The sequence below is a fragment of the Mycobacterium sp. E2479 genome (assembly GCF_001667925.1).
Classification (GTDB): Bacteria; Actinomycetota; Actinomycetes; order Mycobacteriales; family Mycobacteriaceae; genus Mycobacterium.
Window position 1 is genome coordinate 1 of sequence record NZ_LZJR01000153.1, and the last position, 57671, is coordinate 57671.

The 57671-nt window shown below is 66.1% G+C and carries 51 protein-coding genes and 2 tRNA genes (1 of these 53 running past the window's edge); 15 read left to right on the forward strand and 38 right to left on the reverse strand.

What is annotated here, in order from left to right; genetic code table 11:
- Positions 1 to 25: 25 nt before the first annotated feature.
- A complete protein-coding gene (locus tag A5686_RS22440; protein ID WP_255405052.1) occupies positions 26 to 433 on the reverse strand; it encodes a PPOX class F420-dependent oxidoreductase in 408 nt (135 codons plus the stop codon).
- 49 nt (positions 434 to 482) lie between these two features.
- Between A5686_RS22440 and A5686_RS22445 the strand changes: the two genes are divergently transcribed.
- The 3 genes from A5686_RS22445 to A5686_RS22455 all read left to right on the forward strand — a co-directional run bounded on the left by A5686_RS22445 (position 483) and on the right by A5686_RS22455 (position 5045).
- On the forward strand, positions 483 to 1541 hold the full coding sequence (locus A5686_RS22445) for a dihydrodipicolinate reductase (protein ID WP_067938785.1): 1059 nt from the start codon (positions 483 to 485) through the stop codon (positions 1539 to 1541).
- Between the two features lie 178 nt (positions 1542 to 1719).
- The gene (locus A5686_RS22450; protein ID WP_067938787.1) at positions 1720 to 2148 is read left to right on the forward strand and encodes an MmpS family transport accessory protein; all 429 of its coding nucleotides are present in this window, start codon (positions 1720 to 1722) and stop codon (positions 2146 to 2148) included.
- Positions 2145 to 5045 (forward strand): RND family transporter, encoded by a 2901-nt coding sequence (locus A5686_RS22455; protein ID WP_067938789.1) that lies wholly within the window; start codon positions 2145 to 2147, stop codon positions 5043 to 5045. Before A5686_RS22450 ends, A5686_RS22455 begins: the two co-directional genes overlap by 4 nt.
- Here A5686_RS22455 and A5686_RS22460 read toward each other — a convergent pair.
- From A5686_RS22460 to A5686_RS22505, 10 genes are all read right to left on the reverse strand, one after another.
- Complete coding sequence (locus A5686_RS22460) at positions 5042 to 5920, reverse strand: DegV family protein (protein WP_067938791.1); 879 nt, start codon at positions 5918 to 5920, stop codon at positions 5042 to 5044. The genes A5686_RS22455 and A5686_RS22460 overlap by 4 nt on opposite strands.
- A 5-nt stretch (positions 5921 to 5925) precedes the next feature.
- On the reverse strand, positions 5926 to 6777 hold the full coding sequence (gene octT / locus A5686_RS22465; RefSeq protein ID WP_067938793.1) for a diglucosylglycerate octanoyltransferase: 852 nt from the start codon (positions 6775 to 6777) through the stop codon (positions 5926 to 5928).
- A complete protein-coding gene (gene gpgP, locus A5686_RS22470; RefSeq protein ID WP_067938796.1) occupies positions 6767 to 7441 on the reverse strand; it encodes a glucosyl-3-phosphoglycerate phosphatase in 675 nt (224 codons plus the stop codon). Before gpgP ends, octT begins: the two co-directional genes overlap by 11 nt.
- Positions 7438 to 7833, reverse strand: a complete 396-nt coding sequence (gene rsfS, locus A5686_RS22475; protein ID WP_067938798.1) for a ribosome silencing factor — start codon at positions 7831 to 7833, stop codon at positions 7438 to 7440. Before rsfS ends, gpgP begins: the two co-directional genes overlap by 4 nt.
- The gene (gene nadD / locus A5686_RS22480; RefSeq protein ID WP_082947753.1) at positions 7830 to 8498 is read right to left on the reverse strand and encodes a nicotinate-nucleotide adenylyltransferase; all 669 of its coding nucleotides are present in this window, start codon (positions 8496 to 8498) and stop codon (positions 7830 to 7832) included. The genes rsfS and nadD overlap by 4 nt, the downstream gene beginning before the upstream one ends.
- 229 nt (positions 8499 to 8727) lie before the next feature.
- Positions 8728 to 10176 (reverse strand): VWA domain-containing protein, encoded by a 1449-nt coding sequence (locus tag A5686_RS22485; protein ID WP_067938802.1) that lies wholly within the window; start codon positions 10174 to 10176, stop codon positions 8728 to 8730.
- A 10-nt stretch (positions 10177 to 10186) separates the two neighbouring features.
- Positions 10187 to 11062, reverse strand: coding sequence for a MoxR family ATPase (locus tag A5686_RS22490; RefSeq protein ID WP_067938804.1), 876 nt, complete (start codon positions 11060 to 11062; stop codon positions 10187 to 10189).
- A 37-nt stretch (positions 11063 to 11099) separates the two neighbouring features.
- The gene (locus tag A5686_RS22495) at positions 11100 to 12359 is read right to left on the reverse strand and encodes a glutamate-5-semialdehyde dehydrogenase (protein WP_067938806.1); all 1260 of its coding nucleotides are present in this window, start codon (positions 12357 to 12359) and stop codon (positions 11100 to 11102) included.
- Positions 12359 to 13789 carry a mechanosensitive ion channel family protein gene (locus tag A5686_RS22500; RefSeq protein WP_067938811.1) on the reverse strand — a complete coding sequence of 477 codons (1431 nt, stop codon included), beginning with the start codon at positions 13787 to 13789 and terminating at the stop codon, positions 12359 to 12361. Before A5686_RS22500 ends, A5686_RS22495 begins: the two co-directional genes overlap by 1 nt.
- Positions 13789 to 15975, reverse strand: coding sequence for an adenylate/guanylate cyclase domain-containing protein (locus tag A5686_RS22505; protein WP_067938814.1), 2187 nt, complete (start codon positions 15973 to 15975; stop codon positions 13789 to 13791). The genes A5686_RS22500 and A5686_RS22505 overlap by 1 nt, the downstream gene beginning before the upstream one ends.
- A 156-nt stretch (positions 15976 to 16131) precedes the next feature.
- Here A5686_RS22505 and A5686_RS22510 point away from each other — a divergent pair, with 156 nt between their 5' ends.
- Together A5686_RS22510 and A5686_RS22515 are read left to right on the forward strand one after the other, a co-directional pair.
- Complete coding sequence (locus A5686_RS22510) at positions 16132 to 17010, forward strand: ribokinase (RefSeq protein ID WP_067938815.1); 879 nt, start codon at positions 16132 to 16134, stop codon at positions 17008 to 17010.
- Between the two features lie 225 nt (positions 17011 to 17235).
- Complete coding sequence (locus tag A5686_RS22515) at positions 17236 to 17643, forward strand: hypothetical protein (RefSeq protein WP_067938816.1); 408 nt, start codon at positions 17236 to 17238, stop codon at positions 17641 to 17643.
- Between the two features lie 54 nt (positions 17644 to 17697).
- Here A5686_RS22515 and A5686_RS22520 read toward each other — a convergent pair whose 3' ends face one another.
- The gene (locus A5686_RS22520; RefSeq protein WP_067938818.1) at positions 17698 to 19740 is read right to left on the reverse strand and encodes an NAD(+) synthase; all 2043 of its coding nucleotides are present in this window, start codon (positions 19738 to 19740) and stop codon (positions 17698 to 17700) included.
- 59 nt (positions 19741 to 19799) lie between these two features.
- On the opposite strand from A5686_RS22520, the gene A5686_RS22525 reads away from it, so the two are divergent.
- Both A5686_RS22525 and A5686_RS22530 read left to right on the forward strand, forming a co-directional pair.
- A complete protein-coding gene (locus tag A5686_RS22525; RefSeq protein ID WP_067939043.1) occupies positions 19800 to 20339 on the forward strand; it encodes a cysteine hydrolase family protein in 540 nt (179 codons plus the stop codon).
- An 18-nt stretch (positions 20340 to 20357) separates the two neighbouring features.
- Positions 20358 to 21206 carry an NAD-dependent deacetylase gene (locus tag A5686_RS22530; protein WP_067938823.1) on the forward strand — a complete coding sequence of 283 codons (849 nt, stop codon included), beginning with the start codon at positions 20358 to 20360 and terminating at the stop codon, positions 21204 to 21206.
- On the opposite strand, the gene A5686_RS22535 is transcribed toward A5686_RS22530, so the two are convergent.
- On the reverse strand, positions 21203 to 22480 hold the full coding sequence (locus tag A5686_RS22535; protein ID WP_067938831.1) for a cytochrome P450: 1278 nt from the start codon (positions 22478 to 22480) through the stop codon (positions 21203 to 21205). The genes A5686_RS22530 and A5686_RS22535 overlap by 4 nt on opposite strands.
- 103 nt (positions 22481 to 22583) lie before the next feature.
- On the opposite strand from A5686_RS22535, the gene A5686_RS22540 reads away from it, so the two are divergent.
- Positions 22584 to 23234, forward strand: a complete 651-nt coding sequence (locus A5686_RS22540; RefSeq protein ID WP_067938834.1) for a TetR/AcrR family transcriptional regulator — start codon at positions 22584 to 22586, stop codon at positions 23232 to 23234.
- A 231-nt stretch (positions 23235 to 23465) separates the two neighbouring features.
- On the opposite strand, the gene proB is transcribed toward A5686_RS22540, so the two are convergent.
- The 11 genes from proB to A5686_RS22595 all read right to left on the reverse strand — a co-directional run bounded on the left by proB (position 23466) and on the right by A5686_RS22595 (position 37074).
- On the reverse strand, positions 23466 to 24569 hold the full coding sequence (gene proB, locus A5686_RS22545; RefSeq protein ID WP_067938835.1) for a glutamate 5-kinase: 1104 nt from the start codon (positions 24567 to 24569) through the stop codon (positions 23466 to 23468).
- The gene (gene obgE / locus A5686_RS22550) at positions 24566 to 26014 is read right to left on the reverse strand and encodes a GTPase ObgE (RefSeq protein ID WP_067938837.1); all 1449 of its coding nucleotides are present in this window, start codon (positions 26012 to 26014) and stop codon (positions 24566 to 24568) included. The genes proB and obgE overlap by 4 nt, the downstream gene beginning before the upstream one ends.
- A gap of 116 nt (positions 26015 to 26130) precedes the next feature.
- Positions 26131 to 26397: a 50S ribosomal protein L27 gene (gene rpmA, locus A5686_RS22555; RefSeq protein ID WP_067938839.1), complete on the reverse strand. Its 267-nt coding sequence runs from the start codon at positions 26395 to 26397 to the stop codon at positions 26131 to 26133.
- Between the two features lie 17 nt (positions 26398 to 26414).
- Positions 26415 to 26726 carry a 50S ribosomal protein L21 gene (gene rplU / locus A5686_RS22560; protein WP_067938841.1) on the reverse strand — a complete coding sequence of 104 codons (312 nt, stop codon included), beginning with the start codon at positions 26724 to 26726 and terminating at the stop codon, positions 26415 to 26417.
- Between the two features lie 221 nt (positions 26727 to 26947).
- Positions 26948 to 29797 carry an Rne/Rng family ribonuclease gene (locus A5686_RS22565; protein ID WP_067938843.1) on the reverse strand — a complete coding sequence of 950 codons (2850 nt, stop codon included), beginning with the start codon at positions 29795 to 29797 and terminating at the stop codon, positions 26948 to 26950.
- A 343-nt stretch (positions 29798 to 30140) separates the two neighbouring features.
- The gene (gene ndk, locus A5686_RS22570; RefSeq protein ID WP_067938845.1) at positions 30141 to 30551 is read right to left on the reverse strand and encodes a nucleoside-diphosphate kinase; all 411 of its coding nucleotides are present in this window, start codon (positions 30549 to 30551) and stop codon (positions 30141 to 30143) included.
- Between the two features lie 85 nt (positions 30552 to 30636).
- The gene (locus tag A5686_RS22575) at positions 30637 to 31017 is read right to left on the reverse strand and encodes a DUF4233 domain-containing protein (protein ID WP_067938846.1); all 381 of its coding nucleotides are present in this window, start codon (positions 31015 to 31017) and stop codon (positions 30637 to 30639) included.
- The gene (locus A5686_RS22580; protein WP_067938851.1) at positions 31014 to 32486 is read right to left on the reverse strand and encodes a folylpolyglutamate synthase/dihydrofolate synthase family protein; all 1473 of its coding nucleotides are present in this window, start codon (positions 32484 to 32486) and stop codon (positions 31014 to 31016) included. The genes A5686_RS22575 and A5686_RS22580 overlap by 4 nt, the downstream gene beginning before the upstream one ends.
- Positions 32487 to 32493: 7 nt before the next feature.
- Entirely contained in the window at positions 32494 to 35154 is a 2661-nt protein-coding gene (locus tag A5686_RS22585; RefSeq protein ID WP_067938853.1) for a valine--tRNA ligase, read from the reverse strand.
- Between the two features lie 62 nt (positions 35155 to 35216).
- Positions 35217 to 36473 carry a trans-acting enoyl reductase family protein gene (locus A5686_RS22590; RefSeq protein WP_067938856.1) on the reverse strand — a complete coding sequence of 419 codons (1257 nt, stop codon included), beginning with the start codon at positions 36471 to 36473 and terminating at the stop codon, positions 35217 to 35219.
- Between the two features lie 112 nt (positions 36474 to 36585).
- Complete coding sequence (locus tag A5686_RS22595) at positions 36586 to 37074, reverse strand: transglycosylase family protein (RefSeq protein ID WP_067939047.1); 489 nt, start codon at positions 37072 to 37074, stop codon at positions 36586 to 36588.
- Positions 37075 to 37431: 357 nt separating this feature from the next.
- Here A5686_RS22595 and A5686_RS27455 point away from each other — a divergent pair, with 357 nt between their 5' ends.
- Positions 37432 to 37803 carry a hypothetical protein gene (locus A5686_RS27455; RefSeq protein ID WP_156750197.1) on the forward strand — a complete coding sequence of 124 codons (372 nt, stop codon included), beginning with the start codon at positions 37432 to 37434 and terminating at the stop codon, positions 37801 to 37803.
- Positions 37804 to 38178: 375 nt separating this feature from the next.
- Here A5686_RS27455 and mobA read toward each other — a convergent pair whose 3' ends face one another.
- From mobA to clpX, 4 genes are all read right to left on the reverse strand, one after another.
- Complete coding sequence (mobA, locus tag A5686_RS22600) at positions 38179 to 38793, reverse strand: molybdenum cofactor guanylyltransferase (RefSeq protein ID WP_082947754.1); 615 nt, start codon at positions 38791 to 38793, stop codon at positions 38179 to 38181.
- 1 nt (position 38794) lies between these two features.
- A complete protein-coding gene (locus A5686_RS22605; protein WP_067938859.1) occupies positions 38795 to 39895 on the reverse strand; it encodes a 2-oxoacid:ferredoxin oxidoreductase subunit beta in 1101 nt (366 codons plus the stop codon).
- A gap of 58 nt (positions 39896 to 39953) precedes the next feature.
- Entirely contained in the window at positions 39954 to 41906 is a 1953-nt protein-coding gene (locus A5686_RS22610; RefSeq protein WP_067938861.1) for a 2-oxoacid:acceptor oxidoreductase subunit alpha, read from the reverse strand.
- 476 nt (positions 41907 to 42382) lie between these two features.
- Entirely contained in the window at positions 42383 to 43663 is a 1281-nt protein-coding gene (gene clpX / locus A5686_RS22615; RefSeq protein ID WP_067124554.1) for an ATP-dependent Clp protease ATP-binding subunit ClpX, read from the reverse strand.
- A 328-nt stretch (positions 43664 to 43991) separates the two neighbouring features.
- On the opposite strand from clpX, the gene mmuM reads away from it, so the two are divergent.
- Positions 43992 to 44915, forward strand: coding sequence for a homocysteine S-methyltransferase (gene mmuM / locus A5686_RS22620; RefSeq protein ID WP_067938864.1), 924 nt, complete (start codon positions 43992 to 43994; stop codon positions 44913 to 44915).
- 30 nt (positions 44916 to 44945) lie between these two features.
- On the opposite strand, the gene clpP2 is transcribed toward mmuM, so the two are convergent.
- From clpP2 to A5686_RS22640, 4 genes are all read right to left on the reverse strand, one after another.
- The gene (gene clpP2, locus A5686_RS22625) at positions 44946 to 45581 is read right to left on the reverse strand and encodes an ATP-dependent CLP protease proteolytic subunit ClpP2 (protein WP_067938866.1); all 636 of its coding nucleotides are present in this window, start codon (positions 45579 to 45581) and stop codon (positions 44946 to 44948) included.
- On the reverse strand, positions 45578 to 46168 hold the full coding sequence (gene clpP1, locus A5686_RS22630; protein WP_067938868.1) for an ATP-dependent CLP protease proteolytic subunit ClpP1: 591 nt from the start codon (positions 46166 to 46168) through the stop codon (positions 45578 to 45580). The genes clpP2 and clpP1 overlap by 4 nt, the downstream gene beginning before the upstream one ends.
- Before the next feature lie 125 nt (positions 46169 to 46293).
- Positions 46294 to 47733: a trigger factor gene (tig, locus tag A5686_RS22635; protein WP_067938870.1), complete on the reverse strand. Its 1440-nt coding sequence runs from the start codon at positions 47731 to 47733 to the stop codon at positions 46294 to 46296.
- A gap of 78 nt (positions 47734 to 47811) precedes the next feature.
- Positions 47812 to 47888, reverse strand: a tRNA-Pro gene (locus A5686_RS22640).
- A 147-nt stretch (positions 47889 to 48035) separates the two neighbouring features.
- Between A5686_RS22640 and A5686_RS22645 the strand changes: the two genes are divergently transcribed.
- Together A5686_RS22645 and A5686_RS22650 are read left to right on the forward strand one after the other, a co-directional pair.
- A tRNA-Gly gene (locus A5686_RS22645) sits at positions 48036 to 48106 on the forward strand.
- Between the two features lie 32 nt (positions 48107 to 48138).
- Positions 48139 to 49329, forward strand: coding sequence for a serine hydrolase domain-containing protein (locus tag A5686_RS22650; protein ID WP_067938872.1), 1191 nt, complete (start codon positions 48139 to 48141; stop codon positions 49327 to 49329).
- A 477-nt stretch (positions 49330 to 49806) separates the two neighbouring features.
- Here A5686_RS22650 and A5686_RS22655 read toward each other — a convergent pair whose 3' ends face one another.
- The 3 genes from A5686_RS22655 to A5686_RS22665 are packed head-to-tail and all read right to left on the reverse strand — an operon-like array spanning position 49807 to position 51795.
- Entirely contained in the window at positions 49807 to 50613 is an 807-nt protein-coding gene (locus tag A5686_RS22655; RefSeq protein WP_067938874.1) for an Fpg/Nei family DNA glycosylase, read from the reverse strand.
- A gap of 18 nt (positions 50614 to 50631) precedes the next feature.
- Positions 50632 to 51111: a ribose-5-phosphate isomerase gene (locus A5686_RS22660; protein ID WP_067938878.1), complete on the reverse strand. Its 480-nt coding sequence runs from the start codon at positions 51109 to 51111 to the stop codon at positions 50632 to 50634.
- Between the two features lie 60 nt (positions 51112 to 51171).
- Positions 51172 to 51795 carry a DsbA family protein gene (locus tag A5686_RS22665; protein WP_067939052.1) on the reverse strand — a complete coding sequence of 208 codons (624 nt, stop codon included), beginning with the start codon at positions 51793 to 51795 and terminating at the stop codon, positions 51172 to 51174.
- Positions 51796 to 51886: 91 nt separating this feature from the next.
- Between A5686_RS22665 and pepN the strand changes: the two genes are divergently transcribed.
- Positions 51887 to 54466 carry an aminopeptidase N gene (pepN, locus tag A5686_RS22670; protein ID WP_067938880.1) on the forward strand — a complete coding sequence of 860 codons (2580 nt, stop codon included), beginning with the start codon at positions 51887 to 51889 and terminating at the stop codon, positions 54464 to 54466.
- A 22-nt stretch (positions 54467 to 54488) separates the two neighbouring features.
- On the opposite strand, the gene A5686_RS22675 is transcribed toward pepN, so the two are convergent.
- The 3 genes from A5686_RS22675 to A5686_RS22685 all read right to left on the reverse strand — a co-directional run bounded on the left by A5686_RS22675 (position 54489) and on the right by A5686_RS22685 (position 55895).
- The gene (locus tag A5686_RS22675) at positions 54489 to 54956 is read right to left on the reverse strand and encodes a DUF5130 domain-containing protein (RefSeq protein WP_067938891.1); all 468 of its coding nucleotides are present in this window, start codon (positions 54954 to 54956) and stop codon (positions 54489 to 54491) included.
- A complete protein-coding gene (locus A5686_RS22680; protein WP_067938895.1) occupies positions 54943 to 55179 on the reverse strand; it encodes a hypothetical protein in 237 nt (78 codons plus the stop codon). The genes A5686_RS22675 and A5686_RS22680 overlap by 14 nt, the downstream gene beginning before the upstream one ends.
- Before the next feature lie 68 nt (positions 55180 to 55247).
- The gene (locus A5686_RS22685) at positions 55248 to 55895 is read right to left on the reverse strand and encodes an HNH endonuclease (RefSeq protein WP_067938898.1); all 648 of its coding nucleotides are present in this window, start codon (positions 55893 to 55895) and stop codon (positions 55248 to 55250) included.
- 144 nt (positions 55896 to 56039) lie between these two features.
- Between A5686_RS22685 and A5686_RS22690 the strand changes: the two genes are divergently transcribed.
- A complete protein-coding gene (locus tag A5686_RS22690; protein ID WP_067351931.1) occupies positions 56040 to 56435 on the forward strand; it encodes a globin in 396 nt (131 codons plus the stop codon).
- A gap of 25 nt (positions 56436 to 56460) precedes the next feature.
- Positions 56461 to 57671, forward strand: partial view of a glycoside hydrolase family 13 protein gene (locus A5686_RS22695; protein WP_067938899.1) — the 5' portion only. It continues 355 nt past the right edge of the window; the window shows 1211 of its 1566 coding nt (coding positions 1-1211); the start codon lies at positions 56461 to 56463; the stop codon falls past the right edge of the window.

Consider the following 57671-nt stretch of genomic DNA (forward strand, 5'->3'; position numbering starts at 1 on the left):
TCGCGGCTCCTTTGCCGTGGGCGAACTAGTTGCTGATCTCGAATCCTGCGTTGACCTTGGTCGGGCGCACCCGCACCACCAATTCACCGGGAACGCCGTTGCGACGGCCGAATTCGTCCGCGCGTGCTGCGCCCATGTAGCGGCGACCGGTGCGGGTGGCGATGTCGCGCACCTCATGCGCATCCTCGCTGACCGTGGCCAGACCCTGCACCTGGACGAACGAGTACGGCGGATGGGGATCGTCGACGCAGATCACCACGCGCGGATCACGCGCCAGTGCACGGCCTTTCGACGTGTCGCGCCCGGTGTTGAACGCCAGCTCGGCGCCGTCCTGCCCGATGTCGACCACGAACCACACCGGCGCGACCAGCGGCCGGCCGTCGGCGGCGAGGTAACCCAGCATCCCGGTGCGGGTGCGCCCGACCAAGGTCAACGCAGGATTCGAGATCAGCAACTAGTTCGCCCACGGCAAAGGAGCCGCGATGAGCAAGGCAAGCACGGACCGTCCGCTGCGGGTGATCCAGTGGACGACCGGAAACATCGGTCGCCGGTCGCTGCACGCCATCATCGGGCGGCCAGACTTGGAACTGGCCGGGGTGTATGCCCATGGCGCCGACAAGGTCGGCGTCGACGCCGCCGACCTGGCGGGCTGGGCGGAGCCGACCGGCGTGCAAGCGACGAACGACATCGACGCGCTGTTGGCCCTGGGCGCCGACGCATGTTGCTATAACCCGTTGTGGCCCAGCGTCGACGAGTTGGTACGGTTGCTGGAATCGGGAGTCAACGTGTGCACCAGCGCCGCGTGGATCACCGGTGGCAAACAGACGCCACAGGACTTCAAACGCATCGAGGACGCCTGCTATAAGGGCAATTCGACGATCTTCGGCAGCGGCGCGCACCCGGGCATGACGAACATGGTGGGCATGGTGCTCTCCGCCTCGTGCGAGCGCGTTGACGAGATCCGGATCACCGAGTCCGTCGACTGCTCGACCTACGAGTCGGCGGAAACTCAGACAGCGATGGGGTTTTCGCAAGCTCCCGATACCCCGGGACTGGCCGAAAACGTCCGGCGCGAAAGCGAAGTCTTCGCGGAATCGGCCGCGATGATGGCCGACGCGATCGGGGCGAAGCTGGACAAGATGACCTTCGACGTCACGTTCACTGCGGCCACCGATGACTCCGATCTGGGCTTTATGAAGATCCCCGCCGGAACGGTCGGCAGCGTCTACGGCTACCACCGCGGCTGGGTTGGCGATCGCAACGTCGTCAGCGTCGGGTTCAACTGGACCATGGGCAGTCACGTCGTCCCGCCCAAGCCGCTCGAGCACGGCCACGTCATTCAAGTGTTCGGGTTGCCCAACATGCGCACCGTGCTGCACTGCCTGCCACCCAAGGACTGGACCGAGCCCGGGTTCATGGGACTGGGAATGATCTACACGGCGATGCCGGTTACCAATGCCGTCCCGGCCGTGGTCGCCGCTCCGCCCGGGATCGTGACACTGGCGGATTTGCCACCTGTCACCGGCCGGCTGGCCCACTAGCGGATATGCCGTCCGCCACAGGTGGCGGCCCCGCGAGGAACGCTTGCGTGCACTAAGGTTAGTATCCCTAACTGAGCAAATGTTCCGTTGACATCGGTGTCGTCGGCGACGGTTGGTGAGCTTTGCGGAAGGCGGTCAGGTGGTGACTAGTCCGGGCTCAGGTCCCCGCCCCGGCTTGATGACCCGCGCTTTGAGACAAGTGTGGATCCCGCTGGTGCTGGTCGTCGTTCTGGCGGTGTCGGCGCTGATCGTGTCGCGGCTGCACAAGATCTTCGGCTCGGAAGACCTCAACGCAAACGCCGGCAAAGGGATCGAAATCGTGCAGTTCAATCCCAAGGTCGTCGTCTACGAAATCTCCGGCTCCCCGGGTACGACGGCCAATATCAACTACTGGGACGAAAACGCCGACACCCACCAGGTCAACAACGCCCCACTGCCGTGGTCGACCACGATCTCGACCACGCTGCCCTCGGTCAGCGCCAACATCATGGCGCAGAGCGACGGCGGCACGATCAGTTGCAAGATCACCGTGGACGGCGTCGTCCGCGACAGCCAGAACTCCGACGGCCATAACGCCCAGACCTTCTGCCTGGTGAAGTCCGCATGAGCGATGTGAACAGCAAGACCGAACGCGACCTGAGCACCGCCGACACCGGCCCGATCAAAACCGGCAGCCTGTCCAAGGCGGAGCGGGGCCACCGGCCTTACCTGCCCCACGCGATCCGCATCTTCGCGGTACCGATCATCTTGGGCTGGGTGGCCATCACCGTGTTGGTGAACGTCATCGTTCCCACCCTGGAGAAGGTCGGCGAGGCGCACTCGGCGCCGATGACACCGCTGGACGCGCCGTCGATGAAGGCGATGATGCGCCTGGGCCACAACTTCCACGAGTTCGACTCCAACAGCACCGTGATGATCGTCCTGGAGGGTCAGCACCCGCTCGGGCCGGACGCCCACCAGTACTACGACAAGCTGATTCGGCAACTCCGCCAAGACCCCAGGCACATTCAGCACATCCAGGACTTCTGGGGCGACCGGCTCACCGCCGCGGGCGCTCAGAGCGCCGACGCCAAGAGCGCTTATGTGCAGGTGAACCTCGCCGGAAACCAGGGCACGACGCTGGCCAACGAGTCCGTGGACGCCGTTCGCAAGGTGATCGACGAGAACAGGGCGCCACCCGGCGTGAAGGCCTACGTCACGGGTCCCGCGGCGCTGTCCGACGACATGCACATCATCGGCAACGCCAGCCTGGCCAAGATCACGCTGTTCACCCTGGGTGCCATCGCGATCATGTTGCTGCTGGTTTACCGGTCCATCGTCACCACGCTGGTGCAGCTGTTCATGACCTTTGTCGCGCTGGCCTGCTCGCGCGGAGTCGTCGCGGTTCTCGCTTACCACAACGCATTCGGGCTCACCACCTTCGCCGCCAACATCTTGACCATGCTGGCGATCGCGGCGGGAACCGACTACGGAATCTTCCTCGTCGGCCGCTATCAGGAGGCATTGGCCGCCGGCGAGGACCGAGAAAGCGCGTACTACACCACATTCAAGGGCGTCGCCCCGGTCGTCTTGGGATCGGGCTTGACGATCGCGGGCGCGACTTATTGCCTGAGTTTTTCGCGGCTGCCGTGGTTCAACACGATGGGCGCACCCGTGGCGATCGGCATGCTGGTCGTGGTGCTGGCCGGCATCACGCTGGGCCCCGCGGTGGTCTTCGTCGGCAGTCGCTTCCATCTCTTCGAACGGCAGGCCAAGCGCGGTCGGCTGTGGCGCCGGGTGGGCACCGCCGTTGTGCGTTGGCCCGCACCGATTTTGGCCGTCAGCGCCGCGATCGTGTTAGTCGGCATGATCGCGCTGCCCAGCTTCCACACGAGCTACAACGACCGCCATTACCTGCCGTTGTCAGCCCCGTCCAATCAGGGGCAGGAGGCCGCCAATCGGCATTTCTCCGAGGCACGGATGAACCCCGACCTGTTGATGGTCGAGTCTGACCACGACATGCGTAACCCGGCAGACATGCTCGTCTTGGACCGGGTGGCCAAGAACGAGATGCGCACGCTCGGCATCGCCATGGTCCAGGACATCACGCGACCGCTGGGCATCCCGATCCAGCACAGCTCGATTCCGTTCCAGAACAGCGTACAAAGCCAGACGACGATGCAGAACATGAGCTTCCTCAAGGAGCGCATGAACGACATCCTGAAGATGGCCGATGACCTGCAAACCCAGATCGACACCACGCAGCGCCAGTATGAGGTGTCGTTAGACCTGGCCAACGCCGCCGACGACAGCGCACGGACCACGGCGGTGACGTCGCAGATCACCGACACGCTGCGCGATCACATCGCGGATTTCGACGACACCTTCCGGCCGATCCGCACGTACTTTTACTGGGAGAAGCACTGCTACGACATTCCGGTGTGCATCGGATTGCGGTCCCTGTTCGACACGTTCGACGGCTTCGACCAACTCGCCGAGCAGTTCCACTACCTCACAACCGACATCGCGCACACCGCCAAAGCCACCCACGACCTCAATGCGCTGTTCCCCACGCTCATCACCACGCTGAAGACCACCAGGGGCATCACGCTGACGCTGTATCAGACGTTCAAGGCGATGATCAACCAGATGGAGGCGATGAGCAACACCGCCATCGTGATGGGGCAAAGCTTCGACAACTCCAAGAACGACGACTTCTTCTACCTCCCGCCGGAAGCCTTCGACAACCCCGATTTCCAGACGGGTCTGCGCATGTTTCTGTCGCCGGACGGTAAGTCGGCGCGGTTCTTCATCACCCATCAGGGCGACCCGATGTCGCCGGAGGGCATCGCGCGCGTCGACGCCGAACGCACCGCGGCCCAGGAGGGCTTGAAGCAGTCGTCGCTGTCGGATGCCAGGGTCTATCTCGGCGGAACCGCCGCAACGTTCAAAGACATGGCCGATGGCGAGAAATACGACTTGATGATCGCCGTGGTGTCGGCCCTGACGCTGATCTTCATGATCATGCTGCTGCTGACGAGAAGTGTGGTGGCCGCGCTGGTGATCGTCGGCACGGCGGCCAGCTCGATCGCCGCGTCATTCGGTCTGTCCGTGTTGATTTGGCAGGACCTGTTCGGCATCCGGATCCACTGGATCGTGATGGCGCTGTCGGTCATCATCCTGCTGGCCGTCGGGTCGGACTACAACCTGCTACTGGTCTCCCGGTTCCGTGAAGAGATCCATCGCGGGCTCAAGACGGGGATCATCCGGTCGATGGCCGGCACCGGTGGTGTGGTGACGGCGGCGGGCCTGGTGTTCGCCTTCACCATGGCGTCCATGCTGGGCAGCGATCTGCGCGTGCTCGGTCAGTTCGGGTCCACGGTGTGCATCGGTCTGTTGCTCGACACGCTGATCGTGCGCACGCTGCTGATGCCCTCGATCGCCACCCTGCTCGGACGGTGGTTCTGGTGGCCGCAGGTTGTACACCCGCGCGGTGACAACGCGCGGCGGCCGGTGAACGCCTAGTCCGAGAGTGGCGAACCGGCCACGCCCCGCTCGCGATCGCTAGTCCGCCGGGGGAGCCCTACGCTCACCGCGACCGCGCCCGCGCCGACATGCACCGCGAGCACCGGTCCCAGTTCGGTGATGATCGGCGGCTCGCACGCCGGTAACCGCTCGCGCAGCGCCGTCGCCACCTCTTGTGCGCCGACCGGATTGTTGACGTGGTGCACAGCCAGGGCGGCGACGTCCTGGCCGACGACCTCACAGACCCGTTCGATCATCGTCTGCGTCGCATGGCTCACCGTGCGCACTCGTTGAGCCAGAACAAGTTTGCCATCATCGATACGCAACAGCGGCTTGAGCGCCAGGGCGGTGCCGAGCCACGCCTTCGCCCCGCCGATGCGCCCGCTACGGCGCAGGTTGTCCAGCCGTTGCACCACCATGAAGGCATGCCCGCGGTCCACGGCGGCACGCGCGGCGTCCGCGACGGCCTCGACGTCCCCGCCATCGGCCGCGGCCCGCGCGGCGGCCAGAGCGACGAAACCGGTGCCCATCGCAGCCGATTTGGAGTCGACGACGCGCACGTTCGGGTCGAGGTCGGCGGCGGTACGCTCGGCGGCGCGGCAGGTGCCCGACAGCGCCGCCGAGATGTGGACTGCCACCACGCCGTCGCCGCCGCTGTCGGCCAGCGCCTGCTGGTACACGTCGGCCAGTTCGGCCGGAGTGGCCGCCGCGGTGGTCGCCGCTAATTTGTATATGTCGCCGGGAACGTCGTCGACACCATCACGCAGATCGTTGCCGTCGAGCAAGATGTGCAGCGGAACGACACGTATCCCCCACTTCTCGAGCAGGTCGGCGGGCACACGTGCCGACGAGTCGGTCACCACCACGACGGTCACAAGCGCTACCCGCGGCGCTTCTCGTGCGCCACGCCGGCTTGATTGCGCGGCTCCTCCTCATCGCGCTGCGCGCTCTGCATCGTTGCCACGCCGGCTTGATTGCGCGGCTCCTCCTCATCGCGCTGCGCGCTCTGCATCGTTGCCACGCCGGCTTCGGCGAGCGCCTTGAGCATCAGCTCCGCGACCGCCTGGTGAGCCTCGAAATTCCAGTGGATGCCGTCGGGGTTTCCGCGGCCGTTGATAATCTGCTCGGCGACAGCGGCTTTGAGATCCACCAAGGGTACCTGGTGGCTTTGCGCCCATTCGGTGATGGCGGCCACCGTCCCCGCGCGACCGTGGTGGGCCCTTCCGTAGGTGTCGGCGATATGCACCGACGGCAGCGACGCCACGATCGGGATGCCCGGGCGATTGAAATCGATTGCGCCACGCGTCTGTTCGAGATAGTAGGCGCTCAGATGCGGAGGCAGGGCCGGCCGGGCGATCGGAGAGAGCCTGGGCTGCGCCCAGCCATAGCCGTCACGGACCCAGCGCCGCAGCCAGGGCGGCCGCACGTAGCGGATCAGCTCGCGCAGCGCGGTGGGCAGCACCGACGGCAGCGAATCCATGCCGCCGGTGGCGAAGATGACCGCGCCGGCCCTGGGGAGCGCCGCCCACGCCCGCGGGTCCTGGGTCGCCGCCCACCAGATGTCGCGGCAGGTCCAACCGATGCGGCCGATCAGCTCGACATCCCAATCAAGTTGTGCCGCAACAATATTAGGCCATATTCGCGGATCGTCGGCGGGAAGTCCCCCGGTCGGACCGTAGTAGGCCAACGAGTCGGCGAAAATCAGCAGGGTGGGCTTGGGCTCAGAGGACATCGTTGGACACCTGCGCGGAAGCGTTCCACACATCCAGACGCCAACGGATACTGTTGAATTCGTCGGCGGGATCGTCGTTATGGCCGGAAAGCTGCACCCAGCTGGCATTGCCCATGCCACCCAGAATCGGCCAGTTGGCAACGGGAAGCTTCAGCAGCGCGGCCGCCGCGGCGGCGATCAGGCCGCCGTGAGCCACCAGCACCACCGGGCGATCCGGCCCGTCGGGGTCACCCCATTCCGGCTCGCTGGATACCAATTCGGCGACCAACGGCACGCTGCGTGCCGCGACGTCGACCCTGCTCTCGCCGCCATGCGGCGCCCACGTGGCGTCTTCGCGCCAGGCCAGCCGTGCGCCGGGAGCCTGCGCGTCGACCTCGGTGTGGGTCAACCCCTGCCAGTCGCCGAGATGCGTCTCCCGCGCCCGCTGGTCCACCCGGACCGGCACGCCGGTCACCTCCCCCAGCCTGATCGCCGTGTCGTAGGCGCGATGCAGATCCGACGACACGATCAGCAACGGCTGCAGCTTGCCCAGCACCTCGGCGGCCGCAACGGCCTGTGCCCGCCCGAGTTCACTGAGTTCGGAATCCAGCTGGCCCTGCATCCGGCTACCCGCGTTGAACTCGGTTTGCCCGTGCCGCAGCATGATCAGACGACGAATTCTCATTGCGCGCCCGATTCTTCGGAGTGGTCACGGTTCTCGTCCACGTCTACCGACACCACCGGGCAGTCACCCCACAACCGCTCCAGGGCATAGAAGTCGCGGTCTTCCTGGTGCTGGATGTGAACGACGATGTCGCGATAGTCCAGCAACGTCCAGCGGCCTTCCCGGGTGCCCTCGCGACGGGCGGGCTTGTAACCGGCCTTGCGCATCTTCTCCTCGACCTCGTCGACGATGGCGTTGACCTGTCGCTCGTTGGACGCCGAGGCGATCACGAAGCAGTCCGTGATGGCGAGCTGGGCCGAGACGTCGATGACGACGACATCGTCGGCCAGCTTCGCGGCCGCGGCGCCCGCGGCCACCGTCGCCATGTCGATGGCCTCCTGCGTGGCGCTCATGGGTGTTCCCCAGTGGTCAAGCGCGTTTCGTTCGCGATCATGCGAGGCTCCCCGTCGTCGCGGTAGAGCCGGCGTTTGGAGACGTACTGCACGACGCCGTCGGGCATCAAATACCACAGCGGTCGGCGCTGCGCTGCGCGACGGCGGCAATCGGTCGAAGAGATGGCCAGCGCGGGGATCTCGACCAAGGTCAGGGCGTCGTCTGGCAGCTCGCCCAGCACGCCGGTGATGTGTTCGCGCCGCAGCTCGTAGCCGGGCCGGCTGACCCCGACGAAGCGCGCCAGCTCGAACGCCGTCTCCCAGCCCTCCCACGACAGAATGGAGGCCAGCGCGTCGGCCCCGGTGATGAAGTAAAGCTCAGAGCCTGGGTTGAGGGCGCGCAGGTCAAGCAAAGTGTCTTTGGTGTAGGTGGGGCCGGCGCGGTCGATGTCGACCCGGCTGACCGAGAAGCGCGGATTGGATGCCGTGGCGATCACCGTCATCAGATATCGGTCCTCGGCAGCAGAGACGTTCCGCTCCTTCTGCCAGGGCTGCCCGCTGGGCACGAACACCACTTGGTCGAGGTCGAACAGGTCCGCGACCTCGCTGGCGGCAACCAGGTGACCGTAATGAATGGGGTCGAAAGTCCCACCCATCACTCCTAACCTGCGAAGCTGCTTTTGCACGATTTGCCAGCTTACTTGAGCCGGTGCTAGGGCCCGATGTTCCAGGCGTTGGTCACATGCGCCACACCAGCCTCTAATTCGGGCGGCATGCAGTGCGCCCGCCTCACAGCGCCAAATGCTGCCGAAGACACCGGTCTGCCCGCGGTTGTCGCTGTGAGGCGGGCGCGAAGGGCGCGGCCGCGGACGGATACGCGTGTGGCCGATGTGAATCGACGCGGCGCCCGCACCCCTACACCGGCAGCAATTGGTCGATCACCGCGGCCAGCTGCTTGGCGGATCTGCACTCGTGCATCGCGATGACTTCCTGGTAGCGCGGCACCGCCGAGTCACCGCTGCCCCACAGATGCTTGGGCTCGGGATTCAGCCAGTGCGCGTGCCTGCTGGCCGTCACCATGTGGGACAGCAGCTCGGTCTCCGGGTTGCGGTAATTGGTGCGGCCATCCCCGAGCACCAGCAGCGAGGTGCGCGGTGACAGCACGTTGGGGAACGACTGCATGAACGACGCGAACGCGTTGCCATAATCGGAATGGCCGTCGCGACTGTAAACGCCCGACTCCCGGGTGATCCGCTGGATCGCCACCGCCAGGTCGGCCTCCGGACCGAACATGTGGGTCACCTCGTCGGTGGTATCGATGAATGCGAACACGCGAACACGCGAGAATTGTTGTCGCAGAGCATGTACCAGGAGCAGGGTGAAGTGGCTGAACCCGGCGACCGAGCCGGACACGTCGCACAGCACCACCAGCTCCGGCCGTGCCGGACGCGGCTTGGCCAGCACGACGTCGATCGGGACCCCGCCGGTGGACATCGACTTGCGCAGCGTCTTGCGCATATCGATCGATCCGGCCCGGGCGCGTCGACGGCGGGCTGCCAGCCGGGTCGCCAGTGTTCGGGCGAGCGGGGCAACCACCCGGCGCATCTGGCGCAGCTGATCACCGGAGGCGCGCAGGAATTCCACATTCTCGGAAAGCTGTGGGATGCCGTACATCTGGACGTGATCACGACCCAGCTGCTCGGCCGTGCGCCGTTTGGTCTCGGAATCTACCATCTTGCGCAACTGGGTGATCCGCTGCGCGGCAAGCGCTTTAGCGATCTCCTCCTGGCTGGGAGTCGGTTCGTCACCATATGAGGCGAGCAGCCCGGCCAGCAGCTTGCCCTCGAGCTCGTCCAGCGCCATGGCCTTGAGCGCCTGGTACGACGAGAAGGACGGGCCACGACTGGAGCTGTACTTGCCGTAGGCCTCGACGATCCGGGCGATCATCGCGACCAGCCGCTCGTCCATGTCGGCGAGGTCGGGATTCTCGGTCAACAGGTCCACCAGCATCTGGCGCATCGCCTCGACGTCGTCGGCCGGCAATGCGTTGTCGTCTGCCAAGTCGTTGGCGTCGTCATCGGCGACCACCGCGCGTGCGCCCAGCGCCGCCGGGAACCACAGGTCGAACATGGCGTCATAGGTCTCGCGGTGATCGGATCGGCGCAACACAGCGCACGCCAAGCCCTCGCGCAGCACCTTGCGGTCACCCAGGCCGAGCGTCGCCATCACCCGGCCGGCGTCCACCGTCTCCGACGGGCCGACCGAAATCCCAGCCCCGCGAAGCGCTTCGACGAATCCCACCAAATGGCCGGGCAGCCCGTGCGGGGCGAGTGGCCGGGAGGGTCGGATGCGGCGGGTGGCCATCGCGGTCGTCCTAATTCAGCCGCAGCTCGCCGGTCGCGCGCTGCTGGTCGGATTGATGTTTGAGCACCACCCCGAGCGTGGCCGCGACGACCGCGTCGTCGATGGTGTCCAAACCCAGCGCGAGCAGCGTGCGGCCCCAGTCGATGGTCTCGGCGATGGACGGGACCTTCTTGAGCTGCATCCCGCGCAGCACCCCGATGATGCGAACGAGCTCCTCGGCCAGATGCGCGGGCAGCTCGGGAACCCGGGACAGCAGGATGCGGCGTTCCAGGTCGGCAGTGGGAAAGTCGATGTGCAAGTACAGGCAGCGGCGCTTGAGCGCCTCGGACAGCTCACGCGTGGCGTTGGAGGTCAGCACCACCAGCGGCGTTCGCTCGGCCACGATGGTGCCCAGTTCCGGAACGGTGACCGCGAAGTCGGACAGCACCTCCAGCAGCAGGCCCTCGATCTCGATATCGGCCTTGTCGGTCTCGTCGATGAGCAGCACGGTCGGCTCGGTACGCCGGATGGCCGTCAGCAACGGGCGCTGCAGCAGGAACTCCTCGCTGAACACGTCGTCCTTGGTCTGATCCCAGTCCCCGGACCCGGCCTGGATGCGAAGGATCTGCTTGGCGTGGTTCCACTCGTAGAGCGCGCGAGCCTCGTCCACGCCCTCGTAGCACTGCAAGCGCACCAGCCCCGAGCCGGTGGCCTGCGCGATGGCGCGTGCCAACTCGGTCTTTCCCACGCCGGCCGGACCTTCCACCAACAACGGCTTACCGAGCCGGTCGGCCAAGAACACGGCGGTCGCGGTGGCCGTGTCGGGCAGGTAGCCGGTCTCGGCCAGCCGCCGCGACACGTCATCGATGTCGTCGAACAACGGCTTGGACCGGGCGGGCACACTCACAATCGGTTCTCCTAAAAACGCTTTCTCCACGCGGGTATCAAGCCGGACGAGTTTGTCCGTCTCCCCACGCAATCCATTTGGTCGAGGTCAATTCGGGCAGCCCCATCGGACCGCGCGCATGCAATTTCTGTGTGGAGATGCCGATTTCGGCGCCAAAACCGAACTGCTCACCATCGGTAAAGGCGGTGGACGCGTTCACCATCACCGCGGCCGCGTCCACGCCGTCCGTAAACTTCTGCGCCGCAGCCATATTGGTGGTCACGATGGCCTCGGTGTGTCCGGTGCCGTACTCGTTGATGTGAGCGATCGCGGCGTCGATACCGTCGACCACCGCCACCGCGATGTCCATCGACAGGTACTCGCGACGCAGGTCATCCTCGTGCGCATCCTTCGAGAAACCGCCGTGCACGGTCACGCCGGCGTCTTGCAGGGCGGTCACCAGCCGGGGCAGCGCGTCTTCGGCGATCGCGACGTCGACCAGCAGTGTCTCTGCCGCGTTGCAGACACTGGGCCGACGGGTCTTGGAATTCAGCAGGATTCGCTCCGCCACCTCCAAGTCGGCACCTTCGTGCACGTAGACGTGACAGTTGCCGACACCGGTCTCGATGGTGGGCACCTGCGCGTCGCGGACGACCGCGTCGATCAGGCTCGCCCCGCCGCGCGGAATCACCACGTCGACCAGGCCACGGGCCTGGATCAGATGCGTCACGGTGGCGCGGTCATCGGCCGAAAGTAGTTGAACCGCATCGGTGGGCAGGTCCTCGCTGACCAGCGAAGCACGCAACACCTGGACCAGCGCCTGGTTGGACCGCGTCGCCGATGAACTCCCGCGCAACAGCACGGCATTGCCGGACTTGAGCGCCAATCCGAAGGCGTCCACGGTCACGTTGGGCCGGCCCTCATAGATCATGCCGACGACGCCCAACGGGACCCGCTGCTGACGCAGCTGCAGCCCGTTGGGCAACGTGTAACCGCGCAACACCTCACCGACCGGGTCGGGCAACCCCGCGACCTGACGCAGGCCGGCGGCGATGCCCTCAACGCGTTTGGCGTCCAGCGCCAACCGATCGAGCATCGCCGACGGCGTGCCGGCGGCCCGTGCGGCGTCGAGGTCTTCGGCGTTGGCCGACAGGATCAGATCGCGGTGCGCGGCTAGCGCATCGGCCGCAGATCGCAGCGCTTGGTCCTTGGCGACGGTCGGCAGCAACGCCAGGACACGTGACGCAACCCGGGCGCGGCGTGCGGCGTTGTGCACCTCCTGGCGCAAGTCAGGAAGCGATGGTGCTTGCAGACTCATCAAACCAGGGTATCGGGCGCCAAAACCCCAGATGGTGGCGACCCGCGCTCCGCACTGCGCACCTTGCTGCGCCGCTCTTCGATGATGTTGCCGAAGTTCTGCAGCAACACGGGCGCACGCGTCACCAGGTGCTCAATGTGCTCCCGATCGATCTCCAGCGCCGTGACCTCTTCGAGGGCGTACGCGCTGGCCAGGTTGGGTTGCCGAGTCAGCGCGGTCAGCCCAACGAACGACCCCGTGACCAGCGTGCTGATCGGAACCAGCGAGCCGTCGTCGGCGGTCGCCGTCAGCTGCACGCGCCCGGAGACCAGGAACGTCATGGCCGTAGGGACCTGGCCGGCGTACTCCACCACCTCGCCGGCGCCATAGCGCACGATCCTCGCGGCGGACCGCAGCGATCGCTGCTCCTCGGCGCCGATCCGCAACGCCGGCGCCACCACCGTGTGCAGCGCGTGCTCCACACGTTCGACGGTGGAGAAGTCGTCGTCGGCGCCGTCGAGGTGCAGATTCTCCCGTCGTGTCGCATACCAGGCCCAGCGCAGGAAAGTGGCCTTGGCGGCGCCGTCGTCCGCCGGTGAATTCAACCCGATGGTCGTGCGGTACTCGGCCGCACCCAACGGGACCGTACGCGGTACGCTGCCGGCCTTGAGCTGGGGCAACAGTTGGGCGATGCGTGACAGCAACGCGCACACCCGGTCCGGCGGGTCGACACTGGAGAACGTCGTCGTCACCGACAGCTTGTGCCCGCCGGGCGGACGAGAAAGGTTCGTGAACGCGTTGCTGGCGAGCACCGAGTTCGGCGTGACCCGAATGCCGCTGCCGGTGTCGATGTGCACGGACCGCCAATTCACCTCGACCACGCGTCCGCTGGCCGTGCCGGTGTCCAGCCATTCATCGATGCGGAACGGCTGCTCGAACAACATGAACAGGCCCGACACGATCTGGCCGACGGAGTTCTGCAGCATCAGACCGATGACGACCGATGTGACACCCAGCGCGGTGAAGATACCGCCGATGCGCACGCCCCAGATGTAGGACGACATCACCGCCAGACCAACACCGATCACGGCCAACCGGGCGCAGTCCAGGAAAATGGTGGGAAGCCTTTTACGCCAGCTCTTTTCCGGCGCGCCTTCGAACATCGTCGCGTTGAGGCCGGACAGCACGAGCACCAGCACCAGCAGGCCGAACACCGTGGTGAGGAGACGCACCGGAACGTCGTCGGCCGGGACCTGCGAGGCCTGAACCAGCAGGAGCAACAGCGCACCGAGCGGCAGCAGATAGTTGCGCACCAGGCCGACCTGCCGGGCCAGTGGGCTGTTTCTGCGCAGCAGGGCGTCCTGCAGCTCGGTGAGCGCGATCAGCCCCAGCGGCAACCCGGCCGCAATGCCGATCGCCCAGTAGAACCATGTCGAGGTGAAGAGGTTCATCAGCGCTCCAATAACCGGTAGATGGCCTGATCGGTACCGCCGACGGAGATGGTGCCGGCGGCGGTGAACTGCCGGACATCCCGCATCGCCTCGTACACCTGCGAACTGACATAGACCCCCGGCTGCGGCGCGCCGCTGTGCATTTGGTAGGCCAAACTGACTGCGCCACCCCACATGTCATAGACCAGGCTGGAGCGGCCGACCAGCCCGCTCACCACGTTCCCTGTGTTCACACCTACTCGCAGGCCCAGCTGGTGCACCGATTGAGCATTGAATCGGTCGATGATGCGACCGATTTCGAGGGCGAAGTCGACCGCGCGATGGATGCTGTCCAGCCGGGGGGTGACCGCCCCACAACTGGCCAGATAGCCGTTGTGGAAGGTGCGAATCCGTTCGACACCAAGGGCCTCGGCGGCCGCATCGAACTGCCGGAAGAGATCATCGACTGTGGCGACCAACTCGTCTTCGGGCAAATCGCTGGATATTTCGTCCAGGCCGATGATGTCAGCATAGATGATGGCGACGTCCTGATGCTTCTGGGCGATGGTCTCCTCCCCCTCGCGATAGCGTTGCACCACCGATTCGGGCATCAACGACAGCAGCAGGCGATCGTTTTCTCGGCGCTGCTCGTTGAGCAGCTCTTCCTTGATCGCCAGACTCCGACTCATCTCGTTGAATGCCGCCGTGAGGTCACCGATTTCGTCACGCCGCTGAACCGGGATGTTGATCTCGTAGTCGCCGGAGCTGATCTTGCGGGTGCCCTCTTCGAGGCGCCGGACCGGTCGCACCGCACGCTGCGCGACGAACATCGAGGCCACACAGATGGCGAAGATCATTGCCGCGACAGCGATCACCATCTTCTTGCTGAACCTGCCGAGTCGGGCGTATGCGTCGGAATTGTCGCGCGTAGCGAGGATCGACCAGTGCAGGTCGGAATTGGGGATGTTGAGCGGCGCATAGGCTTCCAGCTCCCTATTGCCCATGTAGTCGGTGGCGCTGACCACGCCCGTCTCGCCGCGTTGGGCGGCGCGAAGACCGGCGGTATCGACCGGCTGCACCAGAGTGGTGGTGCCCAGCCTGATCGCCCGGTCGACCACGTCGGGCGGTGTGCCGCCGTCGATCGCCGAGCGCCGGTATTCTTTGGGGTTCTCAATGAATACTCTTGAATCGGACCGCATCAGGTCATCTGGTCCCGCCAGATACGTTTCGGTCGCCGGTCCCATACCGCCTGCATCCCAATGCTTGTCGGCCGTCATGATCTTGTTGATCTTCGCGACCGGCACCGGCAGCGCCATCACTCCCTCGAACTTTCCGTTCATGCCGATCGGTGACACCACCCACGCCGTTGGTGTATCGAGTGCCGGCTGGTACTGCTGGAAGTCGGTGACCCAGACGAAGTCGACATCGTTGGACGCGAGGGCTTTCTGGTATGCCTCCCGCAGTTTCGATTCGCGGTACGGGCCGGTAAGGACGTTGGTCCCGAGATCGGGACCCTTGCGCACGCTGTAGACGACATTGCCTTGCATGTCCAACAACAGCGCGTCGCGATAGTCGAACCGATTGACGATGCCGCGCATGTAGAAGTCGAAGCGCGCGTTGGACGCCGACCAGGCGCTGCCGTCGCCGGCGTCGGGGACGGGCAGCGCATCGGGGTTAGCCCGCGGAGCGGCGGTGTAGTAGGCCTGAATGTACTTCTGCGCGTTAGCACTTGGCAGGACGGCCCTGATATCGATGGTGTCGCCGGTGATCTGCTTGATCGGTTTGATCATGTCGTTGTCGTAGTAATCGACCAGCGACTGCTGTTGGGCGGGCGAGATCGTCGCATTGTTCAGTTGAGCGAAGTCCGCCGTGAGGGCCGTCGTCGCCTGGTTGATGCCGAACCCGCCACTCCAAATGATCAGCGAATTCGACACCTCGCGAAAAAGCGCCTGCACCGCCCGCTTCTGGGATTCGCGCATCTCGATCAGACGTTCGGACTCGACCTGCCGCAACGCGTTGCGCCCCGATGCCGCCGCGATGGCACCGATCACCGCCACGCCCAGGATGCTCGACAGCAGCATGGTGATCAGAATTTTGGACTGGATACCGAACCGGAATCGGGACAGCGCACGCCGACGCTTGGTGGTGGATTGAGCCGGTTCAGGATCGCTATGGGGCTCAGCGTCCGTTAGCTCGCGAGTGGTCAATCGCCTGCCCCTTTTCTCGGGATCCAGCTCCCCTAACGCAGCAGAATATCGCGCGGACATCGAGTTATTCGCCGTTTGCCGTGACGCGATTCGGCGTCACGGTGCTGGTGCCGGCGGGTGTGCTTTGCCTCGCCGCCACGACTAACGTCATTGCTCATGGCCGGGGTCTGCGTCGTGGGCAGCGTGAATCTGGATCTGTCGCTAAGTGTCGATGCCCTTCCGCGGCCCGGGGAAACGGTTTTGGCGTCATCGTTGGCGCACGCCCCCGGCGGCAAGGGTGGAAATCAGGCGGTGGCGGCGGCGCGCGCCGGTGCCCGGGTGCAATTCGTCGGCGCGGTGGGCGATGACGCGGCCGGCGGGCAATTGCGCGCGCACCTCGAGGCCAACGGCGTCGGACTGGACGGAGCCGTCGAAATTCCCGGCCCCAGCGGCACGGCAATCGTGGTGGTCGACGCGAACGCCGAGAACACCATCGTTGTCGCGCCGGGTGCCAACGGTCGTTTCACACTAACCGACGACCGTGCCCGCGCGGTCGTCGGTGACTGCGATGTGCTGTTGACCCAGCTGGAGATCCCGCTGCGCACCGCGGTCGCCGCGGCGCGACACGCCCGCTCGTCCGGCGCGGTCGTCCTCGTGAACGCTTCGCCCGCCGGTCAGGACTCCGACTCGTTAAGCGATTTGGCGGCCGCCGCGGACGTGGTGATCACCAACGAAGAAGAGGCCGACGAATGGCCCTGGCGTCCAAAGCATTTAGTGGTAACGCTGGGCGCGAGCGGCGCCCGTTACGTTGGCGTGGACGGCGAGTACACCGTGTCGGCTCCGACGGTGGATGCGGTGGACACCACCGGGGCCGGCGACGTGTTCGCCGGCGTGCTGGCCGCCAATTGGCCAACCAATCCCGGCTCGCCAGACCAGCGGCGGATCGCCTTGCGGCGCGCCTGCGCGGCGGGTGCGCTGGCGACGCTGGTGGCCGGCGCTGGTGATTGCGCACCGGACGCCGCTGCGATCGACAAAGCGCTCCGGGACGCGTCCTAGCCGCGCTGCCCGCCAATCCGGCCCATGACGACTACGCCTGGCCACCACCGATCCCGGGCATGGCCCACACCGCTACACGCTCGATCGAACCTACCAGCGCGCGGTGGGGGCCATCACCCCGCTGACCTGCGGTTGGCAGTGTTTGGCAGCGGCTGGCGTCGATCTGGCAGTGGTTTGCGAGCAGCGTCGGTGGCGATCGCAGTCCGCCGTCGAGAAAGGAACATCATGTCCGCAATCACGATCGACCGCACCGGTACCCGGGACGGCTTGCTTCGCCTTGCCATGCGTGCCGACGCCGCCATCAGCGCGCTGGTCGGCCTGGCCGGTATCCCGGTGGCCGGCTGGCTCGCCGACCTCTCGGGCACCACGAAAGCGTTCGAGTACGGCATGGGCGCCTTCTTGATCACCTACGGCGCGGTGGTGTTCGGGCTGGCCGCCTTGCCGTCGGTACGGCGCGCCGGCATGGGCGTCATCATCGCGAACGTGACATACACGGTGGCCGCAATCGTGCTCGTGCTCGCCGACGTCTTCCCGTTGACGTCGACCGGCGTGGTGTTGAACCTAGCGGCCGGCGTTTACACGCTGGTGTTCGCCGAAGTGCAATACCAGGGATGGCGCCGCGCAAGGGCTTGATCAACACGCTCAGGGCCCGCTCGGTGCGCCCGAGCGGGCCCGCGAGTGTGCGAACTAGTCCTCCGGAATCTCGCGTTCGATCTCGTCGAGCCAGATGCGCGCCGACATATCGGACGGGGCGCGCCAATCCCCCCGCGGCGACAGCGAACCGCCGTGCGACACCTTGGGCCCGTTGGGCAGGGCGGACCGCTTGAACTGGCTGAACGAGTAGAACCGCTGCACGAACACCTGCAGCCAATGGCGAATTTCCTTCAGCGAGTACGACGGCCGTTTGTCCTCGGGGAAGCCGGGCGGCCAGATGCCCTGTTCGGGATCGCTCCACGCATGCCAGGCCAGGAAAGCGATTTTCGACGGCCGGAATCCGTAACGCAGCACATGGAACAGTGAAAAGTCCTGTAGTGCAAACGGGCCCACTTTCGCCTCGCTGCTCTGCAGCTCTTCCTCTTCGCCGCTGGGAACCAGCTCCGGGGTGATCTCGGTGTCGAGCACCGACTGCAACACCTCGCTGACCTCCGGCTCGAACTGTTCCGACGAGATGACCCAGCGGATCAGGTGCTGGACAAGCGTTTTGGGTACGCCGCCATTGACGTTGTAGTGCGACATCTGGTCGCCGACACCGTATGTCGACCAGCCCAATCCGAGTTCGGACAGGTCTCCGGTGCCCAGCACGATCCCGCCTCGCTGGTTGGCCAGGCGGAACAAGTAGTCGGTGCGCAAACCGGCCTGAACGTTTTCGAAGGTGACGTCATAGACTTCCTCGCCTCGGGCGAACGGGTGATCCATCTCCTTGAGCATCAGTTCCGCGGTCTGGCGAATGTCGATCTCGGAGAACGTCACACCCAGCGTGCGGCACAGCTCGGCCGCGTTGCGTTTGGTGTGGTCGCCGGTCGCAAAGCCGGGCAGGGTGAACGCCAAGATGTCACTGCGTGGGCGTTGTTCGCGATCCATCGCGCGTGCGGCGACGATCAGCGCGTGCGTCGAGTCCAGCCCACCGGAAATCCCGATGACGACCTTGGGGAAATCCAGTGCGCGCAGCCGCTGTTCGAGACCGGCGACCTGGATGTTGTAGCCCTCGAAGCAGTCCTGTTCCAGCCGTTGCGGGTCGGCGGGAACGAAGGGGAATCGCTCGACCTCGCGACGCAACCCGATATCGCCGCCCGGAGGGTCCAGCCGGAACGGGATTCGCCGGTAGTCGTCCGTCGTCGTCCGATGGTGGCGGCGGTTGTCGTCGAACGTGCCCATCCGGAGCCGTTCCGAGCGAAGCAATTCGATATCGACGTCGGCGACGCTGCGCCGCTCTCCTTTCGGGAAGCGCTCGGACTGCGCCAGCATCACACCGTTCTCGAACACCATGGTCTGACCGTCCCAGGCCAGGTCGGTCGTCGATTCACCTTCCCCGGCAGCCGAATACACGTAAGCGGCCAGGCACCGCGACGAGGCCGAACGGGCCAGCAGGCAGCGGTCCTCGGCGCGACCGATCGTAATCGGACTGCCGGACAGGTTGGCCAGCACCGTCGCGCCTGCGAGCGCGGCCTCCGCGCTGGGCGGGATCGGCACGAACATGTCCTCGCAAATTTCCACGTGCAGCACCAAACCGGGCACGTCGGAAGCCTCGAAAAGCAGGTCGGGGCCGAATGGCACCTCGAGGCCGGCGACGTGGATGCTCCCGCGCTCGTCGTCTCCTGGTGCGATCTGGCGGCGCTCGTAAAACTCCCGATAGGTGGGCAGGTAGGACTTCGGCGCCACCCCGAGCACCTCGCCGCGGTGGATGACGACGGCGGCGTTGTAGATCCGGTGCCGATGGCGCAACGGGGCACCGACCACCAGCACCGGCAACAAGTCGGCCGAGGCCGCGACGATCTCCGCGACGGCCTTCTCGACATCGTCAAGCAACAGATCCTGCAGCACGATGTCTTCGATGGAATAGCCGGACAGCGTCAGTTCCGGAAAGACGGCGAGCGCAACGGCATCGTCATGGCATTCCCTGGCCATCCTCAGGACCGATTCGGCGTTCGCGGCCGGGTCGCCGATGACGGTGCGGTGCGTGCACGCGGCGACGCGGGCAAAGCCCTGGCTGTAAGAGTTGTAAAAGTCCATCGCCCTTCCATTGTCGTCCCATGCGTGTCAACCGGGAGTCGGCGGGTATCCCCGACGCCATGAGTGACACGGCTGTCTTAGTGGTCGACATGATGAACACATATCAGCATCCCGATGCTGAAGATCTAATACCCAATGTGGCGAAGATCATCGAGCCTTTGACCGATTTGGTTCGCCGGGCACGTGAAATCGACGACGTCGACCTGGTGTACGTCAACGACAACTATGGGGACTTCACCGCGCAGTTCTCCGACATCGTTCATGCCGCACGCGACGGGGCCCGGCCCGATCTGGTGAAGCCGATCCTGCCCACCGAGGACTGCCGCGTGATGACGAAAGTCCGGCACAGCGCGTTTTATGCCACGGCACTGGCATACCTGCTCAACCGGCTGGAAACGAAGCGGTTGATCATCACCGGTCAGGTCACCGAGCAATGCATCCTCTACACCGCCCTGGATGCCTACGTGCGGCACTTCCCCGTCGTGATCCCAACCGATGCCGTCGCACACATCGATGCCGACCTGGGCGCGGCGGCGTGCACGATGATGCGGCAAAACATGGCCGCGGAGCTCACCACCGCGGCGGACTGCCTGGGCTAAATCCCCTACGCTGGGTGCGTGACCGTCGGCTGCGCAGAATCGCCCGAACTGGTCACTCTGCTGGCCGGCCGTCGATTCGCGGTGCTGACGGGCGCGGGCATCTCCACCGATTCGGGCATTCCCGACTACCGGGGACCCGATTCACCTCCGAGCAATCCCATGACGATCCGCCAGTTCACCAGCGATCCGACGTTTCGGCAGCGGTACTGGGCACGCAACCACGTCGGTTGGCGGCATATGGACGAGACGCCGCCCAACGCGGGCCACCGAGCACTCGCCGAGCTCGAGGCCGCATCGGTGGTCACCGGCGTGATCACACAGAATGTCGACCTGCTGCACACCAAGGCCGGCAGCCGAAATGTCATCAACCTGCACGGCACCTACGCGCAGGTGGCCTGCCTGAGCTGCGGAGCCACCATGACCCGTGCGGCATTGGCCGAACGGCTGGAGACGCTCAACCCCGGGTTCATCGAGCGCGCCGAAGCGATCGGCGGGCTGGCGGTGGCTCCCGACGCCGACGCCGTCGTCGCCGACACCGCGTCGTTCCGGTATCTGGGTTGCGACCATTGCGGCGGCATGCTCAAGCCGGACATCGTCTACTTCGGCGAAAGCGTCTCCAAAGATGTTGTGGCAGAATCGTTTAGGTTGGTGGAACAGGCCGACGCGTTATTGGTCGCCGGCTCGTCGCTGACCGTGTTCTCCGGCTACCGGTTCGTCCGCCACGCCGCCGCGCTGGGCATGCCGATCGCCATCATCAACCGCGGCCAGACCCGCGGCGACGACCTGGCCACCGTCAAGGTCGACGGCGGGTGCTCGGAGTTGCTGACGCTGCTCGCCGACGAATTAGCGCCCCTGCCAACGCGTTAGAAACTACATGGCATGCTGCGGATGGCGTGCACGAAGTTACCGGCCAAGTAGCTGGGCTCGCCCGCCTGGACGTCCGGCAGCTGGCGAAACAGCTCACCGAATATCGCCCGCAGCTGGGCCCGGGCCACGTGCGCACCGAGGCAGAAGTGCAATCCGCCGCCGCCGAAGCCGACGTGCGGATTGGGGTCACGGTTCAAGTTCAAGCGTTCCGGGTGGTCGAATACCTCAGTGTCCCAGTTGCCCGATGGATAGAACATCACCACCTTCTCGCCGGCCTGGATCGTCTGCGCGCCCAGCTCGAAATCCGTTGCCGCCGTGCGACGGAAGGTCATGACCGGCGTCGCCCAGCGGATGAACTCCTCGATGGCCGTCCCGATCCGGTTGTCGAAATCCTCGAGTAGCCAGGCCTTCTCATCGGGAAAATCGGTGAGCGCCCTCAGCGTATGGCTGATGGTCTGCCGAGTGGTGTCGTTGCCCGCCACGGAGAGCAGGACGAAGAACGCGGCCACCTCCGCGTCTTCCAGGCGGTCACCGTCGACCTCGGCGGTAACCAGGCTGCTGATCAGATCGTCGCCGGGGTGCTTCCGGCGTTCGGTGGCCAGGCTGCCGACGACTTGGTGCAGATACAGCTGGTTTTCCACCAGGACTTCCATCGCCGGGCGCCCGTTGAGGAATTCCGGGTCGGCCCAGGACACCAGGGCATCGGTCGCGTGGGCCATACGCTCACGCTCGGATTCCGGAATCCCCATCATGTCCGACAGGGTGCGGATGGGCAGTTCCTTGGCGCAGCGGTCGACGAAATCCGCACCACTGCCGGCGGCCCGCAGTTCTTCGACGATGGCCTTGGCGTTGGCCTTGATCGAGTCTTCGATGCGGCGGACCTGCCGGGGGCTGAGCGCGGCGTGAGCAAGCTTGCGCAACTTGGTGTGTCGCGGAGGATCCATCGCCAGGAAGGACTGCGACGCCTCGAGCAGCTCCACCGGGATGCTCTCGAACATCACGCCCCGGCCGGACATGAAGACCTCGTTGTTGCGGCTGACGGCGACGATGTCGGCGCGCCGGGTGACCGCCCAGAAGCCGGGGTCGGTCGGGTCCGGCATCAATGAGTCTTCGACCGGCGGATGCCAGCTCACCGGGCGTTCGGCCCGCAGCACGGCGAACGAGCGTTCCCGGTCCGCCGCGGTGGTGGACCAGAACACCCGCGAGGACAGATCGATCTCGTCGTAGGCACGGCCAGTCCTGTCGGTGCCAGATTTTCCCGTCATCACGGCCATGGTGATCCTCCGTCTCGTATGACCCCGGTCACAGCTTCCCCGCGACAATATGCCTAGACACTATGTCTAGTCAATATGTCGACGGGTCGGTTATGCTCGGCGCATGCCGTCGCTCACCCGCAAGCCGCAGGGGCACCGAGGTGCGGCGCGCGAGCAGCGCCGCGAACAGATGGAGCGCCGCCTGCTGGACGCCACCGAACGGCTGATGCGCGACGGCGCGAGCTTCACCGAACTGAGCGTGGACCGGCTCTCGGGCGAGGCCGGCATTTCCCGGGCCAGCTTCTACATCTACTTCGAGGACAAGGGTCATCTGCTGCGCCGGCTCGCCGGCCAGGTGTTCGGCGATCTGACCGACGGCGCGCGCAGCTGGTGGAGCGTGGCCGGCCGGCATGACCCGGACGACGTGCGAACGGCGATGAGCCGCGTCATCGCCACCTACCGGCGGCATCAGGCGGTGCTGGTCGCACTCAACGAAATGGCCGCCTACGACCCGCTGACGGGGCAAACGTATCGCGAACTGCTGACTGGGATCTCCGAGCAACTCACCCACGTCATCGAAGACGGCCAGGCCGATGGCGCGATCCGCCCCGAGCTGGCCCCGCTGACCACCGCCAGCGCGCTGACCTGGATGGTCGAACGGGCCTGCCAGCAGAACCTGCCGACGAAGCCATCCGACTACGACGCCGAGCTGGCCGCCACCCTGGCCGAAATCGTATGGGGTGCACTGTATCTCAAGCCGACCTCGGAGCGCTGACCCGACTCATCTCGATGAGCCGACAGTCCGACCACGAGGTCAACCCCAAACGTGCTGGCGCATGCGCTAGCACGTTTGGAAAAGTCTATTAGTCCCGAAGTGGCGCCCACGGATTAGTCGCGAAGTGGCGCCCACGGCTTAGTTCCAAAGTGACGCCCACGGCTTATCCCGAAGTGGCGCCCACGGATCAGTCCCGAAGTGCCGCCGGCCACGGCGCACCAGGATCGTCCCTTACACCGCCACCAAGTCGTCGGCGTGCACCGCGGGCCTGCGCAGCTCGCCGGGCAGCTCAGAGGTTGAGCGGCCCATCATGGTGGTCAGTTCAGTCGCGTCGTAGGCGACCACGCCCCGGGCCACCATCACCGCGTCCGGGTCGCGCAGTTCGACGACATCACCGGCGTAGAACCGCCCGGCCACCGCGGTGATCCCGGCGGGCAGCAGCGAGCGACGCTGCCGCACTACCGCGCGCACGGCCCCCCCGTCCAGGGTCAGCGCGCCGGCCGCCTCAGCGGCGTAACGCACCCAGAACCGACGTGCAGACATCCGCACCGGGCGTGCGGCGAACACCGTGCCGACCGAGGCGTCGGTGAGCGCGGTCGCGGCGTCGGCCGCAGCGGCCAGCAGCACCGGAACACCGGCGTCGGCGGCCAGCAGCGCCGAGGACATTTTCGATGCCATTCCGCCGGTGCCCAAATCGCTTCCGGGTCCGGCGATTACGCCGATCAGATCCGCGGATCCCGCAACTTCTGCGATGAACCTCGCGCCGTCGGTCTTTCGCGGATCCGTGTCATAAAGCCCATCGATGTCGGACAGCAGCACCAACCCTTCGGCACCGACCAGGTGAGCCACCAGCGCCGAAAGCCGGTCGTTGTCGCCGAACCGGATCTCGTTGGTGGCCACAGTGTCGTTCTCGTTGACGATCGCCACCGCGTGCAGTGCGCGCAGCCGGTCCAGCGTGCGCTGGGCGTTGGTGTGCTGGGCCCGCATCGAGATATCGTGCGCACTCAGCAGCACCTGCCCTACCGTGCGGCCGTAGCGGGCGAACGCGGTGCTCCACGAATTCACCAGCGCCACCTGACCAACGCTGGCCGCAGCCTGTTTTGTCGCCAAATCCCTGGGACGGCGAGACAATCCGAGCGGCTCGATGCCAGCGGCGATGGCTCCGGACGACACGATGACGACGTCGGTACCCGCCTTCATCCGCGCCTCGATCGCATCGGCCAGCCCGGCCAGTCGGCCCGCGTCGAACACCCCGGCCGGGGTGGTCAGCGCGTTGGTCCCGACCTTGACCACCAGGCTGCGAGCATTGCGGATGGCGTCGCGATTGGGGCTCACGACTCCTCACCGTGCTCGCGGCGCTGGCGCCGGGCAGCCTTACGTTCGGCCGCGCCGATGCGCTCGGTGCGCTCCAACCGTGCGTCGGTGCCACGGCCCGACAACGCAACCTGTTGCCCCGCAGGCGTTTGCGGCTCCCAATCGAACGTCATGTCTCCGATGGTCACTTCGCAACCCGGTCGTGCGCCCAGCCGCAGCAACTCCTCTTCCACACCGAGGCGCGCCAGGCGGTCGGCGAGATATCCGACGGCCTCGTCGTTGTCGAAGTTGGTCTGGTGGACCCAACGTTCGGGCCGCGCGCCGCTGACGACGAAAGCGCCCGGCTGCTGGGAATCCGGCTCGACACTGAAGCCGCTGTCATCGACGGGAACCGGGCGAATCACCGGACGCCGCGGCACGATTTCGGGCTGCGCGGCCTGATAGTCCGAGATCATCTTCCACAACCCAAAGATCAACGGCTGCAAACCCTCTCGCGCCACCGTCGACACCAGAAACACCGGCCAGCCACGCTCGGCGATCTCGTCACGAACGAATTCGGCGAGCTCGCGCGCCTCCGGCACGTCGATCTTGTTCAGCACCACCGCGCGGGGCCGTTCGGTCAGATCACCCAACGTCGCATCCCCTTGCAGGGTGGGCGTATACGCCGCGAGTTCGGCCTCCAACGCGTCGATGTCGGAGATCGGGTCGCGGCCGGGTTCGGCAGTCGCGCAGTCGACGACATGCACCAGCACGGCGCATCGCTCGATGTGCCGGAGGAAATCCAGGCCCAGGCCGCGGCCCTGGGAGGCACCCGGGATCAGGCCGGGCACGTCCGCGACGGTGAAGGTGTGCTCACCCGCCGACACCACGCCGAGGTTGGGAACCAACGTGGTGAAGGGGTAGTCGGCGACCTTGGGCTTGGCCGCCGAGATCGTGGACACCAGCGAAGATTTGCCGGCCGAGGGAAAGCCGATCAGGCCGGCGTCGGCGACCGTCTTGAGTTCCAGAGTCAGGTCGCGGGTCTGGCCCTGTTCGCCCAGCAGCGCAAAGCCGGGGGCCTTGCGCGCCCGCGATGCAAGAGCGGCGTTGCCAAGCCCGCCGCGGCCGCCGGCGGCGGCTTCGAAGCGGGTGCCCGCGCCGACAAGGTCGGCCAGCATCCGGCCGTTTTCGTCGAGGACGACGGTGCCGTCGGGCACCTTGACTTCGAGGTCGGTGCCGGCGGCACCGTCACGGTTGCTGCCCATCCCCTGCTTGCCCGAGGGCGCGGTGACGTGCGGATGGAAATGGAAATCGAGCAGGGTATGCACCTGCGGATCGACGACGAAAACAATGCTGCCGCCGCGGCCGCCATTGCCACCATCGGGGCCGCCGAGCGGCTTGAATTTCTCGCGATGAACCGAGGCGCAGCCATTACCCCCGGCACCGGCGCGCGCATGGATGACGACGCGGTCGACGAACCGAGGCATCGTGGATCACCTCACCTTCGCCTGGCGACGACGCGGACCGTAACGGTCGGCTGAGGAGCCAGGCTATCCAATCAGAGCCGGGCGCCGAAATCACCGGGCTGGGCCCAAAAACACCGTCAGTCGGTGGCTTGTCCGGCCGCCACGATGTTGACGGTCTTGCGGCCGCGCTTGAGGCCGAACTCGACGGCGCCGGCTTCCTTGGCGAACAAGGTGTCGTCCCCGCCTCGGCCGACTCCCACGCCCGGGTGGAACTTGGTGCCGCGCTGCCGAACGATGATCTCGCCCGCCTTGACGATTTGGCCGCCGAAACGCTTCACGCCCAGCCGCTGCGCGGCGGAATCGCGACCGTTGCGCGAGCTGGAAGCGCCCTTCTTGTGTGCCATGTCTGTCGCCTCCGCTACTACTTGATTCCGGTGACCTTCAGGACCGTCAGCTGCTGACGGTGTCCCTGACGCTTGTGGTAGCCGGTCTTGTTCCTGAACTTGTGGATACGAATCTTGGGGCCCTTGGTGTGCTCGAGCACCTCGCCGGTCACCGCGACCTTGGCCAGTGCGGCCGCATCGCTGGTCACCTTGGCTCCGTCCACCACCAGGGCAACCGGCAGCGACACGTTCGAGCCTGGCTCGGATTCGAGCTTCTCGACCTTGACCACGTCCCCGACGGCGACCTTGTACTGCTTGCCGCCCGTCTTCACGATTGCGTAGGTCGCCATCGTTGCTCCTGCTCCTTCTTCTAACCGCTGCTGTGCGCGTCGCGCGCGAACCAACCGCGGTGCACGTGGTGGGTCTGGGTTGCGGGCCTACGCCGGCTCCCGGGAGTCCCGCTGCCGCCGGCCAAACTTAGTCGCCCGGCCTGACGACAACTGTCCAAGGGTACGTGACCAGCGGCTACAGGGTCAAACCGGACGCGACCGCCGTCTTCTGGTCGGCCGACTCAGTCGGCGTGGATCGGCGGTCCGGCCGGCCTGCCCGCAGCGCGTCTGCGCCGGGGGCGTCCCGCGCCGGCCTGGGCGGCGACAGCCGGGCCTGGCCCGGTGTCGTCGGAATCGTCCTCGGTGTCCAGATCGTCGTCGTCGATCTCGAGATCCTCGTCATCGTCGCCGAGGTCCTCTTCGTCGTCGATGTCCTCGTCCTCGTCGTCGATGTCCTCGTCCTCGTCGTCGAGGTCGTCGTCCTCGTCGGCGTCGTCGTCATCGTCATCGTCCGAATCTTCGTCGCTGTCGTCGAAGTCCTCGGTGTCGGCGCCGTCGCCCGGGCGACCCGGCTTGTCCTGGTCGAGCTCGTCGGTGGTGTCTTCGGTGATCTCGTCGGATTCGTCATCGTCGGGCTGCGCGGAGGAGCCGGCGGCCATCGCCTTGAACATCGGATGCTCGCCGGGAGCATGGGCGGGCACCTTGGCCACCACCTGCTCCTCGGTTTTGTTCTTCTTGCGCCTGCCCCGGCGGCCACCACCGGATTCGGACTTGCGCCCATTCGACGAGGCCGAATCGACCGGGTCGGTGTGCAGCAGGATCCCGCGCCCACCGCAAGTCGAACACGACGTCGAGAAGGCTTCGATGAGGCCGGTGCCCAACCGCTTGCGGGTCAGCTGGACCAAACCGAGCGACGTCACCTCGGAGACCTGATGACGGGTGCGGTCGCGGGCCAGCGCCTCGGTCAGCCGCCGCAGCACCAGATCGCGGTTGGACTCCAGCACCATGTCGATGAAGTCGATGACCACGATGCCGCCGATGTCGCGCAGCCGCAGCTGGCGCACGATCTCCTCGGCCGCCTCGAGGTTGTTCTTGGTGACCGTCTGCTCGAGGTTGCCCCCCGACCCGGTGAACTTGCCGGTGTTGACGTCGACCACCGTCATCGCCTCGGTCCGATCGATCACCAGCGTGCCGCCCGATGGCAGCCACACCTTGCGCTCCATCGCCTTGGCGAGCTGCTCATCGATGCGATGCACCGCGAACACATCCGGCCCGGCCTGCCCGTCCGGGCCGTCGGGCGTCTCGTACTTCGTCAACTTCGAAACCAGGTCCGGGGCAACGGAATTCACATAATCGTTGATGGTGTTCCAGGCCTCGTCACCGGAGACGATCAGGCCGGCGAAGTCCTCGTTGAACAGGTCGCGGATCACCTTGACCAGCACGTCGGGCTCTTCGTAGAGGGCCACCGCCGCGCCTGCGGCCTTCTCCTTGACCTCGATCGCCTTGGCCTCGATCTGTTTCCAGCGCTCCTGCAAGCGGCTGACGTCGCCGCGGATGTCCTCTTCCTTCACCCCCTCGGACGCGGTCCGGATGATCACACCGGCGTCCGACGGCACCACTTCACGCAGGATCTCTTTGAGCCGTTGACGTTCCGTGTCGGGCAGTTTGCGGCTGATCCCGGTCGACGACGCCCCCGGCACGTAGACCAGATAGCGCCCCGCCAGCGACACCTGCGTGGTAAGCCGCGCCCCCTTGTGCCCGACCGGGTCTTTGCTGACCTGGACGACGACATAGTCGCCGGGTTTGAGCGCTTGTTCGATCTTGCGATCGGACCCACCGAGTCCGGCGGCTTCCCAATTGACCTCCCCGGCGTAGAGCACACCGTTGCGGCCGCGGCCGATATCGACGAACGCCGCCTCCATCGACGGCAGCACGTTTTGCACGATCCCCAGGTATATGTTGCCCACCAGCGAGGCCGACGCGGCCGACGTGACGAAGTGCTCGACGACGATGCCGTCCTCGAGCACCGCGATCTGGGTATAGCGCGATCCCTGATGGGGCTGCTCGGTGCGGACCCGGTCGCGCACGACCATCATCCGCTCGACCGCCTCGCGGCGGGCCAGGAATTCGGCCTCGGTCAGCACCGGGGGGCGGCGCCGGCCGGCGTCGCGGCCGTCCCGGCGCCGTTGCCGCTTGGCCTCGAGCCGGGTGGAGCCGTTGATGCCCTTGATCTCGTTGTTCGAGCCGGCGGAGTCGTCACCGCCACCCTTGCCGTTGCGGGGCGACCGCTCGTGCACCACCGTGTTGGGCGGGTCATCCGGCGATGACCCCTCGTCGTTGTCGTCGCCCGATCCGGATTTGCGCCGCCGGCGCCGCCGGCGGCGGCGATTGCCGCCGTCGGCCGAGCCGTCGTCACCGTTATCCGAGTCGTCCGAGTCATCGGAGTCGTCGGAGTCCTGTCCGTCGGAGTCCTCGGAGTCCTCAGAGTCCGCCTGACCGCCCTTCTTGCCCCGCGGTTGCGCCTCGTCGTCGTCCTCGTCACCTTGGCCGTCGGATCCGCCCTGCTCGCCGCGCCCGCGGCCACGACCACGACGGCCGCGGCGCCGCCGCCGGTTCGACGGCCGGTCGGTCTGCTCGTCGTCATCGCCGTCGGAGGCGTCGGTGTCGTCGGAGTCTGCGCCGTCGTCGGCGCCGGTTTCTTCCTCGCGGGTATCGATCGGCTGCGGCGCGACGAACAGCGGCATGTAATGCGGCCGCTCGTCGGCACTGTCCGGGCTCTCGAGCAGCAATCGCGATTCGGGTTCGTCGGCGGCGCTCGCTTCGGAGGCCGCCGGCGTGCTGACCGCATCCTCACCGGTCGCCGGCGGTTGCGCGGACGACGCCAGCAGGTCCCGTACCCGGACCGCGTCGTCGCGGTCCACGGTGGAATGCGCGCTGCGGATTCGTCCGTCCAGCTCGCTCAAGGCGTCCAGCACCCGCTTGCTGGTGGTTCCCAGCGTTCGGGCCAGCGAATGAACTCTTAAGCGGTCCGGCAGTTCCTCCGGCCGAGTCGATTCTTCTGATGGGTCTGCAGTCGGTGCACCGTCTACCACGTATTCTCCTCAAGCCCCCGGGCGCGTCATTGCGACGCGGCCACGCGAGGGCTTCGCTATGGACCCGGGTCACTTCTCCCGGGCTTGTAATGGTCTCGCCCCGAGCGGCCCAGGATCGCAGACCCACTCGGCGCCGTGCTGAATGACGGCCTGACATGCAGCGAACCAAGGCGACGAGGCTATGGTCGCGCTTGTCTAAGTCTTCATTCGGGTGTCTGACACCGGTCCGGCGACGTTCACCCGAGACCAGTATCCCACATCACGCCACCGCCCCAGCCACACATGATGCGGCCACTTCAGCAAAGTTACTCGGGACCGCGCCGCGGCAGCTATCGCCGCAGGTCTAGGCCTTGGGAAACCAGAGTGCGATTTCGCGTTTCGCGGACTCCGCCGAATCAGACCCATGCACCAGGTTGAACTGGGTCTCCAGCCCGAAATCGCCCCGGATCGTGCCCGGAATCGCCTTCTCCACGGGGTCGGTGCCGCCCGCGAGCTGCCGAAATGCGGCGATCGCCCGCGGCCCCGCCACGATGGCCGCCACCACCGGTCCCGACGTGATGAACTCCAGCAGCGAGTCGAAGAACGGCTTGCCGTCGTGTTCCGCGTAGTGCTGGGCGGCAAGATCGCGGCCGACGGGCCGTAGCTCCAGCGCGGCGATGGTCAGGCCTTTGCGCTCGATGCGGCCGATGATCTCCCCCACCAGCTGCCGCTGCACGGCGTCGGGCTTGATCAGTACCAATGTCCGTTCGGTCACGGCGGACAGCGTACATAATCAGCCGGCCACGGGGTCGGGTGATGGCTCGGGGGCCGCTGCGCGGTCCGTCACACCATTACCCGGCCTACCCCTGCCTGCGCCGGACCTCGGCGCGGAAGTAGGCGATCAGTCCCCACAACCCGGTGAACAGGACGCCGATGAAACCCACACCCGGATAGATCGCGAAGCCGGCGAGCAGGATCACCTGCACGCCGAGGTTGGCCCAGATCGCCCAGGGTTTGCGCTGAACGCCGGCCATCAGGATCAGCAGCACGGCCAACCCGATCAGGTAGACCAGCGAAGCTGTCGTCAGGCCGCCGCCCACCGCGCCCACCACGGGGATCGCGAGCAGCACCACGATGGCTTCCAGGAACAGCGTCAAGGCCATCACCGCGCCGAAGCTCCGCCACGGGTCGCCCGGTGACGCCGGGGGCTGCTCCTCGGGGTTGTCGGGCGCGTCGGTCATTGCGGATCACGACCGAACAGGGTCCTCGCCGCCCCAGCGGTGACGGCCGAGCCGGTGATGACGATGCCGGTGCCGGAGAAGGCTTCGGCTGGCCCGTCCGCCGCGGCGTCGTCCACCAGCGCCGTCGCGACGTCGATGGCATCGCGCAGGTTTTCCGCGGTGCTCACGCGGTCGGGCCCGAACCGCTCGCGGGCCGCCAAGGCCAGCGACTCGACGTCGACCGCCCGCGGAGATCCGTTGTGGGTCACCACGACAGCGTCGAACACCGGCTGCAGGGCGGCCAGGATGCCGTCGACGTCCTTGTCCGCAAGCACGCTGAGCACCCCGACGAGATAGCGGAAGTCGAATTCACTGGCCAGGGTCTGCGCCAGCGCCGACGCACCGGCGGGATTGTGCGCGGCGTCGATGAACACCGTGGGTGCGCTGCGCATCCGCTCCAGCCGGCCGGGGCTGGCGGCGGCGGCGAAACCGGCACGAACCGCCTCGACGTCGAGCTGACGCTGCGCACCGGCACCGAAGAACGCCTCAACCGCCGCGAGAGCCAGCACGGCGTTGTGCGCCTGATGCTCACCGTGCAGCGGCAGGTAGACATCGGAGTACACCCCGCCCAAACCCTGCAGCTGCAGCACCTGCCCACCAATCGCGACCTGGCGGCCCAAGACGGCGAACTCCGAATCCTCTCTGGCCACCGCGGCATCGGCTTGGACGGTTTGGGCCAGCAGGACTTCCATCGCCTCGCGAGCCTGACGCCCGATGACCGCGACGGTGTCGGGTGCGCCCTCGGGCGCCCGCGTGATGATGCCGGCCTTCTCCCCAGCGATGCCGGCGAGATCGTCGCCCAGGTACTCCACGTGATCGATGGAGATCGGGGTGATGACCGCCACCGGGGCGTTGATCACGTTGGTGGCATCCCAGCGTCCCCCCATCCCCACCTCGATCACGGCGACGTCGACAGGGGCGTCCGCGAACGCGGCGAACGCCATCGCGGTCAGCACCTCGAACTTGCTCATCGCGGGGCCGCCCTCGGCCTGCGACTGCGCGTCGACCATCTGCACGAACGGCTCGATCTCACGGTAGGTCGCCACGTAGCGCGCCGGGCTGATCGGCTTGGAGTCGATGGAGATGCGCTCCACCGCCGATTGCAGGTGCGGGCTGGTGGTGCGCCCGGTGCGCCGGTGTAGAGCGGTGATCAGTGCGTCGATCATCCGCGCCACCGAGGTCTTGCCGTTGGTGCCCGCGACATGGATGGATGGATAGGCCAGTTGCGGCGAGCCCAGCAGGTCCAGCAGCGCGCTGATCCGGGTCAGGCTCGGCTCGATTTTGGTCTCCGGCCACCGCTGGTCCAGCAGGTGCTCGACCTGAAGCAACGATGCGATCTCGTCCGGTGTGGGGGCCGGGTCGGGGATCTCGCCGGCAATCTCGTCTTGCGGCCAGTGCGGATCCGGCGGCCACTCGGGCGGCTCAGTCATCGGACACTCATTGCAGCCCGGCTAGCCGCGCGTTGATCCGCTCGGTTTCCTCCTGGGCCAGGCGCTGACGGTCCCGGATCTTGTCGACGACGTGGTGCGGGGCCTTGCCCAAAAAGTCGTCGTTGGCCAATTTGGCGGTGGTCGACGCCAGCTCCTTGTGCGCCGCGGCCAGGTCCTTTTCCAGCCGGCGACGTTCGGCGGCGACGTCGATGGTGCCCGAGGTATCGAGCTCGACGACGACGGTGCCGCCGGACAGCCGCACTTCGACCGACGCCGACGGGTGAAAATCCGGGTCGGCGCCGGTGAGCCACGCCAGCGACGCCACCGCGCTTACCTGGGTGCCCAGATCGGATGCGTCGACGCCGGTCATCCGGGCCGGCACCTTCTGGCGGTCCGCCAGACCTTGATCGCTGCGGAACCGCCGCACCTCGGTCACCAGCTTCTGCATATCGGTAATCCGCTGTGCGGCAACCTGATCGAGGCTGATGCCGGAGGGCTGCGGCCAGTCGGCGATCACCAGCGACTCGTGTTCGGCCGCGCCACCGGTCAGAGCCTGCCACAGTGCCTCGGTGATGAACGGGATCACCGGGTGCAGCAATCGCAGCAGGACGTCCAGTGTCACCGCCAGCACCGCCGTGGTATGCGTAATCCCTTCGGCCAGTTGCGTCTTGGCCAATTCGACGTACCAGTCGCAGAATTCGTCCCAGGCGAAGTGGTAGAGCGCCTCGCAAGCGCGACTGAACTCGTAGCTGTCGAACGCCGAGTCGACCTCCGCGCGAACCTCTTCCAGTCGCCCGAGAATCCATCGGTCGGCATCGGTGAGCTCGGCGGGCACGGGCAGCGGGGCCAGCTTCGCGCCGTTGAGCAGCGCGTAGCGCGTAGCGTTGAACAGCTTGGTACAGAAGTTGCGTGACGCCCGGACATGGTCCTCGCCGATCGCCAGATCACCGCCGGGACTGGCGCCGCGCGCCAGCGTGAACCGCAGGGCGTCCGCCCCGAAGGTTTCCACCCAGTCCAGCGGGTCGATGACGTTGCCCTTGGACTTGCTCATCTTGCGGCCGGACTCATCGCGGATCAGTCCATGCAGGAAGACATCGGTGAACGGCACCTGCGGACCGCGGCGCCCGTCCAGGGTGATGGCTTCGTCGTCACTGACAAAGGTGCCGAACATCATCATTCTGGCTACCCAGAAAAACAGGATGTCATAGCCGGTAACGAGAACGCTTGTGGGATAGAATTTTTCGAGTTCTGGAGTCTGTTCGGGCCAGCCCAATGTGGAGAACGGCCACAGGCCCGAGGAGAACCAGGTGTCCAGCACATCGGGGTCCTGTGACCAGCCTTCTGGTGGTGTTTCGTCGGGCCCCACGCAGCGCTGTTCGCCGTTAGGGCCGTACCAGATAGGGATGCGGTGGCCCCACCACAGCTGGCGCGAGATGCACCAGTCGTGCATGTCGTCGACCCAGGCGAACCATCGCGGTTCCAGGCTGGCGGGGTGAATCACGGTGTCCCCGTTGCGCACCGCGTCGCCGGCGGCCTTGGCAAGCGATTCCACCCGTACCCACCACTGCAGGGAAAGGCGTGGTTCGATCGGCTCGCCGCTGCGCTCGGAGTGCCCAACGCTGTGTAGGTACGGCCGCTTCTCGTCGACGATCCGTCCCTCGTCCGCCAGCGCCTCGCGCACCGCGACCCTGGCCTGGAATCGGTCCATGCCGTCGAATTGCGTTCCGGTGTCGGTTATTCGACCCTTGGTGTCCATGATCGAAATCATCGGCAGCTGGTGGCGCACGCCGATCTCGAAATCGTTGGGGTCATGTGCGGGCGTGACTTTGACTGCACCGGTGCCGAATTCGGGGTCCACATGCTCGTCGGCGACCACTACGAGCTGACGATCCACGAAAGGGTGCGGCAGGCTGCTACCGACCAGGTGTCGGTAGCGCTCGTCGTCGGGATGCACCGCGATCGCGGTGTCACCGAGCATCGTTTCCATCCGGGTGGTGGCCACAACGATGTGCGGCTGCGAGTCGTCCATCGACCCGTACCGGAAGGACACCAGCTCGCCTTCGACTTCTTGATAGTCGACCTCGATATCCGAGATCGCGGTCTGCAGCACCGGCGACCAGTTGACCAGCCGCTCGGCCCGATAGATCAGTCCGGCGTCGTAGAGGCGCTTGAACATCGCCCGGACCGCCCGCGACAGACCCTCGTCCATGGTGAAGCGCTCGCGGCTCCAGTCCACACCGTCGCCGAGGCGGCGCATCTGTACACCGATGGCGCCGCCGGACTCCCTCTTCCAGTCCCAGACCTTTTCGATGAACAGCTCTCGGCCGAAGTCCTCTTTGGTTTTGCCGTCGACCTCGAGCTGCTTTTCCACCACGCTCTGCGTCGCGATGCCGGCGTGGTCCATCCCCGGCTGCCAGAGCACCTCATAACCCTGCATCCGCTTACGGCGAGTCAGGGCGTCCATCATGGTGTGTTCGAGGGCGTGGCCCATGTGCAGGCTGCCGGTGACGTTCGGCGGTGGCAGCACAATCGAATACCCGGGCTTGGGGCTGTTCGGGTCCGCCGCGAAGTACCCCGCGTCCACCCATCTCCGGTAGATCGCGCTCTCGGCCCCAGCTGGATCCCACGACTTGGGCAGGTCGGTGGCGGGGCTGCGGCTGGCGGTCACCCGTCAATTCTAGGGAGCGGTGTTTGCCCTCATGTAAGCGCCCGAATGCGTGAGCCGGGTCACTAATCCAGCCGTTCTACCTCTAATGCCACGCCCGCGGCAGGGAATCGGTCCAGCAGCGCGTCGCCCATCGCGGCCGCGGGGGTGAGGACGCCATGCAGATCGGTGAGCTTGTCACGATCCGCCGCCAGGGCGAGGCCGCACTCCCCCAACAACACCGAAGTCGCCTTGTAACCCGGGTCGCCGCGCTGTTCCATGCGCGCCACGTAACGCGCGCCGGTGGTTGTCGTGGTGAAGGTCTCGATCCGGTAGTAGCCGCGTTCCCGGGCGGCGTCACTCGGGCCGGTTCCGGGTTTGGGCACGATGCGCTCGACCAGTTTGCGCGGCAGCAGCCGGAAATACCGGCTGCCCAATCCGAAGGTCGCCGCGCCGACCCCGCCCACCACAGCGGATGCCACCGGAGCCAGTGGTGACGAGCCCAAGCTCATGCTTTCGCTGTACCGCAACTGGCGTCCGTAGGCCCAGTCCAGTAATGCATTGCTGCGCCGCACGATTCGGGTGTTATAAGGCGCCATCAAAAAGCCCGACGTCCACAAACCCTTCAGCTCCGGCGCGATCCGATCACCACGACGCCACGGCAAATCGGGCTGCGGGCCGATATCGGGTTCGGCACTGCGGTCCGTGGTCAATGTGTACGGGTCGGCGAGCTGGCGGCGAGCGTCCGGATCGCGGGAGGCGGTATCGAGCACTTCGAGCATCGACGCGACGGTCCCGCCGGACACGCCGCCGGAGAAGGACCGGACGACCAGGTCGGTGTCGCCGAGTTCTCTGGCGCCGCCGTCGCGTGCCGCCCGGTAAAGCGCATACACGCTGAGGTCGGAAGGGACCGAATCGAATCCGCACGCATGCACGATGCGCGCGCCGGTATCCGCGGCCTGTTTGTGGTACAGGTCGATGCTTTCGCGGACGAACATCGCTTCGCCGGTCAGGTCGGCGTAGTCGGTGCCAGCTGCCGCGCACGCGGCCACCAGCGGCAGACCGTAACGGGTGTAGGGCCCGACCGTGGTGATGACGACCTGGGTGCGGGGCGCCATCTCATTGAGCGTCGAGGGCGACGAGGCGTCGGCATTCAGAATGGGCCACGACTGCGCGGCGTCGCCCAGCGTGTCACGGACGGCGCGCAATCGGTCGGTCGATCTGCCGGCCAGCGCGATCCGTTTATCCGGTGCCGCGCCGGCCAGGTATTGGGCGGTGAGTTTCCCGACGAAGCCGGTCGCCCCATACAGCACTATGTCGAATTCGCGCGGCGTTTCGGTCACGGGCCCGACGCTACCCGACGCCCGGAGCCGCACCCCGTGGAAATAAGAAGTGCCGGGCACAGGGCCCGGCACTTCTTATATGTATGGCGAATCCGCCGATTGCGGCTGCGGCTCAGCCGCGGCGCCCGCAGACCGGCCAAGCGCCGATGCCCTGCGAGTGCAGCACGTTCTCGGCGACTCGGATCTGCTCCTCGCGACTCGCGCCGGCGGGAGAGCCCGATCCACCGTTGGCACGCCAGGTGCTCGGGGTGAATTGCAGGCCACCGGAGAAGCCGTTACCGGTGCTGATCCCCCAGTTTCCACCCGACTCGCACTGCGCGATGGCGTCCCAGTTCACGCTGTACGCCCGGTGGGCGGGTGGCGGCGGGACGTCCGGGCCAGGCGGCGGGGCGTCCGGAGCCGGCGGCGGCGGAGCGTCCGGAGCCGGCGGCGGCGGAGCGTCGGGAGCCGGAGGCGGCGGAGCGTCCGGGGCGGGGCCGGCGGCCGGCGCGGTCGGGTCGAAGCCCGCCGGTACCTCGTCCGCGTTAGCGGTGGCCGACGGGATGGTCACGAGCGTGCCCGTGACCGCGGCAAGAATGAGCGTCTTTCGGACGTTCTGCAAAATTGTTCCTTTCGCGGTGCGCGCGCGCCAAAGCAAGCCCACGGATGGGCTGAAGCTGTCTGATTGATGCCTGCTTCGAAACGTGCCGTCTGGGTCAGGCACGGCAGCGGCGGGCTAGGTCTGCCCGGCGGGTGTTACCCACCGACCACGGTCGGGCTTTCGCCGTCCGCGGCGCCGCTCGCACGCGGGTCCGTGGATTCAATTATCTGATTACTCTTCCGTAACCCGTTGTGGGCTAACAGGGACCGTAGAGAACCTGCGCGCGTTCGTCATCTTCAGAAATCGGGTATCTCGTTTCAGTAACGGACCGATCACGGTGCGGCAGCATGGGTATTCACGCAGGTCATTGCGGCCATCGTGGAATCAACCCCCAACTGGATCAGCGAGACAGATGGTGAGCCGAATCACCCGCATTTTGTGAGCTGGCGCACGTTTATTTGCCGCTTGGCCGACCGATTCGCCAGTGCTTCAACGGATCCGATTCCGCCGTTGAGAGCCGGCGGAGGATACCGCAACTTCCACGAACTTCAAACTCGCAAGGTGCGGCGCAAGCGAGGAAACCGAGAAGGTATCGACTTTGCCTGTACACGAGCACAATTCGTGGACAAGATCATCGTGCGCTGCCGTGTCTTTCATGCCGACAGCGTCCCCGCCCATGTATTGTCCTGGTCGGCAACGCTTGTCGTTCAATCAAGCATAACTGCAACGCTTTTCAAGCAAATACGCTGATGTCGAGTGCTTCGACGGGGTGGCCTCACGCCCACTTCTGAGCAGCGCTCTTGTGCGCGTAGGGAGAATGTATTCAAGGCAATCCGATTTTGCTGGAACGGCCTACGTTTCATTGGCAGAGCGCGGCTACATGCATCGCCGGAAATTGATGGACACCGCCTATAAGCGCTTCAAAGCACCACTGCTACAACAGATCACGATGTAGGCCTGTCGAGCTCTTGTCTTGCTCGATGCCTTGTCGTCATACCGAAACGTGCATAAGTTCTGGAAAAAACCGAAGTGGCTAAAGCCATGTTTCCAACGCGGCCTATCAATCGGCCGAATTCGCCGACTATGCAAGGTCCGCCGCGACGTGAGCGCTTCGGCCGTCGGCCTTCAGCTCCGGGACTGCGCCAGGGCGAGCAAGTCGCTCTCCGTATTGACGTTGGCCAAAAAGCGCGACTCCGGCAGCACGATCTGCTGCGCGTCCGAGGCATCGATCAAGGCGCGCATCGACCGGGCGCCGCCGGCGACCAGGCCGTCGATCCGCTCGGCCAGGTCCGTGCGGTACACCGCGGCCAGGTAGTGGCTGCGGCCGTCCCACGGCAGCACGATCTCGGCATTGGTCTCGGCGGCCAGACGCACCAGGTCGTCGATCAATTCCGCAGACAGGAGCGGCATGTCGACGGCGCAGACGAAGGCATACCGGGCGCCCGCCTCCGCGGCCGCCCGCAGCCCACGTCCTGTCGCCGGCAGGGGGCCCTGGCCGCGAACCTCGTCGCGGATGACTTTCGCCTGCACCGGCGGCAACGGTTGCCCCGGCGCGGCCATCACGAAAACCGGCTCGCAGCGCTGCGCGATCACCCCGGCGACGTATTCCAGCAGCGTGGCGGCACCTCCGGGGCCGGGCAGGGTGGCCTTGTCGCGCCCCATGCGCCGCGATTCTCCGCCCGCCAGCACCACCCCAGCTAACGACACCGCCTGTTGTGTGTCGGATTTCTGGTCGCCCACGTCAGTCGACGGTCCAGGTGTCGCGCCCACGCAACAGCGACTGCAGCGCGGCGGAGTCGAACGGCTTCGCCGACTGGGCTGCCTGGACCTGCGAGCGCGCCGCATCGTCGTAGGTCGGCCGGCTGATGTCGCGGAAGATGCCCAGCACGGTGTGTTCGAGATTCTGGTCCGACAACCGGGACAGGGCGAAGGCGTAGGCCGAGTTGTCGCTGTGCGCGTCATGCACCACGATCTCGTCAACCGACACGTCCGCCGTCTTGGCCACCTCCAGCCCGAAGCCCGACCTCACCACGCAATATTCACCGTTGGCGCCGAACACGATTGGCTCGCAATGGCGGACACTGATGACCCGGTCCTCCGCGCCCTCCTTGCGCAGCGCGTCGAACGAGCCGTCGTTGAAGATCGGGCAGTCCTGCAAAATCTCGACAACGGCGGCCCCCCGGTGCCCGGCGGCGGCGCGCAGCACCTCGGTCAGTCCGTTGCGGTCGGAGTCCAGCGCTCGGCCGACGAAGGTCGCCTCGGCGCCCAGGGCCAACGACACCGGATTGAACGGATGGTCGAGCGATCCCATCGGGGTCGACTTGGTGACCTTGCCGACCTCTGATGTCGGCGAGTACTGACCCTTGGTCAAACCGTAGATACGGTTGTTGAACAGCAGGATGGTGATGTTGACATTGCGGCGCAGCGCGTGGATCAGGTGGTTACCCCCGATCGACAAGGCATCGCCGTCGCCGGTGACCACCCACACCGAGAGGTCCTCGCGGGCCAGCGCCAGACCGGTGGCGATGGCCGGCGCGCGACCGTGAATCGAGTGGAAACCGTACGTCTCGAGGTAGTACGGAAACCGGCTCGAGCAGCCGATACCGCTGATGAACACGATGTTCTCGCGGCGCAACCCGAGGTCGGGCAGGAAGTTGCGGATGGTGTTGAGAATGACGTAGTCCCCGCAGCCCGGGCACCAGCGGACCTCTTGGTCGCTAGTGAAGTCCTTGGACTTCTGCGGCTGGTCCTCTGTGGACAAAGTGGGGACCCCGTCGTTTTTGGTCAACTTCGCGGTCACACCAAGGTCTTTGCCCGCCAAATTGCCGATCACGTCAGTCACGAGCGTCGCCCCTCCTCATCGCTTCGCTCTACGTTGTCGCCGTCCTGAACCACTGAGCTCATGCGTCGGCTCCAACCGTTGCTGCCGCCATCCTGGCGACCATCGTCTTGTCGTTCTCGACTTCGGCCAGCGTCCCGCCCAGCGCGGCGCGAATGACGCGGCCGATCTCGTCGGCCAGGAAGGCGACACCTTGCACCTTGCTGACCGATTGCACATCGACCAGGTACTTGCCACGCAGCAGGAACGCCAATTGACCCAGGTTCATCTCCGGCGCGACCACCTGCGGGTAGCGGCGCAGCACCTCACCCAGGTTCGCCGGGAACGGGTTGAGGTAACGCAAGTGAGCGTGCGCCACCTTGATGCCCTTGCGCCGCGCGCGCCGGCAGGCTTCACCGATCGGACCGTAAGAGCTGCCCCAGCCGATCAGCAGCAGCTCGGCGTCGCCGGTCGGATCGTCAACTTCCAGATCGGGGACCGAGATCCCATCGATCTTGGCCTGGCGCAACCGCACCATGAGATCGTGGTTCACCGGCTCGTAGGAGATGTTGCCCGAGCCGTTCGCCGCTTCGAGTCCGCCGATGCGGTGCTCGAGCCCGGGGGTGCCGGGCACGGCGAACTGCCGGGCCAGCGTCTCCGGGTCACGCGCGTACGGCTGGAACGGCTCGTCGGGCTTGGCGAGGGTGTGCGTGATGCTCGGCAGCGTGCTGACATCCGGAATGCACCAGGGCTCCGAGCCATTGGCGATCGCGCCGTCGGACAACACGATTACCGGGGTGTGATACGACACCGCGATGCGTGCCGCCTCGAGCGCGGTCTCGAAACAGTCGGAGGGTGAGCGTGGAGCCAGGACCGCGACGGGTGACTCGCCGTTGCGGCCGAACAGCGCCTGCAACAGGTCGGCCTGTTCGGTCTTGGTGGGCAGCCCGGTCGAGGGCCCGCCGCGCTGCACGTCGACGACGAGCAGCGGCAGCTCGGTCATCACGGCCAGCCCGAGCGCTTCGGACTTCAGGGAAATGCCCGGGCCTGACGTGGTGGTCACGCCCAGCGCACCGCCGTACGAGGCGCCGATCGCGGCGCAGATGCCACCGATCTCGTCCTCGGCCTGGAACGTGATGACGTTGAAGTTCTTGTGCTTGGACAGCTCGTGCAAGATGTCGGACGCCGGTGTGATCGGGTAACTGCCGAGCAGGACCGGAATGTCCGCCAGCTGGCCGGCCGCCACGATCCCGTACGCCAGCGCGGTGTTGCCCGAGATCTGGCGGTATTCGCCCGACGGCAGGGTCGCCCGGGACACCTCGTAAGTGGTACCGAAAGCCTCGGTCGTTTCGCCGTAGTTCCAACCGGCCTTCAACGCCAGCACGTTGGTCTCGGCGACCTCGGGCTTGCGAGCGAACTTCTCCCGGATGAACTTTTCGCTGGTTTCGATCGGCCGCCCGTACATCCATGACAACAGGCCCAGCGCGAACATGTTCTTGGCGCGCTGGCCGTCTTTCTTCGTGGCGCCGATCGTCTCGACGGCCCCCAGCGTAAGCGTGGTCATCGCGACGGAATGCACGACGTAGTCCGACAACTCGTCGGTCTCGAGCGGGTTGGTTACGTAGCCCACCTTGGTCAGGTTGCGCTTGGTGAACTCGTCGGAGTTCGCGATCACCATTCCACCGCGGGGCAGATCCCCGATATTGGCCTTGAGCGCAGCGGGATTCATCGCGACCAGAACGTCGGGCCGGTCGCCGGCGGTCAAGATGTCGTAATCGGCGATCTGAATTTGGAAGGACGAGACGCCGGGCAGCGTGCCTGCAGGGGCACGGATCTCGGCGGGGTAGTTGGGCTGGGTCGCCAAGTCGTTGCCGAAAAGCGCTGCCTCGGATGTGAACCGGTCTCCGGTGAGCTGCATGCCGTCGCCGGAGTCCCCGGCGAAGCGAATGACGACCTGTTCGAGGCGCTGGCGGGCAGATCCGTTGGGCGACGCCCCATGTGAGTCTGATGCGGCTCCGCTGCCGTTCGGATCCACGTCTTTGCCTCCACTATGTTCGCCGGACAGACACTCCGCCGACGTCCCAGGTTACGCGCCTTTGGAGCGGCCTCAGCACGCTGGCGCTTTCGTGTCACTGCCGGTATCAATTATGGCATTTCTTTGAGGGTTGTATGGCCGTCCCCTATGCATGTCACGCCGCCGTTTTGTCGGCAAAACACGAAGTCAGCTAAGGGCTACTGGCGAGTACAAATCAAACTGTGTTATTGGTCACGTCTTGCGCGTTAGTACTGTCGTCCATACCGTGGCCCCCTCCGGAGCCGTTGGAAATCGGTGTTCAGATGGCGCGTGAGGCGGCCGCGGCGGGGACCCAGCAAGACCAACGAAGGGTTGCAGCCGGCCGCGACAACGAGCGGGTCCGCGGAAAGAAGAGGGAGTCGAGAAGTCCAGGCCGTGCTCAAGAAGCCGGGTAACGGCGTCGCTCGCGATGCCGGTGCGCTCCGAGGACGAAGTAGTTAGGCGCTCTTGTCCCGACGTTCCGAACGGGACGGCTTGCGCGGGACGATCGTCGGCAACACGTTGTCCTGGACGGTCTCCTTGGTCACCACAACCTTGGCGACGTCGTCGCGGCTCGGGATGTCGTACATCACGGGCAGCAGGACCTCTTCCATGATGGCCCGCAGGCCGCGAGCGCCGGTGCCGCGGTGGATCGCCTGGTCGGCGATCGCTTCCAGGGCGTCATCGGTGAACTCGAGCTCCACGTTGTCCATTTCGAAGAGCCGTGTGTACTGCTTTACCAGCGCGTTCTTCGGCTCGGACAGGATTTTCACCAACGACTCGCGGTCCAGGTTGGTGACCGAGGCGACCACCGGCAGCCGGCCGATGAATTCGGGGATCAGGCCGAACTTGATCAGGTCTTCGGGCATCACGTCAGCGAAGTGATCGGTGGTGTCGATCTCGGCCTTGGAGCGCACCTCGGCCCCGAAGCCCAGGCCACGCTTGCCAACGCGCTCGTAGATGATCTTCTCCAGGCCCGCGAAGGCCCCGGCGACGATGAACAGCACGTTCGTGGTGTCGATCTGGATGAACTCCTGGTGCGGGTGCTTACGCCCGCCCTGCGGGGGCACCGACGCCTGGGTGCCCTCCAAGATCTTCAGCAGGGCCTGCTGGACGCCTTCCCCGGAGACGTCGCGGGTGATGGACGGGTTCTCGCTCTTGCGGGCGATCTTGTCGACCTCGTCGATGTAGATGATGCCGGTCTCGGCGCGCTTGACGTCGTAGTCGGCGGCCTGGATCAGCTTGAGCAAAATGTTCTCGACGTCCTCACCGACGTAACCGGCTTCGGTCAGGGCGGTGGCGTCGGCTATGGCGAACGGGACGTTGAGCATCTTGGCGAGCGTCTGGGCCAGGTACGTCTTTCCGCAACCCGTCGGCCCGAGCATCAAGATGTTGGACTTCGTCAGCTCCACCGGCTCGTGCCGCGAGTCCCGGCCCTTTTCACCCGCCTGAATCCGCTTGTAGTGGTTGTAGACGGCCACGGCCAGCGTCCGCTTGGCGGTGTCCTGCCCGATGACGTATCCCTCAAGGAACTCCCGAATCTCGATCGGCTTGGGGAGTTCATCAAGCTTTACGTCGTCGGCATCGGCCAGCTCCTCTTCGATGATCTCGTTGCAGAGGTCGATGCATTCATCGCAGATGTACACGCCGGGGCCAGCAATGAGCTTTTTGACCTGCTTCTGGCTCTTCCCGCAGAACGAGCACTTCAGCAGGTCACCGCCGTCTCCGATGCGCGCCATGGTGCTGAGGGCCTACTTCCTATTCGCCGTTCGTCTTGCCTGTCCCCGGATGTATTCACCGACGCTACCCGCTTGATCGGGCCCGACGCGACCATAGGGGCCGAATCGCGTCGGTGGTATTCGTGCGTGTCCGTATGGATGAAACATATAGCCAGACGGTGCCCGCAACTCGCGAAAGACGCGCTTTGCGTGTCTTTGGCGTGTCGCGGTCGTAACGCTGCCGAGGCCGACCGGCCTACGACATTGCTTCCGCTGGAGGTGCCAACCCAACGCCGATGATCACGCGAGGCCTGGGCGAACCCCTAAGAAATCACCCTACAGTGGCGACGTGGGTTTGGCTGTGGGCTTCGAATGGCCCAGTGGACCCGTCGTGCTCGACGGCGGCTTGGCCACCGAGCTCGAAGCTCGCGGCCATGACCTTTCCGACCCATTGTGGTCGGCGAGGCTGCTCGCGGACGCCCCGAACAACATCGCCGCCGTGCATGCCGCCTACTTTCGGGCCGGTGCCGCGATCGCGACGACGGCCAGCTACCAGGCGTCGTTCGAGGGTTTCGCCAATCGCGGATTCGATCGCCGACAGACGGCAAGGCTGTTGCACAGCAGCGTCGAGCTCGCGAAGGCGGCACGGGACGAGGTGGGCGTCGACGGCCTCCTCGTCGCGGCCTCGATCGGCCCGTACGGCGCGGCACTGGCCGACGGATCGGAGTACCGCGGACGCTACGGCCTGTCGGTAGCCGACTTGGCGCGGTGGCATCGGCCACGGTTGGAAACCCTGGCCGACGCCGACGCGGACGTGCTCGCGTGCGAAACCGTGCCCGACGTCGACGAAGCGGAGGCCCTCGTTGAGCTGGTGCGCTCGGTCGGCAGACCGGCCTGGCTGAGCTACACCGTCGACGGGGACCGGACCCGCGCCGGGCAACCGCTGGCCGACGCGTTCGCGGTGGTGGCCGGCGTCGACGAGATCGTCGCGGTCGGGGTGAACTGCTGCGCGCCCGATGACGTGTTGCCCGCGATTGCGAGCGCAGCGGCCGTCGACAAGCCCGTCATCGTCTACCCGAACAGCGGCGAACGCTGGGACGCGTTGCGGCGCAGCTGGATCGGTCCATCGCGGTTCCGCGCGGACCTCGCGACCCAGTGGGTCGCGGCCGGGGCCCGGATCGTCGGCGGATGCTGTCGGGTCGGTCCCGCCGCTATCGCCGAACTTCGCCGAGCGTGTAATCAGGTCGAAAAATTCGGCAAAGATTCGCCGTGAGTGCACGTTCGGCGAAGGGGACCGAGGGCGCTAGGCGGTTTGCGCCGAAAGCTTTCGGTACTCCAGCACGGTGTCGATGATCCCGTAATCCTTGGCCTCTTCGGCGGTCAGGATCTTGTCGCGGTCGGTGTCCTTGCGAATGACCGACGCGTCTTTGTTCGTGTGCCGGGCGAGCGTGGTCTCCATCAGCGTGCGCATCCGCTCGATCTCGGCGGCCTGAATCTCCAGATCGGAGAACTGCCCCTGGATCACGCCCTGCAGCGACGGCTGGTGGATGAGCACCCGGGCGTTGGGCAGCGCCATCCGCTTGCCCGGCGTCCCGGCGGCCAGCAACACCGCCGCCGCCGAAGCGGCCTGCCCCAGGCACACCGTCTGGATGTCGGCGCGCACGTACTGCATGGTGTCGTAGATCGCCATCAGCGAGGTGAATCCGCCGCCGGGCGAGTTGATGTACATGGTGATGTCGCGGTCGGGGTCCAGCGACTCGAGCACCAGCAACTGCGCCATGATGTCGTTCGCCGACGCGTCGTCGACCTGCACGCCGAGGAAGATGATGCGTTCCTCGAACAGCTTGTTGTAGGGGTTGGACTCCTTGACGCCGAAGCTCGAGTGCTCGATGAACGACGGCAGGATGTAGCGCGCCTGGGGCTGGGTTTCGGGGTTCATCGGGCTTCTCCATTGGTGATGTGGGCGGCGCGGGTGATGATGTGGTCGACGAACCCGTATTCCAGGGCTTCCTGCGCGGTGAACCAGCGGTCGCGGTCGGAGTCGGCCTCGATGCGCTCGATCGTCTGGCCGGTGAACTCGGCGTTGAGCCGGAACATCTCCTTTTTGATGACGTGGAACTGTTCGGCCTGGATGGCGATGTCGGCCGCGCTGCCGGTCACCCCGCCCAAAGGCTGGTGCATCAGGATGCGGGCGTGCGGCAGCGCGTAGCGCTTGCCCTTGGTGCCGGCGGCCAACAAGAACTCCCCCATCGAAGCGGCCATGCCCATCGCGTAGGTGGCGATGTCACAGGGCGCCAGCACCATCGTGTCGTAGATCGCCATACCCGCACTGATCGATCCGCCCGGCGAGTTGATGTAGAGGTTGATGTCCTTGCTGGCGTCCTCGGCGGCGAGCAGCAGAATCTGCGCGCACAGCCGATTGGCGATTTCGTCGTTCACCTCTGAACCCAGGAAGATGATGCGCTCGGACAGCAAGCGCTCATAGACGGAGTCCGTGAGGTTGAGACCCTGCGAGTTTGAACGCATGTCAGTCACGACTGGGTTACCTGCTTTCTCGAGATCTGTATTCACGACACTAGCCAACCGGGCCCGCCGTTTCGCGGCCACGCACCCCCGAATGCGCCACGTTCGCTCACAGCTTCATGGCGCGGTCACTCCCCCGCGTCGGCCGCCTCGGATTCGCCGGCCTCATCCGATTTCTCGTCGGCCCCTGTGACGGATTCGCCCGCCTGCTCAGCGTCGCCAACCGCTTCGGTCTCGGCGTCCCCCGAGCCCTTGCCGAAGAATTCGCTCGTGTCGATGGCGTTTCCGGCGGTATCGGTGACGGTCGCCGCCCGGATCACCTCGGCGATGGCCAGCGTCCGGCGCACATCGGCGAACATGGCCGGTAGCTGGTTGTTCTCCTGGAGGTAGGCCAACAGCTGCTGGGGCTCGATGCCGTATTGCCGCGACGTGGCCACCAGGCGCTCGGTCAGGTCGTCCTGGCCAACCTGGACTTCGAGTTCGTCGGCCAGGGCGTCCAGCAGCAGCTGCCGTTTGACGTCCGTCTCGGCGGCGGTGCGCGTCTCGGTCTCGAACTCTTCGCGCGACTTACCCTGCTGGGCCAGCACTTCCTCCAGCTTGGATTCGTCGTGGTCGAGGCTGTGTAGGGCGTTGTGCAGGGCGCTGTCAACCTGCGCCTTGACGATCGCTTCCGGCAGCGGCACCTCGACCTGCTCAAGCAGTGTGTCGAGGGCGGCTTCGCGAATGTTTTCGGCTTGCTGAGCCCGCTTAGTTCGGCCGACCTGCTCGCGCAGGTTGGACTTCAGCTCTTCGATGGTGTCGAACTCGCTGGCCAGCTGCGCGAACTCGTCGTCGGGCTCGGGTAACTCACGTTCCTTGATCGACTTGACCGTGACGGTCACCTGCGCGTCCTTGCCAGCGTGCTCGCCAGTCGCCAGCTGCGCGGTGAACTCCTTGGATTCGTCGACCGACAAACCGACCAGGGCTTCGTCCAGGCCCGCGATGAGCCGGCCCGAGCCGACCTCATGGGACAGGCCTTGCGCGGCGGCACCCGGGATCTCTTCGCCGTCGATGGTGGCCGACAGGTCGATCGAGACGAAGTCACCGTCGGCGACGGGTCGGTCCACTCCGGTCAGGGTGCCGAATCGGGCACGCAGAGACTGCAGTTCGGCGTCGACGTCTTCGTCGCTGACCTCGATCGGGTCCACCGACACCTTGAGCGCACCGGGATCCGGCAGGGTGAGCTTGGGGCGAACGTCGACCTCGGCGGTGAAGGCCAGCTGTTCGCCGTACTCCTTCTTGGTGACCTCGATCTCGGGCTGGCCCAGCGGGTGCACCTCCGACTCGGCGACGGCCTGCCCGTACCGCGCGGGCAGCGCCTCGCTGACGACCTGATCGAGCATCGCCTCGCGACCGAACCGCGCCTCCAGCAACTTCGCCGGCGCCTTGCCCGGGCGGAAGCCGGGCAGTCGCACCTGCCGGGCCAACTCCTTATAGGCGCGCTGGAAATCGGGCTCGAGTTCCGAGAAAGGGACCTCCACGTTGATGCGCACCCGGGTGGGGCTCAACTGCTCGACGGTGCTCTTCACGGGTGTGCTCCTCAATGGTCGTTCGTTGCTCGTTATCGGCCTCGGTGTGTCGTGCTCAGGGCACCGGGCCGGTGGTGCTGGTCGGGGTGACAGGATTTGAACCTGCGGCCTTCCGCTCCCAAAGCGGATGCGCTACCAAGCTGCGCTACACCCCGCGCTGACCTCGATGATCCTAAGGCCCCTCAACACCGGGTTGGCCACGGGCTTCGCAGCGACGTCACAGACCTCACGGAGCGATCACAAAACCGAGTCGATTAGATTTGATCTTTGTCGCCAGCTACAGTCACGCTCGACTGAACACTGCGGGCGTAGCTCAATGGTAGAGCCCTAGTCTTCCAAACTAGCTACGCGGGTTCGATTCCCGTCGCCCGCTCGGGCTAATTATCTGCTCGATAGAAAGGCGCCATGAGCGACCTGAAGACCGACGCGTCAATCCATGGCTCATGCGCCTCGGACTTCGTCGGCGTTCGCGACGCGTTCGAGCGCAATTTCACGCACGGCGATGAAGTCGGCGCGGCCGTCGCCGTGTGGGTCGACGGGTCTGTGGTCGTCAATCTGTGGGGCGGCTGGGCCGATGCGGCCCGGACCCGGCCGTGGCAGCAGAACACCTTGACCACCGTGTTGTCCGGCACCAAGGGGCTGTCGGCCACCTGCATACACCAGCTCGCCGACCGCGGTGAGCTGGACCTACAGGCTCCCGTCGCGCACTACTGGCCCGAGTTCGCCCAGGCGGGCAAACAAGACATCACGCTGGCGATGGTGATGGGCCACCGGTCCGGGGTGATCGGTCCGCGCACCCGGATGCGCTGGGAACAGGTCGCCGACTGGGACTACGTCTGCGAACAACTCGCCGCCGCCGAGCCGTGGTGGGAGCCGGGAACCGCGCAGGGCTATCACATGACCACCTTCGGTTTCATCATGGGCGAGGTGTTTCGTCGGGTGACGGGCCGGACCATCGGCCAATACCTGCGCACCGAGATCGCCGAACCGTTCGGCGCCGACGTTCACATCGGGTTGCCGTTGCGAGAGCAATACCGCTGCGCCGAGCGGGTCAACAAGCCGCATGCCCGCGATCTGCTGGCCGAAGCGCAGGCCCCCGGCTACCCGACGAGCCTTGCTGAGCACCCGAAGGCGGGGCTGTCCATCTCGATGGGCTTCGCCCCCGATGACGAACTCGGCTCGCACGACCTGAGTCTGTGGCGCGAACTCGAGTTCCCCGGCACCAACGGGCAGGTCTCGGCGCTGGGATTAGCGACGTTCTACAACGCGCTCGCGCAGGAGAAGGTGCTCAGCCGGGAGCACATGGACCTGGTGCGGGTCTGCCAGGGCGGCCTGGAGACCGATCTGGTGTTGGGACCGCGGGTGGCCGACCACGGATGGGGGCTGGGTTACATGCTCAACCAGCGATGCGTCAACGGGCCCAACCCCCGGATCTTCGGGCACGGCGGACTGGGCGGCTCGTTCGGGTTCGTCGACCTGGAGCACCGCATCGGCTACGCGTATGTCGCCAATCACTTCGACCCGACCAAGGCCAACGCTGACCCGCGCAGCCTGGTCCTGTCCAACGCGGTCTACTCCGTGCTGGGAGTGATCTAACCCCTAACGCAAGCGCGCCCTGCCAGGTCGGCAGGGCGCGTTTGTTTGCGTGAGTTGTCGGGTCACCGATGCCAGCCGGGAGGGGGCGGCCCACCTGGCCCGCCCGGACCCCACGGAGCACCGGGGCCGCGGGGCCCACCCGGACCCCACGGGGCACCAGGTCCGCCGCGGCCCCAACCCTCATGGTGCCAGTCGTGGCACCTGTTCCAGTCCCAGTTGTTGCCCCAGCCCGGGTCCCACCACTCACCCGGACACCATTGCGGGAAGGGCCCGGGGTGAGCCTGCGCGTCAGTTGCGACGCCCAAGCCCGCCAAACCCAGCCCGCCTATTGCGAGGGCCGTTGCGGCCAAACGTGGAAGAGTTTTCACGAGATCTTTTCTACCCATATCGATGCTTTGGCTAAACAATCAGTGCCAGGTTTCGGGTCTGCCGGTCCGCACCGTGTCGTCCCCGCTGCGGTTGCGCCGGCGAGCCGGCTCACTTTTGGCAGGTAGGGCACCAGAAGACGTTTCGGCCCTCCAGCACTGTCGTGCGGATCGGATCACCCGACACCCGGCAGGGTTCGCCGGCACGTCGATAGACGTAGGTGCGCGGCCGATCGGGCCGATACGACGGTGCGCCGTGGTCGTGCTCGGGCCGCACCACGATGATCTTGCCACGACGCAATCCGACCTTCATCAGCGCGACCAGATCGATCCAGGCCGCCTCGAACTCGCCCTCGCCGACCTCGCGGCCGGGGCGGAACGGGTCGATCCGGTGGCGGAACAACAACTCGCTGCGATACACGTTGCCCACGCCGGCCATCACCGTCTGATCCATCAGCAGTGCGCCAATGGGCCTGCGGGACTTGGCGATCCGCTTCCACGCCCACGACGGATCGGCGTCGCTGCGCAGCGGGTCGGGGCCCAGCCTGGCCAAGACTGCGCTGACCTGACCTTCGTCGACGACCTCGCACACCGTCGGGCCACGCAGGTCGGTGCCGTGATCGACGCCGATCATGCGCATTCGCACTTGCCCGACCGCCTCGGGAAACAGCCCGTCGCCGGGCCGTTCCCATTCGGTGAAGGCCCCGTACAGCCCGAGATGCACGTGCACTATCGGGCCGCCGGTGTAGTGGTGGAACAGGTGTTTGCCCCACGCGCTGGTGCGCTGCAGCACCCGCCCGTCGACCACCGCGGCCGAATCGGCGAAACGGCCCTGTGGGCTGGACACCGCGACGGGGGCACCGGCGTAACGGCGTTGGTGGAGGCGGGCGAGCCGGTGCAGGGTATGCCCTTCGGGCACGTGCAGACCTTTCCTGCGTCAGTCGGCGGCGCCGGGCACCGGCGGGGCTTGATGGGTTCGTTCGTATTCGGCGAGTATGTCGATACGCCGTTGGTGGCGTTCGGCTTTCGACCACGGAGTGGTCAAGAAGGTATCGACGATGGCCAGCGCCTCGGCCACGGTGTGCATGCGACCGCCGATGCCGATCAGTTGGGCGTTGTTGTGTTCACGGGCCAGCGTGGCCGTTTCGACGCTCCAGGCCAGCGCGCACCGGGCGCCCGGGACCTTGTTGGCGGCGATCTGCTCGCCGTTGCCGGACCCGCCCAGCACGATGCCCAGGCTGTCGGGATCGGCGACGGTGCGCGTGGCGGCGGCGATACAGAAGGCGGGGTAATCGTCTTCGGCGTCGTAGCTGAAGGCGCCGCAATCGATCGGCTCGTGCCCGGCTTTTTTCAGGTGGTCGATGATCTGCTGTTTGAGCTCGAATCCGGCATGGTCAGAGCCGAGGTAGACGCGCATGCCCGCAATCCTTACATAGCCACCCGCCGCGCCGGTGGCTGCGATCGCGACCCGATCGGTCTAGTCGAATTCGGGCTTCTCGGTGCGAGTGCGCTTGAGCTCGAAGAAGTGTGGGTAGGACGCGAAGGCGACCGAGGCGTCCCACAGCTTGCCCGCTTCCTCGCCGCGCGGAATCTTGGAGAGCACCGGCCCGAAGAACGCCACATCGTTGACGTGAATGGTCGGCGTGCCGACATCGTCGCCCACCGCGTCCATGCCGGCGTGGTGGCTCTTGCGCAGCGCCTCGTCGTATTCCTCGCTGTTGGCGGCTTCCGCCAACTCGGCCGGCAGGTCCGCGTCGGCCAGCGCCAGTTTGATCACGTCCTCGAGCTCTTTGTTGCCCTCGTTGTGGATCCGCGTCCCCATCGCGGTGTACAGCGGCCGCAGCACCTCGGCGCCGTGGGCCTGCTCGGCGGCGATCGCAACCCGCACCGGACCCCAGGCCCGCTTCATGTTCTCGCGATATTGCTCAGGCAGGTCTTCGCGGTTTTCGTTGAGCACCGCCAGGCTCATCACGTGGAAATTGACCTCGATGTCACGAACCTTCTCCACCTCGAGAATCCAGCGCGAGGTGATCCACGCCCACGGACACAGCGGATCGAACCAGAAGTCGGCCTTGTTCTTCGCGGCGGCGGTGTCAGGCATGACGGATCCTTTCATGAGGTAAAAGTCTGATCAGCACAACCGTAGGCGTCTGCGTCCTGTTCCCGATCTGCCCGACCCGTAAGTTGGACACGTGGCTCTCCCAAACCTCACCCGCGAACAAGCCGTCGAGCGCGCCGCCCTGATCACGGTCGCCAGCTATCAAATCGACCTCGACCTCACCGACGGCTCCGGCGGTCCCGGCGAACGGACCTTTCGCTCCGTCACCACGGTGGTGTTCGACGCGCTCGCCGGGGCCGACTCGGTCATCGACATCGCCGCCGACACCATCCGCGGCGCCACGCTCAACGGACGCGATCTGGACGTCTCCGGCTACGACGAGTCGACGGGTATCCCGCTGTCCGGGCTGGCCGACCGCAACGTCGTCGTGGTCGACGCGGACTGCCGCTACTCCAACACCGGTGAGGGTCTGCATCGGTTCGTCGACCCGGTCGACAACGAGACCTACCTGTACTCGCAGTTCGAAACCGCCGATGCCAAGCGCATGTTCGCGTGCTTCGACCAGCCCGACCTGAAGGCGACGTTCGACGTGCGGGTGACGGCACCCACGCATTGGAAGGTGATCTCCAATGGCGTGACGGTGTCGGTCAACGACGGGCTGCACATCTTTGCGACCACGCCGCGGATGAGCACCTACCTGGTCGCCTTGATCGCCGGCCCATACGCCGAGTGGAACGATTCCTACACCGACGAGCACGGCGAGATCCCGCTGGGCATCTTCTGCCGGTCCTCGCTGGCCAAACACATGGACGCCGAGCGGTTGTTCACCCAGACCAAGCAGGGATTCGGTTTCTACCACAAGAACTTCGGCATGCCCTACGCATTCGGGAAATACGATCAGCTGTTCGTCCCCGAATTCAACGCCGGCGCAATGGAGAACGCGGGCGCGGTGACGTTCCTGGAGGATTACGTCTTTCGCAGCAAGGTCACCCGGGCCTCCTATGAGCGGCGCGCAGAGACCGTGCTGCACGAGATGGCGCACATGTGGTTCGGGGACCTGGTCACCATGGCCTGGTGGGACGACCTGTGGCTGAACGAGTCGTTCGCAACCTTCGCCTCGGTGCTATGCCAAGCCGAGGCAACCGAATTCACCGAGGCCTGGACGACGTTCGCGACGGTCGAGAAGTCGTGGGCCTACCGTCAGGATCAATTGCCGTCGACGCACCCGATCGCGGCCGACATCCCCGACCTGGCCGCGGTCGAGGTCAACTTCGACGGCATCACCTATGCCAAAGGCGCTTCGGTGCTCAAGCAGCTCGTCGCCTATGTCGGGCTCGAGCACTTCCTAGCCGGGCTGCGCGATTACTTTCGCGCCCACGCTTTCGGCAACGCCACCTTCGACGATCTGGTCGCCGCCCTGGAGCAGGCGTCGGGACGGGATCTGTCCGACTGGGGTCAGCAGTGGCTGAAAACGACTGGACTGAACACGTTGCGACCGGAGTTCGACGTCGACAGCAACGGCAAGTTCACCCGGTTCGCGGTGACCCAGAGCGGAGCTGCCCCGGGTGCCGGCGAAACCCGAGTGCACCGGTTGGCGGTCGGGGTCTACGACGACGACGCAACCGGGAAGCTGGTGCGGGTGCACCGCGAAGAACTCGACGTTGAGGGCCCCGTAACGGAAGTCCCTGCGCTGCTTGGTGTTTCGCGAGGCCAGCTGGTGCTGGTCAATGACGACGACCTGACGTATTGCTCGTTGCGGCTGGACGCCGAATCGCTACGCACTGCGCTGGAGCGCATCGCCGACATCGCCGAGCCGCTGCCGCGGTCGCTGGTTTGGTCGGCCGCCTGGGAGATGACGCGCGAGGCCGAACTGCGCGCCCGCGACTTCGTGGCCCTGGTCGCGGGCGGAGTGCACGCCGAGTCCGAGGTCGGCGTGGCGCAGCGGCTGCTGCTACAGGCGCAGACCGCGCTGACGTCGTACGCCGAACAGGGATGGGCGCGCGAGCACGGCTGGCCACAGTTCGCCGACCGGTTACTGGAGTTGGCTCGCGGCGCGCAGCCCGGTTCGGATCACCAACTCGCGTTCGTCAACACGCTGTGCTCGTCGCTGCTGTCCACCCGGCACGTCGTGACGCTGACGGACCTGCTCGACCGCGACCCCGCCGACTTGGGGCTGCCCGGCCTCGAAATCGACACGGACCTGCGGTGGCGGATCGTGACGGCGCTGGCCGGCGCGGGCGAGATCGACGCCGACGGGCTCGCGACACCGTTCATCGACGCCGAGATTCAGCGCGACCCGACCGCCGCGGGCAAGCGCCACGGCGCCCAGGCCGCGACAGCTCGACCTCAGTTGCAAGTCAAAGAGGCAGCCTGGACGACGGTGGTCGAGGACGACACCATGGCGAACATCACCGCCCGCTCGATCATCGCGGGCATCGCCCCGCCTGGGCAGGCGGAGTTGCTCAAGCCGTTCACCCCGCGCTATTTCGAGGCGATCTCCGGAGTCTGGGCCCGCCGGTCCAGCGAGGTGGCCCAGACCGTCGTGGTCGGCCTCTACCCGCATTGGGACATCAGCGACGACGGCGTCGCCGCGGCAGACAAGTTCCTGTCCGACCCACAGGTGCCGGCCGCGTTGCGACGCCTCGTGCTCGAGGGCCAAGCCGGGGTGAAGCGTTCGTTGCGGGCGCGCCAATTCGACGCCGGCGACCGCTGAGCCCCAGCCGCAGGACTAACGGCTAGGCCGGTGAAATCCCGGCGCTCAGCACGCGGATCGCGCTGACCAGCCCGTCGACCAAATCGCCCCGCTCGAACGCCGAAGATGCGGCGGCGACGCCCAGCGGTGCGGCCGACTCGGCGCCGCGGCCACGAACCTGCTTGCCGTAGACCACCTCGATGACCTTCTGATCGGGTGAAACGGCCAAAAGCACCGCGTTGTCCGGCGTCGGCACGTCGGCCAAGATCTCACGGGCGCGCGCGGCGGTGTCGCCGCCCAGGTCGCCTAGATAGATCGCGAAGCGCGTCTTGGACGCCCGGGAGCCGAATTTCAGCGCGTCGTCCACGGCGACCAGGTCTTTGGTCGAAAACGGGAATTGCACCGACAGTTCACCCGGCTCGGTGACGCCGGAGATCCGTCCGCTCGTGGTGACCACCCAGCCGGGCGGCAGCTCGGTGGGTTCCTTCGTCGCTACCTCACCACGTGCCACTGGCGCCACCTCCGACCGCGAATTCCGACGTACCGTGCTCACCGTGTCCGCCGTGGGCGTGCCCCACGTCTTCGCCGGTAGCAGCCCACAGGATCGGCGGATGCGTCCACTTCTCGCCCAACTTGTAGGCCGCTGGGTGCGGTCCCTTGTGGGACCAGATCAGCACCGACAGCACGATCACCAGCAACAGCGGTATTCCGACGATGAACAGATGGACATGCATAGGACTCACGACGCAAACCGTATCCCACGAAGGGATCTAGCGGCGCGACCGGACACCGGATTCGCCGATCAGGCCGCGCCCTCGCCGAGGTATCGGGCCCAAGCCGGATCCAGCTCCTTGACCGTCGACAGCAGCCGCCAGTGCTGCCCGGTCGGCGGCAACGGCGGGCGGCGCAGGGACCAGCCGAGCTCGCTGAGCAGCTTGTCGCCCTTGTGGTGGTTGCAGGTCGAGCAGCACGCGACGCAGTTCTCCCAGGAATGATCACCGCCGCGGCTGCGGGGCAGCACATGGTCGACGGTGTCCGCCTTCGCGCCGCAATAGGCGCAGCAGAACCGATCGCGGTGCATCAGCGCGGCGCGGGTCATCGGGACGCGCGCCCGGTAGGGGACGCGGACATAAGACCGCAGCTGGATCACCGAGGGCACCACGATCGAGCGGGTCGCCGAGTGGATGACCGGCCCGGCCGGATCGTGGTGGACCACGTCGGCCTTTCCACAGATCACCATGACGATCGCCCGGCGCACGGGCAGCGCGGTCAGCGGCTCATAGGTGGAATTCAGTAGCAGAACCCGCCGGCGGCTCCAGATGGAAGCGCCCTCCGCGCGGGCGGGCGGATGGATCTCCAGGCTATGCAGCGACGACACGGTTGTGGGTCCCGTTAACCCAGCCGCGGCTACCTGACTGCGGTGGCTGCGGCGTCTTTTGCCCTGCGCCATAGATCCTCCGCGAACAGTCCACCATGATTCGGCGCCAATCGCACCCCTGTTGGCAGGTGAACGCCGTGTCGATCCGGTGAACACCAGGCATGGGGCCGGGCCGCGTCCGAGTGGCGCCGCGAGGATGCACCACAATGGACGGCGATGGATCAGGTAACAGAGTCCTTCTACGACGCGGTCGGCGGTGCCGAGACATTCCACGCGATCGTGTCCCGCTTCTACGCGCAGGTTCCCGAAGACGAGATCCTGCGTGAGCTGTACCCGCTGGACGATCTCGAGGGCGCCGAGGAACGCTTGCGAATGTTCCTAGAGCAGTACTGGGGCGGTCCGCGCACCTACTCCGACCGACGCGGCCACCCCCGGCTGCGGATGCGTCACGTGCCCTTCCGGATCACTCCCCTGGCGCGTGACGCGTGGCTGCGGTGCATGCACACGGCGGTCGCGTCGATCGATTCGCAGACGCTCGATGACGAGCACCGGCGCGAGTTGCTCAACTATCTGGAGATGGCTGCCGACTCACTGGTCAATTCGCCCTTCTAGATACCTCGCAACCGAACGGAGCAGCATGAGCCCCGCCGCATGGTGGTCGAACGCGGTCTTTTACCAGGTATATCCGCGATCGTTCGCCGACAGCAACGGTGACGGCGTCGGCGACATCGACGGAATCGTCGCCCACCTGGATCACCTGGAGCGGCTGGGAATCGATGCCATTTGGCTCAGCCCGGTCACCGTCTCACCGATGGCCGACCACGGGTATGACGTCGCCGATCCGCGCGACATCGACCCGCTGTTCGGCGGGATGTCCGCGATCGATCGGCTGATCGAGGAGGCGCACCAGCGGGGCATCAAGATCACGATGGACGTGGTGCCCAACCACACCAGCTCCGCGCACCCGTGGTTCCAGGCGGCGCTGGCCGCCGGCCCCGGCACCGACGCCCGGGAGCGCTACTACTTCCGTGACGGCAGGGGGACCGGTGGGGCTCTGCCGCCGAACAACTGGACGTCGGTCTTCGGCGGGTCGGCCTGGACGCAGGTGGTCGAGCCGGATGGCAAACCCGGCCAGTACTACCTGCACCTTTTCGACACCGAGCAGCCGGATCTGAACTGGGAGAACCCGGAGGTCTTCGAGGACTTCGCGACATCGCTGCGGTTCTGGCTCGATCGTGGGGTCGACGGCTTCCGTATCGACGTCGCGCACGGGATGGCCAAGCCGCCCGGCCTGCCCGACGCCAAGGCCGGCGTCAAGGTGCTCAGCCACACCGACGACGACCCGCGTTTCAACAACGCGGCCGTACACGACATTCACCGCAAAATCCGCAAGGTCGTCGACGAGTATCCCGGGGCGGTGACCATTGGCGAGGTGTGGGTGTTGGACAACCTGCAGTGGGCCGAGTACCTGCGGCCCGACGAACTGCACCTCGGCTTCAATTTCCGGTTGACCAAGATCGACTTCGAAGCCGACCAAATCCATGACGCCATCGAGAACTCACTCGCGGCCACCGCGATCTATGACGCCGTCCCGACCTGGACACTGTCGAACCACGACGTGGACCGCGAGGTGACTCGCTACGGCGGCGGCGACGTCGGGCTTCGCAGGGCGCGGGCTATGGCGATGGCAATGCTCGCCCTGCCGGGCACGGTGTTCATTTACAACGGCGAAGAGTTGGGCCTGCCCGACGTGCTGGATCTGCCCGAGGAGGTGCTGCAGGACCCGACCTGGGACCGGTCCGGACATACCGAGCGGGGCCGCGACAAGTGTCGGGTACCGATGCCGTG

Excerpts from the sequence above, each read along its gene's own strand:
- A5686_RS22445 (WP_067938785.1), top strand. The coding sequence starts at position 483 with ATGAGCAAGGCAAGCACGGACCGTCCGCTGCGGGTGATCCAGTGGACG.
- A5686_RS22450 (WP_067938787.1), top strand. The coding sequence starts at position 1,720 with ATGACCCGCGCTTTGAGACAAGTGTGGATCCCGCTGGTGCTGGTCGTC.
- A5686_RS22455 (WP_067938789.1), top strand. The coding sequence starts at position 2,145 with ATGAGCGATGTGAACAGCAAGACCGAACGCGACCTGAGCACCGCCGAC.
- octT (WP_067938793.1), bottom strand. The coding sequence starts at position 6,777 with ATGTCCTCTGAGCCCAAGCCCACCCTGCTGATTTTCGCCGACTCGTTG.
- gpgP (WP_067938796.1), bottom strand. The coding sequence starts at position 7,441 with ATGAGAATTCGTCGTCTGATCATGCTGCGGCACGGGCAAACCGAGTTC.
- rsfS (WP_067938798.1), bottom strand. The coding sequence starts at position 7,833 with ATGAGCGCCACGCAGGAGGCCATCGACATGGCGACGGTGGCCGCGGGC.
- A5686_RS22485 (WP_067938802.1), bottom strand. The coding sequence starts at position 10,176 with ATGGCCACCCGCCGCATCCGACCCTCCCGGCCACTCGCCCCGCACGGG.
- A5686_RS22495 (WP_067938806.1), bottom strand. The coding sequence starts at position 12,359 with ATGAGTCTGCAAGCACCATCGCTTCCTGACTTGCGCCAGGAGGTGCAC.
- A5686_RS22500 (WP_067938811.1), bottom strand. The coding sequence starts at position 13,789 with ATGAACCTCTTCACCTCGACATGGTTCTACTGGGCGATCGGCATTGCG.
- A5686_RS22510 (WP_067938815.1), top strand. The coding sequence starts at position 16,132 with ATGGCCGGGGTCTGCGTCGTGGGCAGCGTGAATCTGGATCTGTCGCTA.
- A5686_RS22515 (WP_067938816.1), top strand. The coding sequence starts at position 17,236 with ATGTCCGCAATCACGATCGACCGCACCGGTACCCGGGACGGCTTGCTT.
- A5686_RS22520 (WP_067938818.1), bottom strand. The coding sequence starts at position 19,740 with ATGGACTTTTACAACTCTTACAGCCAGGGCTTTGCCCGCGTCGCCGCG.
- A5686_RS22525 (WP_067939043.1), top strand. The coding sequence starts at position 19,800 with ATGAGTGACACGGCTGTCTTAGTGGTCGACATGATGAACACATATCAG.
- A5686_RS22535 (WP_067938831.1), bottom strand. The coding sequence starts at position 22,480 with ATGGCCGTGATGACGGGAAAATCTGGCACCGACAGGACTGGCCGTGCC.
- A5686_RS22540 (WP_067938834.1), top strand. The coding sequence starts at position 22,584 with ATGCCGTCGCTCACCCGCAAGCCGCAGGGGCACCGAGGTGCGGCGCGC.
- obgE (WP_067938837.1), bottom strand. The coding sequence starts at position 26,014 with ATGCCTCGGTTCGTCGACCGCGTCGTCATCCATGCGCGCGCCGGTGCC.
- rpmA (WP_067938839.1), bottom strand. The coding sequence starts at position 26,397 with ATGGCACACAAGAAGGGCGCTTCCAGCTCGCGCAACGGTCGCGATTCC.
- rplU (WP_067938841.1), bottom strand. The coding sequence starts at position 26,726 with ATGGCGACCTACGCAATCGTGAAGACGGGCGGCAAGCAGTACAAGGTC.
- A5686_RS22575 (WP_067938846.1), bottom strand. The coding sequence starts at position 31,017 with ATGACCGACGCGCCCGACAACCCCGAGGAGCAGCCCCCGGCGTCACCG.
- A5686_RS22580 (WP_067938851.1), bottom strand. The coding sequence starts at position 32,486 with ATGACTGAGCCGCCCGAGTGGCCGCCGGATCCGCACTGGCCGCAAGAC.
- clpX (WP_067124554.1), bottom strand. The coding sequence starts at position 43,663 with ATGGCGCGCATCGGAGACGGCGGTGACCTGCTGAAGTGCTCGTTCTGC.
- clpP2 (WP_067938866.1), bottom strand. The coding sequence starts at position 45,581 with ATGAACCCCGAAACCCAGCCCCAGGCGCGCTACATCCTGCCGTCGTTC.
- clpP1 (WP_067938868.1), bottom strand. The coding sequence starts at position 46,168 with ATGCGTTCAAACTCGCAGGGTCTCAACCTCACGGACTCCGTCTATGAG.
- A5686_RS22650 (WP_067938872.1), top strand. The coding sequence starts at position 48,139 with ATGAGCGACCTGAAGACCGACGCGTCAATCCATGGCTCATGCGCCTCG.
- A5686_RS22660 (WP_067938878.1), bottom strand. The coding sequence starts at position 51,111 with ATGCGCGTCTACCTCGGCTCTGACCATGCCGGATTCGAGCTCAAACAG.
- A5686_RS22665 (WP_067939052.1), bottom strand. The coding sequence starts at position 51,795 with ATGCCTGACACCGCCGCCGCGAAGAACAAGGCCGACTTCTGGTTCGAT.
- A5686_RS22680 (WP_067938895.1), bottom strand. The coding sequence starts at position 55,179 with ATGCATGTCCATCTGTTCATCGTCGGAATACCGCTGTTGCTGGTGATC.
- A5686_RS22685 (WP_067938898.1), bottom strand. The coding sequence starts at position 55,895 with ATGGCGCAGGGCAAAAGACGCCGCAGCCACCGCAGTCAGGTAGCCGCG.
- A5686_RS22690 (WP_067351931.1), top strand. The coding sequence starts at position 56,040 with ATGGATCAGGTAACAGAGTCCTTCTACGACGCGGTCGGCGGTGCCGAG.